Here is a 57671-nt window from a genome sequence, read left to right as displayed (position 1 = left end):
AAATCCCGTACATCGAGGCGAAGTTCACCACCGCACCCCGAGCGGCTTTCAGGCCGGGCAGGGCGGCGTTGGTGATGCGCAGGACCGCGGTGAGGTTGACATCCATCACGCGGCTGAAGCCTTCAAGTTCCCACTCACGGTTGTGGTCGATGATGCCGGCGGCATTGACGATGGCGTCGACGCGTTCGAATTGCTCGAAGAAGCCCGTCACCGCCTCGTCGTTGGTCACGTCCAGTTCCTGGTAATGAATGCCCTCGACACGATGCTCGGGTTCGCCGAGCCCAACGGTGAACACTTCATAACCGTCCGCGTGCAGGCGTTGCGCAGTGGCCAGGCCGATGCCGGAGCCGCCGCCGGTCACGATTGCAGTCTTTTTCATGGTCGTTCCTTATACGGAGAAGGGCGTATCAGACGCCGGTTTTGGAAAACAGAAACTCGGCCAGCAGATCAATCTGGCCCGTGATCATGTGCGCGCCTTTGTGGATGACACAGCCACGTTCGGCGGCGGCGTTCAGCAGCGGGGTGATGTCCGGGTTCATCACCACTTCGCCGACCACCGTGCCGGGGGCGAGGGTGTCGACGGGCAGTGGCAGCGGGTCCTCGGCTTTGAGACCCAACGCGGTGCCGTTGATCACCACATCGAAACCCGTCGCGTCGGCGGGGCCAGCATTGACCTGCCGATCGGGGAACAGCTGGCGCAGTTCACGGGCCAACGCTTCGGCCTTGGCCGGTGTGCGGTTGCTGATCACCAGTTCTTGAAGGGGGGCGGCGAGCAGCGCATGAGCAATGCCGGTCGCCGCGCCACCCGCACCCAGCAACAGCACACGTTTGTGGCTCAGGTCATGGCCTTGCTTTTTCAGACCGCCGACAAAGCCGTCGCCATCGAACATGCGCCCACTGAAACGTCCGTCGGGCAGACGTTTGGCAACGTTGCAGACCTTCAGCACACTCGCCGTGCCTTGGAGCTCATCGCACAGGTTCGCCACCTCCAGCTTGTGCGGGACGGTGACAATCACTCCCGCCAGATTTTCAATTCCGCGCAAACCTTCCCACGCCGTGGCGAGGTTTTCCGGTGAGACTTCCCAGGGTACGAGCACGCCGTCGTAGCCGAGTCGTTCCAGCAACGGGTTGAAAAATTCGGGGGTGCGCAGGTGTTTGGCAGGGTAGGTGAGGTGAACCACGACCCGGGTTTTACCGGTGATAGGCATTGCGACGTTCCTGTGTGATTTTATTGTGATGCATGATATATCCTTGATGCTGGCGTGAGTCAACACGGGGATGAATGCGGGCGCAGTGGCAGCCGAAAACCGATGATGTATGATGCGTTATCCGCGCTTCAGGCCTGCAGTCGCTTGATCTGCCGAGCCGGCGCACCTTCATTGACCCTGGAGATCGAGTAACAGTGACCGTGCATAAGCCCATTGATAAAGGCAACTTGAGCGAACGGGTGTATTCCATTATTCGCACTGCGTTGATGGACGGGCAGTACCAACCCGGCGACCGATTACGCATCAGTACGTTGGCCGAAGAATTCGGTGTGTCGATCACCCCGGTGCGGGAAGCGATTTTCCGTCTGGTCAGCGACCATGCGCTGGACATGAAGGCCGCGACCTCGATTTATGTGCCGGAACTGACGGTCAGCCAGTTGCGTGAAATCCAGTTGATCCGCCATTTGCTGGAAGGCGAGGCGGCAGGCGTGGCGGCCCAGCGGATCACTCAACCGGAACTGGAAAAACTCGAAGCCATCCAGGAGGCGTTCCAGAAGGCAGTCCCCGTCGACTACAAACAAGCGGCCCTGCTTAACCGCGAGTTTCACTTCGGGTTGATCTCTGCGGCGCGCATGCCGGTGGTGTCGAAAACCCTCGAAAACATGTGGGTCATCATGGGACCGCTGCTGAGCCGGTTCCATGCCGAAGTCCCCAAGCGCGAGCTGGCCAGCGCCAATCACAAGCATTTCGAGGTGCTGGAAGGTCTGCGCACCCGCGACTCGGCCAGAGCCAAAGACGCGTTGCAGGCGGACATCGCCTGGGGTGAACTGATGATCGATTGGCTGGAGCAAAAGGAAACCCTCGCTGAGGCGTAACCACGTCGCAACTGCCGATCCCGCTGAACCTGTCGCCCGAGCGCTCCCTTCCGGAGCCTCGGGCGATGTCATTTTTACGGCTGTGCCCCGTTCAACCCGATATCACTCGGCCTGCTGGGGTCAGTATCCCCGCCGGACGCCTTGAACAAAACGGCTGTTTTCGCAAAGGTGTTGTGACCAGAAATCAGTAATCTCTTCGTCGTCGCAGCCGCAACCGACCCCGCTCAAACCACAGTCTGTGAACGCCCACCCCACGTTTTGCACCTTGAAGGCCTACCCCGTCGGCCTAGGATGTCCACAGCGGTTGCACCCAGGCGTCGGCCCGCAAAACCGGGCTTGCTCCCAGGTGCTCCGATAACAAGAAAGACACATCTTGACCGGACTGGAGAGAATCTGATGAAACCCCTGATTGGACTTATGCTCGGCGATGTCACCGGCATTGGCCCTGAGTTGGTCGTCAAGCTGTTGTCGACACCTGAGGCACGTGAGCGGGCGGATGTCGTGATCATTGGTGATGAACGGGTGCTCGAACTGGGCATGCGCGATGCGGGTCGGCGCATTCCGTACCAGAAGATCACGCATCTGAGCGAGGCCGACCACACCCAGACGGCCGTGCCCCTGATCGATCTGCACAACGTTGACCCTGGGTTGTATGAACGCGGCGTGGTCAACGCGGAGTCCGGTCGGCTGACCGGCGAAACCCTGAAGATCATGACCGACATGGCCCTGGCCGGTGACCTGGACGGCATCTGCTTCGCGCCGCTGAACAAGGCCGGCCTGCACCGCGGTGGCTGGCATTATCACGACGAGCACCAGATGTTTGCCGCCTGGACCGAGCACGTCGGTTACTTCGGGGAGGTCAACATCATCCCGCAGTTTTCGACCTTCCGCGTGACCTCCCATGTGGCGCTGCGCAAGGCCGTCGATATGGTGCAACCGGATCGTATCGAAGGGGCGTTGCAACTGGCCCACGACACCTTGCGAGCACTGGGCAACGATGCGCCGCGAATCGGTGTCGCCGCACTCAATCCCCATGGCGGCGAGAACGGTCTGTTCGGTGACGAAGAGATCACGATCATTCGCCCGACCCTCGAAGCCTTGCGCTTGAAAGGCCTGGCCTGCGAAGGGCCGTTTCCTTCCGACACGGTGTTCATCAAGGCGCGCAACGGCGATTTCGACGCGGTGGTGATCATGTATCACGACCAGGGGCAGATCGCGACCAAGCTGCTGGGCTTCTCGTCCGGCGTGACCCTGACCGGCGGCCTCAAGACCGTCTATGCCACCCCGGCCCATGGCGTGGCGTACGACATCGTCGGCAAAGGCATTGCCGATGTCGGCGCCATGGCCGCTGCGTTCCGCGTGGCCGCCGATAACGCCGCCGCGCGCAAGCTCAAACGCTGAGCCCTCCACGAATAACAAGAGCAGGGCGTAACGCCCAGGCCAGGCATACCCATCGAGGCTGAGACCATGTTCGAGAACTTCACCAAAACCATCACCAAAACCAGTGGCGCCGACATCGTCACTGTCGTGGGAGGCGAGGGCCCGCCCTTGCTGCTGATGCACGGCAACCCGTTCAATCACCTGTCCTGGCAAAAGATTGCACCGCGCCTGGCCAAGGACTTCACCGTGGTCTGCACCGACTTGCGCGGCTATGGCGACAGCTCCAAGCCGGAAGGCGGCGGTGATCATTCAGCTTATTCGTTCCGCGCCATGGCCCAGGATCAGGTCGAAGTCATGCAGTCGCTGGGCTTCGAGCAGTTCTATGCCGCCGGCCATGACCGAGGGGCGCGGGTGTTGCATCGCATGTGCCTGGACCACGGCGACAAGGTGCTGAAAGCCGGTTTCGTCGACATGCTGCCGCAGCATTACTTGCTCAACAACGTCACGCGCCAGTGGGGCAAATTCTCCTGGCACTGGTTCTTCATGACCCAGGACGCGCCGACGCCGGAGCGCATGATGAACGCCGATCCGGAATTCTTCATCCTGCGCAAACTGTCGAAGACCGACCAGGGCACCAGCTTCTTCGGGCCCGAAGCGCTGGCTGATTACATCCGCTGCATCAAGAACCCGGCCACCACCCACGCCATGTGCGAAGACTATCGCGCCACGTTCGGCATCGACCTGGACATGGACACCGCCGACTTTGACGCGGGCCGTCGCATCGATAACCCGGCGCTGATCCTCTGGGGCGAAAAGGGCGGCGTTGGCCGCAACCACAACGCCGCGCAAATCTGGAGCCGCTACGCCACCAACATTGTGCAGACCGCCACGGTGCCTTCGGGGCATTACTTGCAGGAAGAGTGCCCGGACGAGACCTACGAGGTGCTCAGCGGCTTCTTCAAGTAACGTCATGACAGGCGGTCCGGGATGACCGCCTGCCCACTACAACTATAAAAAAGGTGGAAAAAATGATTCCGACTACGCTTGCGAAAAAACGCAGGGCAACGCTGACCTTCGTGTTGCTGTGCGTCATGGCGTTCATCATGTACGTGGACCGCACCAACCTGGCGGTCGCCGCACCGACGATCAGCAAGGAACTGGGTTTCAGCAACACCAACCTGGGTCTGATGTTTTCCGCGTTTGCCATCGCCTATAGCTGCTTCATGATTCCCGGCGGCTGGTTCAGTGACCGGATCGGTTCGCGCAAGGCGATGTTGCTGTACGGCATCATCTGGTCGGTCGCGACCATTGCCACGGGCCTGGTCAGTGGCCTGGTGGTGCTGGTGATTGCGCGTTTCGTGGTCGGCATCGGCGAAGCGCCGATCTACCCGACCGCAGCCCGCATGATCGCCCGCGCCATCCCCATCACCCAGCGCGGCACAGCCCAGGGCATGATGCACGCGTCAGGCCGCTTGGCGAATGCCCTGGCACCTTTGATCGTGACGTTCATGATCATCCAGTTTTCCTGGCGCATGACTTTCGTCATTCTCGGCGTGGTGACACTGATCTACATGTTCGTCATGTATTTCAGCCTCAGCGAATCGAAGAAACTGGTCGAAGCCACGGCCGCTGCACCGATGGCGCCTGTGGTCGCCGCTCCGGTCAACTGGCCGCAGATGCTGCGCCGTGTCTGGCCGGCGGCCGCCACCTGTTTTTGCCACGGTTGGGTGTTGTGGTTTTTCCTCAACTGGATTCCATCGTTCTTCACACAGCGCTACGGCATGGACCTGACCCACACCGCCATGTTCTCGACCTTCGTGCTGCTCGGCGGAACGGTTGGCACCGCGGTCGGCGGCATGCTCTCGGACTGGCGCTTCAAGGTCACCGGCAATCGCTTGCGCTCACGTCGCGACCTGATCATTTTCGGCTTTCTGGCCTCGATCATTGGTCTGATTCCACTGATGTTCACCCATGACCTGATGATCTGCGCCTGTGGCCTGAGCTTCTCGTTCTTCTGCTCGGAACTGGCCGACTCACCGCTCTGGGTGATTGGCACCGAGGTATCCCACGCCCACTCCGCGACGTCCAGTGCCTGCACCTTCACCGGCATGGCCTTGGCCGGTGCCGTGTCGCCGGTGGTGATCGGCTGGTTACTGGACATCACCGGCAATAACTGGTCGGTGGCTTTCGGCGCGTCGATCGCCGTGGTGCTGATGGGACCGATATTGGCGATGTTCATCAAACTGGATGACGAACCGGCTCCGGAGCCCGTTTCATCGTTGCATTCGAGCGCGCCTGTCGCCCAAAGCTGAAACCGCTGACGGGCCAGGGCGCTTGCGACCTTCCGAGGCGTTGTCGCGTCCTGGTCCCGTTTGGTTATCTTGATTCGAGATAGCCCTGATCGAATTAATTCGCTTCTTTGGATATCTGCGCCTGCGTAGTGTTTGCCTGTCTGAAGAGCAACTTCCATTCGATCAAAACGGAACACCTTTCCACGTGAATTACTCCGATCGTAACCGGCGGTACTGGCGCCGAAACCTCGCCGTGTGTGTTTTCGGCTCGTTCACCACGCTGGTCAGCCTGAGCATGTTGTTGCCCTTTCTGCCGCTGTACGTCCAGCAACTGGGGGTTACTGCGCAGGGTGACGTGGTGCAATGGTCGGCGGTGGCCTTCGGTGCGACGTTTTTGGGGACTGCTGTAACGGCCCCGATCTGGGGACGCCTCGCGGACCGCTTTGGCCGCAAACCCATGCTGGTCAGGGCGGCCATCGGCATGGCCATTGTGATGTCGCTGATTGGCCTGGCGCGGGACGTGACCGAACTGGTCGCACTGCGCCTGGTCGCGGGTCTCATCGGTGGCTACGCATCCGCCTCGATTGTCATGATCGGCTCACAGGTTCCAAAGGAGAGGGCAGGTTGGGCCTTGGGTGTTCTGTCTACGGGCGCCTTGTCCGGCAATCTGATCGGGCCATTGGTGGGCGGTTTCCTGCCCGAGTTCGTTGGCATCCGCGGTACGTTTTTCGTCGGCGGCGGGATGATCGCGGTCGCTGCCGTTGCCACCATTCTGTTGGTGCGCGAGGACTTCGATCGCGTGGTGGATGCAAGACAACGGGACCGAAAAAACCAGCCTGAGGAGGCGGGTTCAAAATGGCCGGTCATCGGCGCGCTGCTCGTGACCGCGATGATGGTGCTCCTGGCCAATATGTCGATCGAGCCGATCATTACCGTCTACATCGGCGACCTCGGCGTACCGTTTGATCGTCAGGCGCGTGTCGCGGGTTTTGTCATGGCCGCTTCAGCGCTGGGCAGCATTTTGACGGCCGCCAGACTCGGGGCGCTGGCAGACCGGGTCGGCAGCTGGAACGTGATCGTCGGCTGTCTGCTGTTGACGGGGCTGGTCATGGTGCCCCAGGCCTTCGTCACGCAATGGTGGCAACTGGCGGTTTTACGCGGTGTCATGGGGATGACCCTTGCTGGCCTCCTGCCGGCGATTGCCAAGCTGATCCGGCATTCGGTCGAAGAGCACAGCACCGGGAAAATCCTCGGTTATCTGCAATCGGCGCAGTTTTCCGGGCAGGTGATCGGGCCACTGATCGGTGGGCAGATCGGTGCTCATTTCGGCTTGCATCATGTGTTCCTGGTGACTGCCGCGCTTCTACTGTTATGCGCCGCAATGAACGGCTGGATGAGCTATCGCTACGTCGGCGCCAGAGCAGGCACACCGTCCAGATGAACGCTGTCCAGAAAGGTCGATAACGCGCTGGAAAAATAGCCATCGATGCGTCGCACGAACACTGTCTCTACGTCGGCGATGTCCGGTGTCAGCTCATGCACGTTGACCAACCCGTCACGCAACGCACTGGCGACGACGCCTCTGGGTAACAGCGTGACGCCGACGCCGGCGGAAACGCAGGCAATGATGGCTTCGATCGACCCGAACTCGAGCGGCTCGGGCGCCGGGATGCCCAATCGGGTGAGCAGGGAATCCAGGCGCTGACGGTAGGAACAACCGATTCGAAAGACGACGGTCTTCAGGTTGTCGACAGAAGCGACCTCTTCCAGGCGGTTGACGGCGGTAGACGTTACTAAAACAAGCTCTTCGCGAAAGGCGATCTCACTCAGCAGTTCCGGGTGATTCACCGGCCCCACCACAAATGCGCCCTCGAGCTGACAGTCGATGACCCCCTGGATCAGGCTGCACGTGGTGCCGGTGCGTATCAGCGGGCGAACGTCCGGGTAGGCCTTGGCGAACCTCGCGATCAACCGTGGCAGACGCAGCGCCAGTGTTGTCTCCAGCGTACCGATCTCGAATACGCCCCTTGGATGTCCATCGTCGCGCGCGGCGCTGGAGGCATCGAAGAGCAGCTTCGACAGGCGCGCGGCGAAGGGCAGGATCCGACGCCCGGCCGACGTGATCTGGACCCCTCGGGCGCTGCGTTGAAACAGCGCCACGCCCAGCTCCTCTTCCAGCGCCCGGATCTTCGCCGAAACGTTCGATTGCACGGTGTTCAGTTCGCTGGCGGCCTTGTTCATGCTGCCGTGCCGCGCCACCGCGTCAACCACCTTGAGGTCCGTCACATCCATCGAATTCACCTATCTCTAAAAGCAATAACTGTTTCAAACAATACACGTTGAGGAGATTAGGTTTCACGCATCGCAAAAGGCAAGAAAAGAGGCTACTAGGTTCATCAAAAGAGATCACAAGCATCATTAATCATCGTTTTACATGATCCGGTGCCAGGCATAGGTTGAAGGTGCAAATACCCCGCAGCCAGTGGCAAATCGAGTCTTCGAATTGAGGCTGTGGAACAACAATAAACGCTTCCACTGCAACACGGAGTCAACGTGAACCATGCAATCGAATCAGCCAGAATTCGCAACCATCCCCGGTATCAGGAATTGGTCTCACGGCAGCGAAGATTCGTCGCCTGTCTTGTTGCCGCAACCCTCGTTCCTTACTTCACTTTCATCCTTATCGCCGCGTTCGCACCGTACCTGCTGGCGCAGAAGCTCTCCGCGACCAGCATCATCAACATAGGCTGGCCGCTCGGCGTCGCCTTCATCGTCGGGGCCTGGTTGTTCACGGGTCTTTACATCCTTCGGGCCAATGGCGAGTTCGACGCACTCACTGCAGAAATTCGCGAAGGAGCCATCGTATGAAACCTCTCTTTCGCTTCCTCATCGCGCCTGCTCTCCTGAGCGCGGCAGCTACGTGTGCCTCGGCCGCCGAGACCTTGCAGGCGGTTGAAAAACAACCCCTCAACATCACCGCCATTGCGATGTTCCTCGTCTTCGTGCTGACGACGTTGGGCATCACTTACTGGGCGGCCAACAAGACTAAATCGATGGACGATTTCTACAACGCCGGTGGCGGCATCACCGGCTTTCAGAACGGTCTGGCGCTGGCCGGGGACTACATGTCGGCGGCGGCGTTACTGGGTGTCACCAGCATGATTTTCTTCAACGGCTTCGATGGGGTGCTGTACTCGATCAGTTTCTTCGTCGCCTGGCCATTGCTGTTGTTCCTGTTTGCCGAGCGCATCCGCAATCTGGGGCGGATCACGCTCTCGGACATTGCATCGTTTCGACTCGATCAAAACCGCATTCGCACCCTGACGGCCTTCGGTTCGTTGACCGTGGTCTGCTTTTATCTGGTGGTTCAGATGGTAGGCGCGGGGCAGTTGATCCAGCTGCTGTTCGGTCTTCCCTACAATTATGCGGTGATTGCTGTCGGGTTGTTGATGGCGGTCTACGTCACGTTTGGCGGGATGGTCGCCACCACGTGGGTGCAGATCATCAAGGCCGGATTGTTGTTGGTGGGCGGAACCTTGCTGGCGGTGCTGGCATTGAGCAAGTTCGGGTTCTCCTTCGAGCAGTTGTTCAAGCAAGCGGTGGCCGCTCATCACGATGGCGAGCTGATCCTGTTGCCGAGCAAACTGGTGGCCGACCCGTTGGCGCTGATCTCGCTGTCCCTTGGCCTGGTGTTCGGCACCGCCGGATTGCCGCATATCCTCATGCGCTTTTTTACCGTGCCGGATGCGCGGCAAGCGCGTAAATCGGTGTTTATCGCGACGGGTTTCATCGGTTTCTTCTACCTGATCGTTGCGGTGCTCGGGCTGGCGGCCATCGTGATTGTCGGACGCGATCCGGCGTTCTACGAGTCCGGCATTCTGGGTGGCAAGCTCATCGGCGGTGGCAACATGCCGGTGATGCACCTGGCCAAGGCCGTTGGCGGTGACCTGTTACTGGGCTTCATCTCTGCCGTTGCGTTCGCCACGATCCTCGCGGTGGTCTCCGGACTGACGATGGCGGGGACTTCGGCGATTTCCCATGACCTCTACGTCATGGTCTTCAAGAAAGGTCGGGCCGAAGCGAAGGACGAGCGACGTGTGTCGCGGATCGCTTCGGTTGGCATCGGCATCGTTGCGGTCGTGTTGGGCATCCTGTTCAAGGACCAGAACATCGCCTTCCTGGTGGCGCTGACGTTTGGCGTGGCGGCCTCGGTCAACTTCCCGATCCTCGCGCTTTCGATGTACTGGAAAGGGCTGACGACACGCGGGGCGTTGATCGGTGGGATTGCCGGACTGGTGAGCTCGGTCAGCCTGGTGATTCTCTCGCCGGCGGTGTGGGTCAAGGTGTTGGGCAATCCCGAGGCGATTTTCCCCTTCGACTATCCGGCGATCATTTCGATGAACGTGGCGTTCTTCTTTACCTGGCTCGGCTCCGTCACCGATCGCAGCGGCGAGGCCGTGCTGGAGCGGGAGCGTTTCGATGACCAGCTCATCCGTGCCCAGACCGGCCTCGGGGCATCGCAGGCGGTCAACCATTAGGGCTCGGTTCGTACACTTTCCTATCCTGATTTGCGCACTCTGCCAAAGGAGTCTGCCATGCAACTTCGAGACAATGGCTTAAGGTTTTCACCCATTACCGTGGCGCTGCACTGGGTCGTGGCGCTGTCGCTGCTGACGATTTTCGGTTTGCAGCTGATGATCGGCCAGGCCTCCAGCGACGCGGTACGGATGCCGTTGGCCCAGCTTCAAAACCTGGTCGGGCTGATTCTGTTTCTGGTGTCGGTCTATCGATTCTGGGCCAGGATCACCTCTTACCATCCGCTGCCCGTGGGCACGCCCAACCCCATCGAGGTCATCATCAGCCGTTCGGTTGCGGTGGCACTCGCCCTGGCGATGGTGCTGCTGCCAATTGCGGTCTGGGCTTCCCGGTCGGCGGGCGGCGAGGCAGTGGTTTTGCCGGGAGGATTCGCCATTCCGATGCTCTTGCCCACGCACGCCGGGCTCAAGCATGTCGTCGATGTGCTGTTCGATATCGGTGCCTCGGCGTTCCTTGCCGGCCTGGCCTTGCATGTCTTTGGTGCGGTCAAGAATCACTTTCTCCTGAAGAACAACACGCTCAAGCGGATGCTTGGAAAACATGTGGAGCTGTGAGTCATGAACGAAGCCAGATTCGATTTTGCAGGAAACGCCATCACTCAACTCTGCGGCGTGAAGTACCCGATCTTTCTTGGTGGCATGGCAGCCATTTCCGGCCCTCAGCTCGTTGCGGCGGTGGCCAATGCCGGGGGGATGGGCGTGCTGGGTGGTTTGCGCCTGCCGCCGCTGACCTTGCGCCGGTGGATACAGGAAACCCGCGCACTGACCGACAAACCGTTTGGTGTGAACCTGGTTCCGCAGTTCGGCGGCCCTGACGTATTCGAAGCGCAGTTTCAGGTGGTGCTTGAAGAAAGGCCGCGACTGCTTTCACTGTTTTACGCCGAGGCCTATTCCGCCGACATGATTCCCCGCGCGAAGGACGCGGGGCTGACGGTCATGGTGCAAGTGGGGTCAGTGGAACTGGCCAGAATTGCCATTGCGCAAGGTGCCGACATTCTTGTGGCACAGGGCAGCGAAAGTGGTGGTCATCTGAATCGGGGCACCATTGGCATCATGCCGTTGTTGTCCTCGATCCTGCGTGTTTCGGAAGGGCGACCGGTCCTGGCGGCGGGCGGCATTGTGGCGGGCGACGATGTCCGGGCGCTGATGTCGCTCGGTGCGTCAGGGGTGGTGGTGGGCACGGCGTTTATTGCCACCGACGAGTCGAATGCACACCCGCTCTACAAGCAAAAGATCGTTGAAGCGACGACGGATGACACCGAGTACCGGACCGGTTATTCGTTCGGCTGGACCTACGGCACGCCTCATCGGGTGATTCCCAATCGGGACAAGTGGAACCTGCTGCGCTTCATCGGTGGCGGCGCCCGGGCGATCGACAAACCGCGGATGGCTAAAAAGCTGTCGCTGTACGCGGGGCAGGGGGTGGGCAAGATTCACAGTGTCGTCCCCGCGGCCGAGCGCGTGGCGGAGCTTGCCTTAGGCTTGCCGACAACACCGGGTTTACTGTCGGTGCAGGAGAGCGGCGCCGTGACAGGACGATTCCTGCAGGAGGAGAGAAGGTCACTCGGCTGGCAGTGAGCCGAAACTCGAACAACCTGTAGGAGCGAAGCGTGCTCGCGAAGGCGGCGGTACATTCAGCGTCAATGTTGACTGTCCTGACGCTTTCGCGAGCACGCTTTGCTCCTACAGTGGTCGTTTGTCGATGCAGACATATTACGCCGTGGCCGGCCGGGCGATCTGGTCTTGTGCCAGGCCGATGAACGCGCTCATGGCCGAGGTGATCATCGTGTCGTTTCGGCGGATGAAGACGGTCGAGACGTTGGCGAATTCCGGCGGTAGCGCGTGGCAGCGAATGGCATGGCGCACACTGCAATTTTCGGCGATGGCCTTGGGCAGCAACGTCACGCCCATGCCGGCGGCAACGCACGACAGGATGCCGTCGAGGGTGCCCAGTTCCATGATCTGGTTGGGAACCAGCCCGACCTGATAAAACCAGTTTTCCAGGGTTGAGCGGTAGAAGCAGCCCGTGCGGAAGACCAGTACGGTTTGCTGGGGGATTTTCTCGATCAGTGCGGGCAGCGACGGGAACTGGTTACTGCTGACCAGCACCAGTTCTTCCTGGAAAACCTCTTCCTGGGTCAACGCCGAGTTCTGGTGGAAACCGCCGACGAATGCGCCGTCGAGTCGATGCGCTTCAATCGCCTTGATCAGTTCGGAAGTGGTGCCGGTCAACAGCGACAGCTGAACCTCGGGGTATTTCTCGCGGTACTTCGTCAGCACTTGCGGCAAGCGGATGGCGGCGGTGGTTTCCATCGAGCCCAACCGCAGCAGGCCCGCCGGAATGCCGGTGTCCATCAGGGCGCTGCGACTCTCTTCCGTCAGTTGCAGGATGCGCCGTGCATACCCGAGGAAGGTCTGGCCCGCCGAGGTGAGCACCACCCCGGACTTTTTGCGGATGAACAGTTCCCGGTTCAGTTCGGCTTCCAGTTCCTTCACCCGCATGGTGACGTTGGACTGCACCGTATTCACATTGACGGCGGCCGCTGTGAAGCTGCCAAGCTCGGCAACCGCGCAGAAAATCTTCAGTTGGCGCATTTCCATGATCATTGCCACCTATCATAAAAAGTGATGAATAGCATCACGAGTCATCATTTTACGGGCTTTGTCGACGGTTAGTAAAGTCAACAAAACAGACGAATGAGCGCGGCCGGACGATGAACCTGACTTCAATAATTGACCATGTCTTTGCCGGCGGCATGGGCGTCCTGAAGCCCGAGGGGCAGCGTTCGGGCATCTTCAAACAACGACGCTCCGGCCCCGCTCGCGTGGAGCTCCAGGGGATTGTCGGTGATGAACACGCCGATCGCCGGGTTCACGGCGGTCCGGAAAAAGCGGTACATCACTATGCGGCAGAAAACTATCAGCGCCTGGCGCAGGCCTTCGCGCAGTGCGCCCCTGAACTGATCCCGGGCAGCCTCGGGGAAAACATTTCAGCGTTCGGGCTCTCTGAGCGAAACGTGCACATCGGCGACGTGTTCCGGGTGGGCAGTGCGGTGTTGCAAGTCTCTCAGCCACGCAGCCCGTGCTGGAAAATCAATCATCGTTTTGACGCCGAGCGCATGTCGATGCATGTCGCCAAAGAGCGCATCACCGGTTGGTATTACCGGGTTCTTCAGCCGGGCTTTGTCGAGGCCGGGGACCCGATTGAACTGCTGGAGCGGCAAACGCAGCGATTTTCCATCGATGAGTTCTGGCAGGTGCAGCTGTCGCACCGGCCGGTGATCGACGATCTGCTCGCGCTGGCTGACACCGGTGGTTTGGCCGAGGACTGGAAGCGGCGGCTGTCGGAGCGGGCGAAGTGGCTGCAAAAAGCGGTGAAGAACGAATAGCCGTACATGCACCCGGGTAACAGTGCATTCACCATTTGTGATCTACAGGATCATTAATCATCATTTTACATGATTCTAAGGCTGGCCTACTTTGACCCTGAGGCGCGCCGACAGGACCGCCTGGCATTCCCGAACAACAAAAAGAGATGGCTCTTATCCACCACCAGGGGACACCCGCCATGAGCACCCAGCCAGCAGACATCGCACATTACATTCACGGCCGCGTGACACACGGTTCTTCAGGCCGTACGCAGAACGTCACCAACCCCGCCCTCGGTTCCGTCATCGGCAAAGTGGCGCTCGCCAATGCCGCTGAAGTCGACGCGGCGGTGAAGTCGGCAGCGCAAGCTTTTCCGGCCTGGTCGGCGCTGCCGCCATTGCGTCGGGCACGCATCATGTTCAAGTTCCTGGCGTTGCTCAACGAGCACCGCGACACCCTGGCGCGCATGATCACTGCCGAGCATGGCAAGGTCTTCACCGATGCCCAGGGTGAAGTGACGCGCGGCATCGAGGTCGTCGAGTTCGCCTGCGGCATCCCGCAATTGCTCAAGGGTGACTACACCGAGCAGGTTTCCACCAACATCGACAACTGGACCATGCGCCAACCGCTGGGCGTGGTAGCCGGCATCACCCCGTTCAATTTTCCGGTGATGGTGCCGATGTGGATGTTCCCGGTGGCCATCGCCTGCGGCAACACCTTCGTGCTCAAGCCGAGCCCGATCGACCCGTCGCCCTCGTTGCTGATCGCCGAACTGTTCAAGGAAGCCGGGCTGCCCGATGGCGTGTTCAACGTCGTGCAGGGCGACAAAGAAGCGGTGGATGCGCTGATCGATCACCCGGACGTCAAGGCCGTGAGCTTTGTCGGATCGACGCCGATCGCCAATTACATCTACGAAACGGGCGCCCGCCACGGCAAGCGTGTACAGGCGCTCGGCGGCGCGAAGAATCACATGGTGGTGATGCCGGACGCCGACATCGACCAAGTGGTGGACGCGCTGATCGGCGCGGCATTCGGCTCCGCCGGCGAGCGTTGCATGGCGATCTCGGTGGCGGTTTTTGTCGGGGATGTCGCCGACAAGGTGATGCCAAAACTGGTGGAACGCACCCGTGCGCTCAAAGTCCTCGAAGGCATGAACCTGGCCGCAGAGATGGGCCCGATCGTGTCGCAAGTGGCTTTGCAGCGCATCACCGGGTACATCGAACAAGGCATCCAGGAAGGCGCAGAACTGCTGGTCGACGGTCGTGGTTTTGACGGCGCTCAGGCCGGCGCGAACTGTGCCGAAGGGTTCTGGCTCGGTGGCACAGTGTTCGACCATGTCACGCCCGAGATGAAAATCTACAAGGAGGAAATCTTCGGCCCGGTGCTGGCGTGCATGCGCGTCAAGGATTTTGCCGAAGCGGTCAATCTGGTCAACGCCCACGAGTTCGGCAACGGCACCGCCTGCTACACACGTGACGGCCACATCGCCCGTGAATTTGCCAGCCGCATTCAGGTGGGCATGGTTGGCATCAACGTGCCGATTCCGGTGCCGATGGCGTGGCACGGCTTCGGCGGCTGGAAGCGTTCGCTGTTCGGCGACACACACGCCTATGGCGAAGAGGGCGTGCGCTTCTACACCAAGCAGAAATCGATCATGCAGCGCTGGCCGAACAGCATCGCCAAGGGCGCTGAGTTCGCCATGCCGACGTCCAAGTAATACGGTTTTCTGCTCCACAGGTTTGGGGGTGGATGACGTGTTGGCACGGGCTGTCACGGCATCTTTTTTCCCAGGGGGAGCGAACTGCTCGCTCCCGGTTTTTTCGCACAGGTGAACCGCTATGCCATTGCTCAAGTTCGACATCATCCAGGGGCGCAATGACGAGCAGCTCAAGACTCTTCTGGATGCGACCCATCAGGCGATGGTCGAGGCCTTTGAAGTGCCCGCCAGCGATCGCTACCAATGCGTCACTCAACATCGTCCCGGTGAGTTGGTGCTGCACGACACGGGATTGGGTTACACGCGTTCGGCCAATGTACTGTTGCTGACGGTGATTTCTCGACCGCGTTCACAAGGGCAGAAGACAGCGTTCTACCGTTTACTGGCCGAGAGGCTACGTGCCGATTGCGGCTTGTCACCCGATGACCTGATTGTTTCGCTGGTGGAAAACGCCGATGCGGACTGGTCCTTCGGACGTGGACGGGCGCAGTTCCTGACCGGCGAACTGTAGCGCCGGGCAGCGCCGAGTGATCAGGCGCCATCGTTTTTACTCCCATTCATCACGTACAGGTGCTGTCATGTCCAATCCACTGCTGTCCCTTTTGAACATTCAACTGCCGATCCTTCAATCCCCCATGGTGGGCGTTTCCACGCCCAGGCTCGCGGCAGCCGTGTCGAGTGCCGGTGGCCTGGGGTCCATCGGCATTGGGGCGAGCAACGTCGAGCAGGCGCGGGCCATGATTCGAGAGACGGCGGCTCTGACGGACAAACCCTTCAATGTGAACCTGTTCTGCCACGCACCAGCCATCCATGACAGCGCCCGAGAGACGCAGTGGCTGAATGTTCTGGCGCCGTTTTTTGCCGAATTCGACGCGGTTGCGCCTGCCGCGCTGCGGGAGATCTACACCTCGTTCGTCGAAGACTTGGACATGCTGCAGATGCTGCTGGAAGAAAAACCGGCAGTGGTCAGCTTCCATTTTGGATTGCCCCCACAATCGGCAATCGATGCGCTCAAGGACGCCGGCATCATCCTCTTGTGCTCTGTGACGAACCTGGCCGAAGCGCAGCTGGCGGAGCACGCCGGCGTGCATGCACTGGTGGCTCAAGGTTATGAAGCCGGCGGGCACCGCGGGGTATTCGACCCACAGCAGGACACCGAAATGGGCACGTTTGCGCTGGTGCGTGTGTTGACCAGCGCTTGCCGCCTGCCGGTGATTGCAGCAGGCGGGATCATGGACGGCACAGGCATCAAGGCGGTCATGCAACTGGGCGCGAGTGCCGCGCAGTTGGGCACGGCATTTATTCTCTGCCCTGAATCCTCGGCCAACAGCGCCTACCGTGAGGCCTTGAAGGGGCCGCGCGCGCATCAGACCAAAGTCACCAGCGTGATTTCCGGCCGTCCTGCCCGCGGCATGGTCAATCGCAACTTCACCCTCCTTGCGACGGCTGCCACGGCACTGCCCGATTATCCGCTGACTTATGACGCCAACAAGGCACTCAACGCCGCTGCGACCGCGCAGGCAAACACCGATTTTGCCGTGCAATGGGCCGGGCAGGGCGCACCACTGGCGCGTGAACTGCCGGCCGCGGCGCTGGTGAATCTGCTGGTGGCGGAAATGAAAGCCTGACTTGAGACACTTCGTCCTTGATCGATCCAAAGGATCGGCCCGATCACCGAGTGAGTAGCCCCAAGCAATGTGCCACAATTGCATTCGTCGCAGCATTACGATCAGGCGGATGAAATGGATGGCCTTGGATTGCGGTACGAAACGGAGGAGTTAATCGTAAGTCAGGTGCACACGGACCGATTGCACCAGCTGTTCCGCCAGTCGGTCTCGGCGGTTTTCGGAAGTTTTCTCGCGGTGTTGATGCTGTGCTGGCTGTGCTGGGAACGTTTTGACCACACGGTCGTTGCGTGGTGGATAGCCGTGCTGGCAGCGTCGTCGATGTTGCGGATTTTGATGTTCATCGCCTACTTCCGCAGCCCCACCAGTGAACGCACCCCTGAGCGCTGGGAGCGCACGTATTGGGTCACGCTCGTATTGTCCGCCGGTATCTGGGGTGCAGGTGCACTCGCGGTGATTCCGGGCGATGACCTGTTGGCCCAGGCGCTGGTCATGCTGTTTTGCGTCGGGATGTCGGTCAGTGCAGTGTCCTGTTACTCGGCCTATCGCTACATGACGATCGTGTCCATTTCCCTGGTGTTGTTTCCTTGTACGATCTGGCTGTTGTTTCAAGCCTCATCCCTGCAGGTCGGCATGGGGGTAGCGGTTCTGGTGTTCGCCTCCTTTGTGTTCAGTGCGACGCGCAACCTGTCCGATGCGTTGGAAACCGCTTTTCGCCTGACCCGTGAAATGGAGCAGGCGCACAGTGTTTCCACGCGTGCCGCCCAGACCGATGAACTCACGGGCCTGATGAACCGCCGGGCTTTTTTCGAGCACGCGCAGCATCTATATAGCCACTGCAAGAACAACCAGTTGCCGCTGTGTGCCGTGATGCTGGACATGGATCACTTCAAACACATCAATGACACCTACGGGCATCAGGTCGGGGATCAGGTGCTGCGGCAAATGGGCGTGGTCATCAGCCGCTCGTTTCGCGAAACCGACGTTTACGGACGGTTGGGCGGGGAGGAGTTCGCTGTCCTGCTGCCGGACACCTCGATCGAGGTCGCGCAGCACATTGCCGAGGAACTCATCCAGTCGATCGCCGGCCTGATGACCGGGCCGGTCCATCGCATCTCGGCCAGCGTCGGTGTTGCGTCAATGAATGCCGAAGATAACGATCTGCACAGTTTGATGAACAATGCGGACAAGGCGCTGTATCGAGCCAAGGCGCGCGGGCGCAATCAGGTCGCCGTGTCTGAATAGGCCGGCAGGCGGTCAGGCGTCTTCCCGGTAGCGTCCAGGCGTCATGCCGAACCAGCGGATGCAGGCTTTGTGAAAGCTGCTCTGATCGCGGAAACCCAGCAGCGCGCCGATGTACTTCACACTTCGCGCCGAGTTGCGCAAGAAGTTATGCGCGAGCATCAATCGCGCTTCATCCTGCAGTGCCGAGAAGTGCATGCCTTCATTGCTCAAGCGCCGTTGCAGGCTGCGTGCACTCACGCCGGCAGCCTGGGCGATCCGGTTGAGGTCGCTGGGCACGCCTTGGGCCAGCCGCTCGGAAAGCACCCGTCGAACACGCTCGGTCATTGAGCCGTTGAGCAGCAGGTTCAAGCGTGTGCGCGCGTATTCGACATGCAGGACATCCAGTGCCGGATCGGCCGTTGGCAGTGCAATCGAGCAGTCGTCGAGGCTGAACGTCAGGCTGTTGTAAGACGCGCCGAATGACAGGTTGCTGCCGAGCAAGTGCTCCAGCCGGGAGGTGTCCGCTGGTTTGGGGTACGTAAAGGTCGCTGCCACGGGATGCGGCTTGCGCTGGGGCAACAGCCAGTGGACCAGTCCCACGATTTGCGCGGCGCCCGCATCGATGAAGGGGCGGGGTGTCAGGGACGGCTGGGCGCTGATGTCGAAACCGATCAGTTTCAGCGCCGTCGCTTCCTGGTCCAGGCACATGTAAAAGCCATTGCAGATCAGCGATTGATAATCCACCAGGCGTTGTAGCGCGGCGCCCAGCGTGGCGCAGGACATCACGGCGTAACCGAGTACTTCCAGATTCGCCGGGTGCGCGCGGGCATAGGCCAGCAGGCCGATATCCGGGTTGCCGGTGCGCCTGGCCGCTTCAGCCATCACCTTATAGACCAGCTCCAGCCTGACGCCGTTGGGGTTTGCCCAGACCTCCTCGTGGCTGCTGTCGAACGCTTTGAGCAAGGTTTCTACGTTGGCGCCGGCGTCGGTCAAGACGTCGGCGAGCACCCGAAAACCGGTGCTGGTCATTCTGTGCATGATTCTTCCCGGCGTAATGGCTAATTGATGTCTCGCAAGCCGGCGCATGATCGCAATAAACAAATGGTCACAGTCGATTAACACAACCGACATGTTTCCAAGGACAAGCGAAAGGTATCCGGGAACACTTCCTGACCGGTCGGGGAGCGTCGATTATGGCCGGCAGTCAACGCTGCAGTTGCAGGAGCGCCCGCTTGGCGTAGCCATACTCACCCGGCGGCAGGACGCCGCTTTGTCTACGGATGTGACATGCACAGAGTCAAAAATTTTTACAATGAACTGGCGCAGGGCAAGTTGGTGTTGGCGTTTCAGCCGGTCGTCTGGTTGCCCGACAGCCGCCGGGTGCTGTACCAGGAGGGGCTGTTGCGGCATATCGATGCACGGGGAGAAGGGGTCTATCCCTTCGCCATGCTGGAACAACATCAATTGATGCGTGAGCTGGACCGCAGCGTGGTGAACTGCGTGATTGAACGCTTGCTGCAAAACGAACACCTGCGGCTGGGCTGCAACATCTCCGCGCAAAGCGCTATCGTCGACCACTACTGGCAACCGATCCTCATGCAATTGCGCGACGCCCCTTCGGTGGCCGCGCGACTGGTGCTGGAGGTGACCGAAAGCGCCACGCCGCCAAGCACCTCGGCGGCGATCGAATTCGTGTTGTGCCTGCGCGAACTGGGGTGCCGGGTGGCCATCGATGATTTTGGTGCGGGCCTGGGCACGCTGGAATTCATCCGCCAGACCCGGCCGGACATCGTCAAGATCGATCAAGGCTACCTCCAGCGCGCACGCCTGGAGACCAACAACGCCCAGACCCTCGGTCATCTCGTGCAGCTGTGCAAAACGCTGGCGCCGTGCGTGATCGTCGAGGGGATTGAATCCGAAGCCGATCGTGCCCTCGCCACGGCTTGCGGTAGTGAGTGGGGGCAGGGTTACCTGTTTGGCCGTCCGCAGATCGATGCACTGGGGACGCTGTGCCAGCTGCAACCCGGGTCGTCATAACGCAGCACGATGCAACGAATGCTACATCATGGCCTCATATGAAAACGAGCAGTGCCTTTGGTGCAGAAGGGCGGATGCCATTTTTTCATGACGAGAGGTGATTGTTTCCATGACGGCAGCTGAGAAAAACCATGTGGACTGGCTGGTCGAACAATCGATGCTGCAGGCCGCAAGACAACGGGCCAAGCTCTATTCGGGGCAAGGCCGATTGTGGCAACAGCCCTACGCGCATACCCGGCCCCGTGACGCCTCGGCCCTCGCTTCGGTGTGGTTCACCGCGTACCCGGCGTCCATCGTCACCCGTGAAAATGGCACGGTGCTGGAGGCCCTGGGGGACGAAACCTTATGGCACGCCTTGTCGAGAATCGGTATCCAGGGCATTCACAACGGTCCGCTGAAAAGGTCGGGTGGCCTTTCGGGCACCCAACACACGCCCACCATTGACGGCAACTTTGACCGCATCAGTTTCGACATCGACCCGCAGCTGGGCACCGAGGCGCAGCTGCAAGCGTTGGTGCGCATGGCCGCCGCGCACAATGCGGTAATCATCGACGACGTCATCCCGTCGCACACCGGCAAAGGCGCGGACTTTCGCCTGGCCGAGATGGCCTACGAAGACTATCCAGGGCTCTACCACATGGTGGAAATCCGCGAGGAGGACTGGCCGCTGCTGCCCGATGTCATCGCGGGGCGCGACGCGCAGAACCTCAGCCCGCAGCAGGTCGATGTGTTGCGCGACAAGCACTACATCGTCGGTCAGTTGCAGCGGGTGATCTTCTTCGAGCCCGGAGTCAAGGAAACCGACTGGAGCGCGACACCGGTGGTGATCGGGGTCGACGGCAAACCGCGTCGCTGGGTTTACCTGCATTACTTCAAGGAAGGGCAGCCGTCGCTGAACTGGCTGGACCCGACCTTCGCCGCACAGCAGATGATCATCGGCGACGCACTGCACGCCATCGACGTGATGGGGGCGAAAATCCTGCGTCTGGACGCCAACGGTTTTCTCGGCGTTGAACGCAAGCTCGATGGCACCGCCTGGTCGGAAAGTCATCCCTTGTCGATCACCGGCAACCAGTTGCTGGCCGGGGCAATTCGCAAGGCGGGCGGTTTCAGTTTTCAGGAACTGAACCTGACCGTTGACGATATCGCCGCCATGTCCCACGGCGGGGCCGATCTTTCCTATGACTTCATCACCCGACCCGCTTACCAGCATGCGTTGCTGATGGGCGATACCGAATTCCTGCGCTTGATGCTGCGCCAGATGCACACCCTGGGCATCGACCCGGGCTCGCTGATCCACGCCTTGCAGAACCATGACGAACTGACCCTCGAACTGGTGCATTTCTGGACGCTGCACGCCCATGACACTTTCCTCTATCAGGGCCAGACCTTCCCCGGCAACATCTTGCGCGAGCACATTCGCGAGCAGATGTACGAACGCCTGGCCGGCGAACACGCACCGTATAACCTGAAATTCGTCACCAACGGCGTGTCCTGCACCACCGCCAGCATCATCACGGCAGCGCTGGGGATTCGTGACCTCGATGCCATTACCGCAACGGATATCCAGCAGATCCGCCAGATTCATGTGCTGCTGGTGATGTACAACGCGATGCAACCGGGCGTGTTCGCGTTGTCGGGGTGGGATCTCGTCGGTGCACTGCCGTTGCCGGCAGAGCAGGTCGCACATTTGATGCTCGATGGCGACACGCGCTGGATTCATCGCGGCGCCTACGATCTTGTTGATCTCAATCCGGAAGCGGAGCTGTCGGAAGGTCAGATGCCGCGCCCGAAAACGCTTTACGGCAGCCTGACCAGTCAACTGAAAGACCATGACTCCTTTGCCTCGCAGCTGAAGCGAATCCTGGCGGCGCGCCGTTCCTATGATATTGCCGCGAGCCGTCAGATCCTGATCCCGGATGTCGAGCATCCGGGGTTGCTGATCATGGTCCACGAACTGCCGGCCGGCAAAGGCACCCAGATCACCGCGCTGAACTTCGGTTCCACAGCGATCACCGAGACCCTGCACCTGCCCAATATTGCGCCGGGGCCGGTGGTCGACATCATCAATGAACGGGTCGAGGGTGATCTCACGCCTGAAGGGGAGTTCACGATTACGCTGGATGCTTATGAAGGGTTGGCGCTGCGGGTGGTTAGTAGCTCTCCGATGATCTAGTCCTCCCAGGGCGATGTGGCGCGCGTATGAACGACGCGCCACCTCGCCGGTTTTGCTCTGATCCATTTCTCCTTTCGCTTCGAGTCGATAATCCCTCTGTTGCTGGCTGGCGCCAATAAGAAAAATTGACGTCAGAATAGTGGCCATCTAATATCGCGCCACTATTTTGCTATCGCCTTCCGTTTCGAGGGATCGAACATGTACTCACCCGCCCTCGTGGCGAGGTTGTGCCTGGCTTTGCTGTGCCTTTCTCCGCTGAACCTCGCTCATGCCGCCCCCACGCCCGGGGAAACCGACCTCATCCGTGAACGCCAGGATCGCCTGCTCGAAGAACAACGTCGGCGTCTCGAAGAACTCAAGGAATTGCCCGGCAAGGCAGCCAAACCGGTCCAGCCCGCGGCACCTGTCGATACCCGTTGTTTCCCCATCAAGGACATCGAACTCAAGGGCGCCGACAGTCTCTCGGACAGCGATAAAAATCGCCTGCTCAAGCCTTACATCGGCCAGTGCCTGGGCGTCGCCCAACTCAATGAGTTGCTGAAAGTCATCACCAACCACTACATCGAAAAAGGCCTGGTCACCAGTCGCGCCTATTTGCCGCAACAGGATTTGTCCGGCGGGCATCTGCAGGTGCTGGTGGTCGAGGGAAAACTGGAAGGACTGAAGGGCACGGACGGGAGCCAATTGTCGGACCGTGAACTGGCGATGGCTTTCCCCGGCAAGACCGGCGAACTGGTCAACCTGCGCGAAATCGAGCAAATGGTCGATCAGCTCAACCGCTTGCCCTCGAATCAGGCACAGATGGAGTTGGCGCCCGGCCAGAACGTCGGTGGCAGCGAAATCCTGGTCAAGAACACGCCGCAAAAGCCTTGGCGCGTCGGGTTATCGCGCAGCAACGATGGCCAGCGCAGCACTGGCGAGCAGCAGTGGCGCACGACGCTGGACTGGGACAGCCCGCTGGGGTTGGCCGATCAGTTGATGTTGCGCGGCGGTGGCGATGTGATGACCGATCACCAGCACACCTCCAACAACGCAACGCTGTATTACAGTCTGCCGTGGGGTTGGTGGAACTTCAGTTACACCTACACCCAGAACGAGTACCGCACGCAGCTTGTCGCCAACGATTACCCCTTCAAGCTGACCGGCGACACCGAAAACCATCAGCTGCGTGCCGAGCGGGTGATTCACCGCGACGCCGTAAGCAGGACCTCGCTCAGCCTCGGCGTCGCCTACCTGCGCAGCAACAACTTCATCGAAGACAACAAGCTCAAGTTCAGCAGTAACCGCCTCAGCGAAATGCAGTACGGCATCAACCACGGACGCCGGATCGGCAGCGCGTACGTCAACTTCGACCTGGGCATGCAGGACGGCATCGGTGCATTCGACGCCCAGGGCAATGACCATCCCGCCCCCGGCGAGCCGGATGCGCGTTACCGCAAATACATGGCCGTTGCGTCCTACTTGCAGCCGTTCAAGGTGTGGGGCGAGTCCTTCAGTTTCACCAGCCTGATGACCGGCCAGCGCAGTGAAGATGTGCTGTTCAGCCCGTCGCGCACCAGCCTCGGCGGGCAGTCGTCGATCCGTGGCTACAAGGATCAGTCCCTGTCCGGCGACAGCGGCGGTTACTGGCGCAACGACCTGCGCTGGAGCCGTCCGGTGACGGCGGAATGGCTGCGCCCGGTATTTGCCGAGTACGGCACCAGCCTCGGTTATGACCAGGGCGTGATCCGCGGCGATCGTTACAACGACGATCAGCACGGGCGCATGTCCAGCAACTCGCTGGAGCTGTTTGCCCGTGGTCAGCATGTCGCCGCCAGCGTGACGTTTGCCCATTCCCTCGAACGCCCGGACACCCTGACCGAGCGTGAAGCGCCGATCTATTTCCGCGTGGATTTCTTCCTCTGATTTCGCTGCATCGAGACCTTTCACATGGACGTTCGCCACTACGCTTTCCTCGCTCGCCAGCCCTCTGCCACCGTGAAAACCCGCGAGTACTTCTGGGGCCTGCCCAATCGCGGAGTGGCGTTCCTGTTGGCCAACGTCATGTTCTGGCAACCGCTATGGGCCCAGGCCGACGGCATCGTGGTCGCCACGCCTGGCACCACGCTGGACCATGCCGGCAACGGCGTGCAGATCGTCAACATCGCCACCCCGAATAGCAGCGGCCTGTCGCACAACCAGTTCCACGACTACAACGTCAGCGCCCAGGGGCTGATCCTCAATAACGGATCGGTGCAGACCTCGCTCACGCAACTGGGCGGCATCATCATCGGCAACCCGCACCTGAAAAACAGCGGTTCGGCGCAGACGATCCTCAACGAAGTCATCGGCGGCAGCCCGAGCCAGTTGCGCGGCTACACCGAAGTGGCGGGGCAGTCGGCGCGGGTCATCGTCGCCAACCCCTACGGCATCACCTGCAACGGCTGCGGCTTTATCAACACCCCGCGCGTGACCTTGACCACCGGCAAACCGGTGCTCGATGGCAGCGGTCGCGTCGATCGTTTTCAGGTGGATCAGGGCAGCATCGCCATCGAAGGGAGCGGGCTCAACGCGAGCAACATCGACCAGTTCGATCTGATCACCCGCTCGGCGAAGATCAACGCCAACCTCTATGCGAAAAAACTCACCGTCATAACCGGTCGCAACGATGTTGATGCCACTAGCCTGGCGGTCCAGGCCCGAGCTGCTGATGGTTCGCCTGCGCCAACTCTGGCGATCGACAGTAGCGCGCTCGGCGGCATGTATGCCGGCACCATCCGGCTGGTGGGCACCGAGCAGGGCGTGGGTGTCAGACTCAACGGAGAAATGGCGGCCAGTGCAGGGGATTTCAGCATCGACGCCAACGGCAAACTGACACTGGCGACCACTGCTGCCAGCGGTGCCGTGACGGTCAAGGCTCAAAGCGTGCAGGCGGATGGCGCGGTCTACGCCGGCACTGACTTGAATATCACGGCCAGTGAAGACCTGTTCAATCAGAAGAGCATCGCTGCAGGCGGCAAAGTGATGCTGGCCAGTAACGGTCAGTTGACCAACCTCGGCATTATTGAAGCGGGGGTCAACGCCGACAACACCCATAACACTGCCGGCGATGTGCAAATCGACGCGAAAAACCTGCGCAACGCGGGCCAGGTCGCCGCTTCCCGTAACCTCACCGTCAACGTCGAAAAAGAGCTGGATAATCGAAAGGGCGTTATGGGCGGTAGTGTCACTAAAGTGACCGCCGGCGAAGGGCTCGATAACAGCGAAGGCACCCTTCAATCGAAATCCGGCCTGGTGGTCAGTGGCAAGGCACTGGTCAACCAGAAGGGCTCGATGCTCGGTAAAACGGTCACCGTCACTGGCAGCAGCCTTGATAACCGCAAGGGGTTGATCGGTGCCAGTACCGACACTGCCAAGGTGACAATCGCCGACCGGCTCGACAACACCGAAGGTACGCTCCAGGCTGAAACCGGCCTGATGGTCAGCGGCACCAAGGTGATCAATCAGAATGGCGCGATGCTCGGCAAGTCAGTCACCGTTACCGGTACTGAGCTCGATAACAGCCAGAAGGGCCGAATCGTTGCTGACAGTGGCGCCTTGACGGTGACGGTCGACCAAACCCTCAACAACCAGCAGGGGCGACTGCAAGCCACCGTCGGCGATGTTGCACTCATGGCGGGCAGCATCGATAACCGTGCGGGTGTCGTGGTCGGTGACAAAGTGAAAGTCACCAGTGCACTGGGCAACTTGGACAACCGCGCAGGCCAGGTGCTTGGCAGCCGCCTGGAGCTCGCCGCCAAAACCAGTATTGATAACCGTGACGAAGGTCAATTGCTTGCGGGCAGTGACGGTCTGAAACTGACGACCAGACTGCTGCAGAACCAGCGAGGCAGCATTCTCGCCGGTGGCAGTCATGCCGATCTCGATCTGACTCAGGGCCGCCTGGATAATCAGGCGGGCGACATCAGCGCCAGCAGCGTGAAGCTGACCGCGGCCGATGTCGACAACAGTGGTGGCAGCCTCGCCAGCCTGGCGGGCAACCTGCAACTGACGGTGGATCGCTTGACCAACCAGGGAGGGCTGATCGAAGCCAGCCAAAAGCTGCAGCTTGATGGGCAGAGCCTGGACAACAGCGCGGGTGGACGTCTGCTCGCACACCTCGGCGATTCAAGTCGAATCAACCTGCAGGGTGATCTGGATAACCGTGGCGGACGCATTGCCATCGGCAGCGACGATTTTGTCTTGAAAACCGGCACCTTGCGCAACAGTACCGGACAGATCGAACACGCCGCCAGCGGCCAGTTCAGCCTGAATTCGGCGAGCCTGATCGGCGCTCAAGGCCGCTTGGTTGGCCTCGGCACTGGCGACTGGCATATCACCAGTGTCGACGGAATTGGCCTTTGGCACACCAACGGTGCGTTGGATATCAGCGGCCTGCAAAGTATTGCCCTGCAAGCCGGTGAGCGCATTTCCAGCGCCAGCAGCCTGCGCCTGGACGCGGCGAGCCTGAGCAATGCCGGCGAGTTGATCAGTGACGGCGACCTCACCCTGAAACTGTCCGGCAATCTGACGAACCAAGGGCTGATTTCGACCAAACAGGCATTGAAAATCAATGCGGCCAATCTGACCCAGAATGGCGGTCGAATCGCCAGTGGCGGCAACGCTGGACTGACCTTGGGTGGCACGCTCGACAACCTTGGCCGGCTGACCTCCAGCACAAGCCTGAGCATCGCTGCCGACCGTATCGACAACAGCGGCACCCTGGGTGCGCAGCAGTCACTCAACCTCACCGCAACCCGGGACATTAACAACCGGGCTGACAGTCTGATCTTCAGCGGCGCCGACATGACCCTGCGCGCCGATAGCCTGCTCAACCGCTATGCCGACTTCTACAGCAAAGGCAAATTCAGCTTCGCGGCTATCAATGGCGGCAAGGCCAGTCAGTTGAGCAACCTCTCCGGCAGTATCGAAAGCGCGAGTGACATCGACATCAAGGTGAGCGAGCTGAACAATGCCAAGGCCGAGTTCGAAGCCAGCGATACCATCGCCAGCCGTCGCATCGTCATTAACTGCACCGATTGCAGCGGCGATACGCATTCCGGCTATTACATCGTCCGTACCCTTTACGAAGGCAGCATCCTCAAGGACTCACCAGCATCCCGCCTTCTGGCTAACCAGGACCTGTTGCTTGACGCCGTCACCGTCACCAACGGCCAGAGCCTGCTGGCCGCCAACCGGCACGCGACCATTAACGCCAGCAACTTTTACAACCGCGGTTTCACTCTCGACAATCGCGAAGAGAACATCAGTTACTTCCTCGCCGGCGTCAGCCAGGGTACCTACCGGGTTACCGAGCGCGCCACCAACGCCTGGAACGCCAGCAACGCGGGGCGGGCAATCGCCGATCAGGATCCGATTCCGACGGAGGTCACCAAGTACCCTGTCGCGAACACCACCAACACCATCATGCCGGGCAACAACACCACCCATGCCGGCACCGTGCAGGCGGGTGGCACGCTGAGACTGAACATCAGTGGCGAGCTGGTCAACGGCAGCCTCACCGATCAGGGCAATGCCCAACTTATCGGTGCCACTCTGGACAGCCAGGCCTATGGCGCCGGCGGCCAGCAGGTGATCCTCGCAAGCCCGGTCGGCAGCCCGGGCCCTTTGAAGGACGTCAAACGCATCGAGACCGTAGGCGCCGACGGCCGTGCGCAGCTCAGCTTCGTCCCGATCGATTTCAGCGGTGCGCCTTTCGTTAGCGTCGATCCGACTGCTCTACCGAGTTTCCGTCTCCCGCAAGGCGATTACGGCCTGTTCACTCAGAGTCGAAACCCGGCCAACAAATACCTGATCGAAACCAACCCTTCGCTTGTCGATCTCGCGAAATTCATGAGTTCCGATTACCTGCTTGGCAATCTCGGTTATGACCCCGACGAGGCCGTGCGCCGACTGGGCGACGGCCGCTACGAGACCCGACTGATTGCCGACGCCGTTCGCGCCCAGACCGGCCAGCGCTTTCTGGCCGACGGCCTGAACAGTGACTACGAACAGTTTCAATACCTGATGGATAACGCCGTCGCCAGCAAGGACGCGTTGAACCTGAGTGTCGGTGTCGCTCTGACCTCGCAGCAGGTTGCGGCCTTGACCCATGACTTGGTCTGGATGGAGGAACGGGTCGTTGACGGCCAGACCGTGTTGGTGCCGGTGCTTTATCTGGCCAAGGTCGATTCACGCAATCTGCGGGGCGGCAGCCTGATTCAGGGACGGGATCTGGAAATGATCACGGGTGGCGATCTGAAAAACGTCGGGACGTTGCGCGCCAGCGAAGACCTCAGCGCATTGAGCGGTGGCAGCATCTTCCAGGGCGGCCTGGCCCAGGCCAACGCCAATCTGGCCCTGCTTGCGCAAGACAGCATCCGCAACGCGCTGGCTGGGGAAATCCGCGCCGATAAGGTCAACCTCACCAGCCTGACGGGCGATATCACCAACGACCGAACAGCCACCGCGTTCAACATTGGCGCGGGCAGCGACACTCAGGTCGATGCGGGCAGCAGCATCAGCGCCGGGTCCAGACTAACCATTAACGCCGCCCATGATTTGACGAACAAGGGCCAGATCAGCAGTGGTGGAAATGCCACCTTGACCGCTGGCAATGACATCAACCTGCTCGCCGTAGAAGACCGGACTGTCACTCGTGACGCGCTGCGTCGCGGAATGCGCACGGAAGAAACCATCACACAATTGGGCTCCAGCGTTACCGCAGCGGGGGAGCTGATCCTGGATGCCGGCCGTGACATCAACGTCGTGGGCAGCAAGGCAAGTGCCGAGGGGGATTTGAAGGCCACCGCCGATCGGGACATCAACCTGATGTCCGTCGCGGACGAACACAACCTTGAGAGCCGTTACAAGAAGGGCGACAAAAAGGTCCATGAGATCGATAACCAGAGTCGGCAGGTCTCCAGCGAATTCAGTGCGGGTGGAAACCTTGATGTTGACGCGGGACGCGATGTCACCCTGCTGGCAAGCAACCTGAACGCGGGCAACGAAGCCTACGTTTACGCCGGCAATAACCTCAACCTGCTTGCCGCCGAAAACAGCGATTACACGCTGTATGACATGCAGAAAAAAGGCTCCTTCGGCGCGAAGAAAACCCAGCGCGACGAAGTCACCGATGTGAAATCTGTCGGCAGTCAAATCACCACGGGTGGCGACCTGACGCTGGCGAGCGGTGGGGATCAGTTGTATCAGGGCGCGAAACTCACCAGTGGCAAGAACATCACGCTGGACAGTGGCGGGGCGATCACCTTTGAAGCGGTGAAGGACTCGCACCAGGAAAGCCACGACAAGAGCAGCAACAGCTGGGCGTGGACCAGCATGGAGAACAAAGGCCAGGTTGATGAAACGCTGCGGCAAAGCCAGTTTTTTGCCAAAGGCCAGACCTTGATCAAAGCGGTTGACGGACTGCACATCGATATCAAGGAGGTCAACCAGCAAAGCGTGAGCCAGACAATTGATGCCATGGTCCAGGCCGACCCTGGCATGGCCTGGCTCAAAGAAGCTGAAGCGCGCGGCGATGTGGACTGGCGCCAGGTTAAAGAGCTGCATGACAGTTGGGATGAAAGTCATTCCGGGTTGGGTGGCCCGGCGATGATCATCATTGTCATCCTCGTTACCTACTTCACGGCGGGCGCGGCCTCCAGTTTCGTGGCCTCTGCGGCCAACGCAGGGGCGGGCAGCGCATTCGCAGCCGGTGCTGCAGCAACTGCAACGTCGCAAGCTGTCGCCGCTGGCTGGGCAAACGCTGCTCTGACAGCAATCATGACCTCTGCCGCCAGTACAGCCGCAGTCAGCACGATCAACAATAAAGGCAATCTCGGTGCGGCCTTCAAGGAAACGTTCAGCGCCGAGAGCATGAAAAACTACATCGTGGCCGGCGCCGTGGCAGGCCTTGCCACCGGTATTTTCAACGACTGGACCAGCACCAAGGCGGATCCAGGCGTCGCGCTGACTGATTCCACCAAGGGTGTTTTGGCTAACACGGGCAAAGTGGTCACTGCCAATCCCGGTGGATTGAGTAGCCTGGAAGGTATCGCTCAGTTCACCGCAAACCAGGCCCTGCAAAACAGCACTTCCGCACTACTCAACAAGGCACTGGGTCGCGACGGCAGCCTGGGTGATGCCTTGCAAAGCAGTCTGGTGAATGCGTTTGCTGCCTACGGTTTCAACCTGGTCGGTGATATGGGCAACTATTACCAGCTGCCAGACGGTGAACTCGCCAAAATCGGCCTGCACGCCGTGATGGGTGGTTTGGCCTCGCTCGCTGCGGGCGGTGATTTCAAGACGGGGGCGCTGGCGGCCGGAGTCAACGAAGCCCTGGTCGGTAAGTTGGCTTCGGCCTATGCCGGCATGTCCAAGGAGGACAGGGATCGACTGTTGGCCATGAACTCGCAACTGATTGGCGTGCTGGCGACTGCTGTTCAAGACCCTGATGCCGATAACAAAAAGCTGCAAATCGGGTCGTGGGTCGCACAGAACGGAACCCTGTACAACCGTCAGCTTCACGCCGATGAGCAAGACTGGATCAAGGCACATGCCAAAGAGTTTGCCGAGAAAAATGGCATCAGTGAAGGCGAGGCCATGGAGCGCCTGAGCCAGCAAGCGCTCAAGGATGTCGACTTCATGTGGCGATCCATTCTCACGGATGGCGACGACAGTGCGGCGCAAGCCTTCTTGAGCAATTCCGGGCAGACATTCACCAATGATCTCGGCGGACAACAAGCGCTGTTCACCGCAAAAGGCCAACAGCTGTTCCGGCCGGAAATGTTTGCGGATACAGCCGATCCGAAGTTCTACCAACAGTTTGTTCAAAGCGGTGTGAGCCGTGAGCTGAGCGCAGGCTTGCGCAAAGAACTGAAGGACTCTGGCGTCGAGATAAAAAATGGCGCTGTAGATCTCGCAAAAGTAGCCTACGAGCATCCCGATGTTGTACTGGACGGCTTGTGGGAAGGCGCCAAGGGCATTCCGCAAAGCGTGGTGGATGGGTTCGTGGAGAGCGGTCATGCCATTGGAGAAGGCGCCGCCGTCAACTTAAATGAGGACCTGACCAAGAAACTGAACACCATCTACGGACAGGATGTTCATACCGCTCAAACCACGTTGCTGGCCATTCGAACGCTCCTCGCCGTCTCTGGCGCGGGGAGCGCAGCGAAGGCCGGTGGCAAGCTGACGGAAAAGGCCGCCGAGGCTATCGGTAAAAAACTGGATGAGGTCATAGACAGCCTGGCGGAGCAGGCCTTCATAAAAAGTGGAGGCATTGTTGATAATAAAGGCAACGCGCTGCTCGACCTGAAATCCCTCAGCAATGATCAGAAACGAGTCCTTGGTGAGGTGTTCGGTGAAGCGACGGTGCGCAATATAGTGCCTGAAGGCGAAAAACTGGCGAGAATGCAGGGGGCGGGCGAGACCGGTATTGACGACTTGTTTCGGGTCAATCGTCCGGATGTAGATTATGTGGTGATCGAATACAAGTTTGTCGGTGACCCCAAGAAAGGTGGTAATTCGAGCCTGATAAACACGAGCGATGGCAAACAGGCGAGTGAAAGCTGGACGCTGGGCTCCGGGCGGTTGGAAAAGGCCGTGGGAGAGCAGCATGCATCTGACATCATGCGTTCCATTGATGCTGGTCGCACTGAAACGTGGGTTGTGCGGACAGGGGCAGATGGAGCAACCGAGATCCAGGTGCTCGATTCTTTAGGCAAGCCAAAGCCCATTGATACGTCAAAAATTTTGGCCTCAAAAACAAATCTTTCAGGAGCAAAGCCATGATCCGGGACTCAATGGCCGGGGAAGGATATTGGGATAAATGGACAAGACACAGCCAGGAAAATATTGCGAAAAATCTTGAGCAGCTTAAAAGCCCATCGGGAAACCCGGTGTATCGGCCCCAGTTTGTCTGGGATACGTCCAGGGACGTTTTGCGTCTGATGCTCCGGCGCTACTCCCAAGGCGATTCTGTTTCCGGGATCGGTCAGTTGTTCCCCCAACTCCTCGATACCTGGGTGTTGTCGAATGACCTGGCGGATGGCGTGTGTGCCGAACACAATCTGAAAACCTGCCGTGACTGGGTATTCGACCTGTCCGACCTCAACCACTATATCTGGTGCTTTTGGGTGGTTGGGCTGGCGCTCGTCCTGCACATTCCTGACGATCAGTGGAACCGACTGCTGGCCCTCATTGGTGGAGAAGGCGACGACATCTTGCTGGATCGAATAATCGCCAGTCGCCAGCCATCGCGCGTCATTGGCGATGTTCTCCTGCATCAAAAACCCTATGCCCGATTGTTCAAGGCCATCGATGCGCCGAAGGAACAACAAGCCCTTCTTCTGCAAGCGTTCGTCGACAATTGGTACCCGGAACTCAACCGACGCGGCAAGCAGCAACCATGGTGGTACTTCTACGGTGATCCTGAAAAGCACCCACTGGAAACGGGCAGCTACTTTGGACGTTGGTGCGTCGAGGCTGTTGCAGCCGTCGAGGCTTTCAAGCTGGATGACAGTCTTTGTTTGGGGCATCCACATTATCCAGGTGATTTGCTGCACCCCAATGGCCCGAGCACGCACAGGCCGCAGCCAAAAAGCAAAAAGCCGCGAAGTTGGCGCGAGTTCTTTGGGATCTAGCAAATAAAGCGGCACGGCTCACGGGGAAATGATCATCTTCGGTTGCACCCCAACACGCCTACCGGCCAGACAAACATTCCTGACGTTCCCTGTCACTTGTTCGCCAAATCGTGAAACAGGTGCTGGGGGCGCATTGCCACATAAAAAAACAAGAACTCCTGCGCGCAAATGCAGCCATAGCCTTAAGAACGTTAATTCTTGAATCCGGCAATGGCGCAGTTCTTCAGTCACTCGTCCAATCACGGATTCCAGACCGCATGGCGGACGCCGTGAGGGCAACTGATGAACCCACATCTGAACTTCGGCATTGAAGAGGAATACTTCATCACTGACCTGCGCACCCGGCGCATGCCGGAGGAGCCACCCTGCGCAGCGATTGAGGCGTGCAAGGCTGAGTTGGGCCCGTGCTTTGCCTATGAGATGTTTAAAGGGCAGATCGAAGTCGCTTCCCCCGTTTTTACTGACATTGCGCAAGCTGCGGAGTATCTGGGCACAGTTCGCACTACGCTACGAAAAACCCTTGAACCCTATGGCCTGGGACTGCTCAGTGTCGGCAGCCATCCGCTGGCGGACTGGCGTCTGCAACAGGCTACAGAGCAAGACCATTTTCTTCAGCTGTTTGAAGACTACCAGCGTGTAGCCCGACGTAGCTTGCTGTCCGGTCTGCATGTGCATGTTGAAGTGCCGGGGCATCTTGATCGAATACAGGTGATGAACGAAGTTCTGCCGTGGCTGCCGTTTTTGCTGGCCTTGAGCAGTTCATCACCGTTTTGGGACGGCGCCGACAGCGGCTTTGCGAGCTACCGGCAAACGGCCTGTGATGAATGGCCGCGGATGGGCGTTCCGGAGTTCCTTGAAGATCAAGCCGCCTATGACGCTTACGTTGCGCTGCTGATGCGTACCGGGACTGTTCGGCAGGCTGGCGATATCTGGTGGGGTCTGCGGCCGGCGGCGAAGTATCCGACCCTGGAATTGCGGATGACGGATGCGTGTCCACGTCTGGATGATGCGTTGTGCATTGCTTCGTTTTTTCGGCTGGTGGTGGCGTATGCCATGGATCAACCGCGTCCCGGTTCTGCCTATTCACAAACATCCCAATGGATTCTCAAGGAGAACCGCTGGCGGGCGAAACGCTACGGAACTCGGGCGTCGTTCATTATTGAAGGCTACGACCGGCCGTTCTCCATTAAGCAGTGGCTGTTCATGGCTGAACAGATGTTGGGCGATGCTGCGCGAACATTGGGCGCAGAGTCGGTTTTTGCTCACATCAGGCAAATGCTTCGTGAAGGAACCAGTGCGCAGCGACAACTTGGCGTCTACGAGCGAGCGTTGCGCAGAGGGGAGGATGTTCAGGCTGCACTGTCGCAAGTGGTGGACGAGTTGCTGATGGAAACGTCGCAAGCGCCATCTTTCGATCAAAGGATCCCCGGCAGCGGTAATCCCGGCAGGGCGTTGACAGGACAGGTGATCTGATCCGTATTTTTCTGCGTGATCTGCATCTGTTACGCATCAGGCCTGCGCCTCACAATGACAGCACGGTCCGCATTCGCAGTAGCCCTTGCACCGCATTCTCATTCCGTAGGAGGCTCCATGGCCAAGATGTCCCTTTTCCTGGGTGGTTTTCTGCTTTTAACCCTTTTGATCGGTGCCCTGGCGACGATCTCTCCCACTTAGTCCGTTTTGCCAGTCGGCAAAAAGCACAACGCCTCCACTTGGGAGGCGTTGCAGTTTTCAGCCGTGTTACTTCAGATCAAACCGATCCAGATTCATCACCTTCGTCCACGCCGCCACAAAGTCCTTCACAAACTTCTCCTTCGAATCGCTGCTGGCATAGACCTCAGCCAGCGCGCGCAACTGAGCATTCGAACCGAAGACCAGATCGACCCGCGTGCCGGTCCATTTCAATTCGCCGGTTTTGCGATCGCGTCCTTCAAACTCCTCGCTAGTCTCTGAGGTCGGTTTCCATTCCACGCCCATGTCCAGCAGGTTCTTGAAGAAGTCGTTGGTCAACGCCTCTGGTTGCTTCGTGAAGACACCATGCTTCGTTTGCCCGACGTTGGTATTCAATACTCGCAGGCCGCCGATCAGCGCGGTCATTTCCGGCGCAGTGAGGGTCAGTTGTTGTGCCTTGTCGATCAACAGATGCTCGGCCGGAACGCGGTAGCGGGTTTTGAGGTAGTTGCGGAAGCCGTCGGCGATGGGTTCGAGGAAGCCGAAGGATTCCACGTCGGTCTGTTCTTGCGAGGCGTCCGCACGCCCCGGTGTGAACGGCACCGTGACGCTGTGACCGGCATTTTTTGCGGCTTGTTCGACACCGGCGCTGCCGGCCAGCACGATCAGGTCCGCCAGCGAGATTTTCTTGCCGCTGTTGTTGAACTCGTTCCGGATGCTTTCGAGTTTCGCCAGCACGTTGGCCAGTTGTTCAGGCTGGTTGGCTTGCCAGGACTTCTGCGGTTCCAGGCGCAGGCGACCGCCGTTGGCGCCGCCGCGCTTGTCGGAGCCACGGAAGGACGAAGCCGCTGCCCAGGCCGTTGATACCAGCTGCGAAACGCTGAGGCCCGAGGCGAGGACTTTGCTCTTGAGCGCGGCCACGTCGCCATCGCTGACCAGTGGATGGTCGACTTTCGGAATCGGGTCTTGCCACAGCAGTTCTTCGCTGGGCATTTCCGGGCCGAGGTAGCGGGAGAGGGGACCCATGTCGCGGTGGATCAGCTTGAACCAGGCGCGGGCGAAGGCGTCGGCGAGCTGATCGGGGTTCTGCAGGAAGCGCCGCGCAATCGGTTCATAGATCGGATCGAAGCGCAGGGCCAGGTCCGAGGTCAGCATCGTGGGGTTGCGCCGTTTCGACGGGTCGTGTGCATCCGGAATGGTCCCGGCGCCAGCGCCGTTTTTTGCGACCCACTGGTTTGCGCCGGCCGGGCTTTTGCTCAGCTCCCACTCGAAGCCGAACAGGTTTTCCAGGTAGTTGTTGCTCCACCGGGTGGGCGTGGTAGTCCAGGTAACCTCCAGCCCGCTGGTGATGGTGTCCGGGCCTTTACCGGTGCCAAAGTTGTTTTTCCAGCCAAAGCCCTGTTGTTCGAGGCCGGCCGCTTCAGGCTCGGGACCAGCATTATCGGCAGGCCCGGCGCCGTGGGTTTTACCGAAGGCATGGCCGCCGGCAATCAGCGCCACGGTTTCTTCGTCGTTCATCGCCATGCGGCCGAAGGTTTCGCGGATGTCCAGGGCCGAAGCGACGGGATCGGGATTGCCCTCCGGACCTTCCGGGTTCACATAGATCAGGCCCATCTGCACGGCGGCCAGTGGATTTTCCAGATTGCGCCCCTGATCGGTACGGCTGTCCTCATTTCTACCGGGCTCGGCCACGAGTGGAACATCGCCGGGGGCTTGCACGGGTTTTTGCGCCTTGTCGTAGCGGGTGTCGCCACCCAGCCATTTGTTTTCCGAACCCCAGTAAACGTCTTCATCCGGTTCCCAGACGTCGGCACGGCCACCGGAAAAACCGAAGGTCTTGAAGCCCATGGATTCCAGTGCGACGTTGCCGGTCAGGACGATCAGGTCTGCCCAGGAAATGTTGTTGCCATACTTTTGCTTGATCGGCCACAGCAGCCGGCGCGCCTTGTCCAGGCTGACGTTGTCCGGCCAGCTGTTGAGCGGGGCGAAGCGCTGTTGACCGGAACCGGCACCGCCACGCCCGTCACCGGTGCGGTACGTGCCTGCTGCGTGCCACGCCATGCGAATGAACAGCGGGCCATAGTGACCGAAGTCTGCCGGCCACCAGTCTTGCGAATCGGTCATCAATGCAGTCAAGTCTCGCTTGACCGCCGCAAAGTCGAGTTTTTTGAACGCTTCGGCGTAGTTGAAGCCCTCGTCCATGGGGTCAGACAGGGACGAATGCTGGTGCAGGATCTTCAGATTCAGTTGGTTCGGCCACCAGTCGCGGTTGGTCGTGCCACCGCCAGCGGCGTGATTGAACGGGCATTTCGATTCGTTTGCCATGTGCGAGCTACCTTTTGGTCGTGTTCTTCCGGCTATCGGGCCCGGAGCGGGCGTTAAATAGCGACGAGCGAGATCAAGACACAGGCTGCAGGGCCAGCAGTTGGATCAACTGATTGTGTGACCACACGGAGTTCTGAACAGCGGCAATCAGGTTGCCTGCGCGGTGACCCACGGGCGGCCTAGTCAAGCTTCGGGCTCATTCCTGTCTCCTTTCCAGCGCTAATCCGGCCGGCTTATGACGCCAGCGCAGACTAAGGTTAGACCCGAGTCGGGAAGTCAGCTAATAGGTGGAGTGTTACGCGTCGATAGGCAGAATCTTTCACGGCAACCCTTGAGATGGCCTGCTCGATCAGTCACTGCAATTGCGCGATCAGGCCGGTTCGGTGAACCGGCAACTGACGCAGTTCCGGGACTGAGATCAACCCCCGGAGGCTACGTCGGGATCTTCCTCCATAGCCTCCGAACGCCTTTGGTCAAAGCAGCGGAATGCTGTAGCTGACGATCAGGCGGTTCTGGTCCTGGTTTCGGCTCGCTTCACTGTTGGACTTGCCGTTGCGCCAGCCAAACCCGACGCCCTTGAGCGCCCCGGACTGAATCGCGTAATCCAGGCCGATATCCCGTTCCCATTCCTTTTGTGTTCCGCCAGTGGCGGTCTTGATGTTGTCGCCGCTGAGGTAGATGACCGACGCCTTCAGACCGGGCACGCCCACCCCCGCAAAGTCGTACGCATACTGGCCGAAAGCGGTACGTTCACCCGCGCGGGTGAAGGTCTGGATCAGGCGGTCGGTGTACAGGTAAAGGCTGGCGCCGCCGGCACCTTTGTCCGGCAGGTTGCCCTGGCTGAGTTGGGTAAAGTTGCTGCCACTGGAAACGCTTTGGTAGCCAGCAGTGACGGCATGGGCGCCGGCGGTGTAAATCAGTGCGGCGCTCCAGGTCCGGTTATCGATTTCGCCATCGGCGCCTTCGGTGTAGCCGCTGATTCGGTAGCCTGAAGTGCCCGAGCTGTTCGCTCCGGACGAATCGGTCTTGAAGTAGCGCAGGTCGGTTTTCAGCGATTGATTGTCCGAGATCGTCAGCGTGTGCATCAGGCCGAAAAATTGCTGGGTGTAGTAGTCGTCGAGGTTGGCGTAGTAATACTGGGCGGTCAGGTCCTTGGTGATTTTCCAGTCGCCGCCGGCGAAGTCGAACGCATTGCTTTCACGGGTGCCACCCGTGGCCGCGAGCCCGGTCTGATCACTTGAACCTCGGCCAGTTGCATGTTCAATGCGGCCACCGGTGAGGGTCAGGTCCTTGAACTCGCCCGAGGTGATCTGCCCGCCTTCAAAAGTCTGGGGCAGCAGGCGGCCATCGTTGGCCACCAGGATAGGCAGTTTCGGCATCAGCGTGCCGAGGCGCAGTTCGGTTTTCGAAATTTTGACCTTGCCGGTCAACCCGAGCCGGCTCCACTCGTCGACCGCGCGGTTGTCACTGTCCGATGGAATCATGCTGCTGCCGACGTGGCGTCCTTTGCCGCTGTCCAGGGTGATCCCCATCAGGCCCAATGCATCGACACCAAAACCGACCATGCCGTCGGTGTAGCCCGACTTGAAGTCGAGCATGAAACCCTGCGCCCACTCTTCGGTTTTCGAAGGGGCGACCGGGCCGTCGCGGTTGTCGTTGTTGAAGTAGAAATTTCTCATCCCCAAGGTGGCTTTGCTGTCACTCAGGAAGTCGGCGTGCGCCTGGGTGCTGAGTGCAATGGCGCCCAGCGCCAGGGTTACAACCGTGTTCGTGTTGCTCATGTAGAACGCCCCTATTTTTTGTAATTTGAATTCAGGAGGGTGGCTCCCGCCGTGACAGGCGGGAGCGTGAGGCTTCAGATACCCAGCACGTTGGCCCCGATGCACGGATCGATGCCGCGTTCCAGACGACGCTGATGGACGATCACCGTGATTTCCATCGAGCCGGTGGTGACTTCGAAGTCGAGGATATGGCCGCCGTAGGCCTGGAACGTGGCGTCACCGGCTACGCCGTGCATATGGATCGAAGGCTGATCGTTCTTCCACGCCACCGAGCCGGTGATGCTCGCCATCTCGACGCTGTTCAAGGTCTTGGCGTCGAAGTCCTTTTTGTCCTTGTTCCAGAAACCGAACTTCACGTTGCCGAAACCGATACCCGTGATGGACGCGCTGGGAATCTTCTCGGCGATGGCCAGTTTGGTCAGTTCCTTGAACGCGTTGTCGCCCATGCGCAGCACCATGAGGTAACCGGTGGGGGTTTTGGTGTAGCGCGGTGTGGCTTCAGTGGCACATTGCATGGGCGATGTCGTCGCGGTGGGGGTGGTTTCGGCAACGGCCAGTTGAGTACCTGCGGTGGTGATCATCACGGCGGCGGTCACGGCCAGCACCAGTTTGCAAAAGCGGTGTTTCGGGTGACGTTGAACTTGCATGAGACTTCCTCTGTTTTTGTTGTTGTGTGGGTGCAGCGGTTTTCGGGACGAGCGAAGCCGGCGCCTGTGTTCAACAGGCGCGGAAGGTGTGGCTATCGGTGGGTGTCAGTTGAAGCGCGTTGACCTACAGCGCATCGCGGCGGCTGGTGCCGTCAACCAGTCGGGCAATGCCCAGCGGGTTACTGTTTTTCAGGGCGTCCGGCAGCAGGCTGTCGGGACAGTTCTGGAAACACACCGGCCGCAGGAAACGATCGATCGCCAACGTCCCGACCGAAGTGCCGCGTGCATCCGACGTGGCCGGGTACGGCCCGCCGTGCACCATGGCGTCGCAGACTTCGACCCCGGTGGGATAACCGTTGAACAGCACGCGGCCGACTTTCTGTTCCAGCAGGGCCAGCATGTCGCCCAGCGTGGCGACTTCCGAATCCTCGACAATCAGCGTTGCAGTCAACTGACCGCGCAAACCGTGCAGTGCCAGGATCAACTCGGCGTGGTCAGCGACCTCCACGACGAGGGTGGTCGGGCCGAATACTTCTTCCTGAAGCAACACATCGCCATTGATCAACAGGCTGGCGTCGGCCTTGAAAAGTTGCGGCCGCGCCTGATTGCCCAGTTGCTCGGAGCCGGCCAGGTGCGTGATGCCGGGGTGGGCGCGCAGGTTGTCCAGGCCATGGCAGTAGCTTTTCAGTGCGCCGGCGTTGAGCATGGTTTGCGCCGGTTGCTCGTTCATCAAACTGGCGAAGCGTTCAAGGAACGCCGTGAATTCCGGCGAGCGAATTCCCAGCACCAAACCGGGGTTGGTGCAGAACTGGCCCGCGCCCAGCACCACGGAAGCGCTCAGCTCGGCGGCGATCTTTTCGCCGCGAGCCTTGAGGGCTTCGGGCATCAGCAATACCGGGTTGATGCTGCTCATCTCGGCGAACACCGGGATCGGTTGAGGGCGCGCCGCAGCCATGTCGCACAAGGCGCGGCCGCCGCGCAACGAACCAGTGAAACCGACCGCCTGAATGGCCGGATGCTTGACCAGCGCTTCACCGACGCTGCCGTAAAGCAGGCTGAACACACCTTCGGGCATGCCGGTTTTTCGCGCTGCGCGAGTGATTGCATCGGCCACGTAATCGGCCGTGGCCATGTGGCCGCTGTGGGCCTTGAACACTACCGGGCAACCGGCGGCGAGGGCGGAAGCGGTGTCGCCGCCGGCGGTGGAGAAGGCCAGCGGAAAGTTGCTGGCGCCGAACACCGCGACCGGACCGAGCCCGGTGCGGTACTGACGCAGATCGGGACGGGGCAACGGCTGACGGTCGGGCAGCGCACGGTCGATGCGTGCGCCGTAGAAATCACCCCGGCGCAACATCGTGGCGAACAGGCGCATCTGGCCGCTGGTGCGTGCTCGTTCACCTTGGATGCGCCCGGCGGGCAGGGCGGTTTCCCGGCACACGAGGGCGATGAACGATTCATCCAGCGCGTCGAGCTCTGTGGCGATGGCATCGAGAAAACCGGCGCGGCGAGCGGCCGACAGGTTGCGAAAGGTCGGGTACGCCGTGGCCGCCGCTTGGGCTGCCGCATTCACTTCCTCGATTGTCGCCTGATGGAAGCGATACGGCAGTGCTTCGCCGGTGTTGGCGTCGTGGCTTTGCAAGGTGGTCGTACCCTGTGCCGAGCGTGCGCCGGCGATGTAGTTGTGGCCTGAAACTTCAAACATGTTGGACTCCTGATGAGCTGTTCAAATCGGGTCACGCGAGGCGGTAGAGGCGCCGGGCGTTGTCATGAAACAGGGACAGCCGCTCGGTCAGGGAACGCTCCCTGACGATGGTTTTGAAACCGTCGAACACTTCGCTGAGACTGTTCACCACGCCATCGACCGGGTAATTGCTGGCAAACGCGCAGCGGCTGACGTCGAAGATCGAAATCGCGTCGTTCACTACCTCGCGATTCGCCTCGACCGGCCATGCCTCGCCCGGGATGCAGATGCCGGAAATCTTCAGCGCGACGTTCGGTTCGCGTGCCAGCAGCGCGAGGTTTTCACGCCAGCCGGCCAAACCCTCTGCCGAACGATCTGCCGGCAGTGCGGTGTGATTGACCACGATGGTTGTGTCGGGAAAGTCCCGGGCCAGTTCGGCGGCTTCCGCCAGATGCCACCACGGCGCCTGCAACTCGAAGTGCAGGCCGTTTTCGGCCAGTCGGGCGTAACCGTCGCGCCAGCGCGGATCGCGCATGGAGCCGGGTTCGGCGAAATCTTCACGCCAGGCCTCACGGCTGGTCACCGTTGGCTTGTGGCGTATACCGCGCACCAGCGGGTGATCGCCGTACAGCCGCAGCAGATCGAAAGCGTCCTCGCGATCAAGCCAGGCCTGCGCAACCATGGCGCCCAGGGTCGGTTCGGTTTTCGCCAGCGACTCGACAAACCTCACTTCCTCAAACGGCGTCGCCGGGTCCCATTCGCCTTCGATCACCACCGTCTGCACAACGCGATGGTTGCCCGTCAATCGGCGATAGTCTGCCGGCAGGAAATTGCGGCAGATGGACGAGTAATCGCCATAACGAAACGGTCGCAACGGGCGGTCGTTCAACCACGGGTAGTAATGGGTTTCGATGTCGAAATAGTGTTGATGCGCATCGACGATGGGCAAGTCCGCATCATCGCCGCTGGCCAGAAAACGCGCGCGCCAATCGAGGGCGGACAGGTTATCCATGTGGCGCCTCCAGACGATAGAAGCGTCGAGCGTTGCCAGCGAACACTGCTTCCTGCACGGCTCGCCCCAGGGGTGCGAGCATCGCGGCCATGCCATCGGCAATCGTGTCGTAGGAAGCGCGTAAACCGGCGACCGGAAAGTTGCTGGCAAACATGCAGCGCTCGGGGCCGAAGATCTCCAGGGCGGTCAACACCACCACCCGGTTATCGTCGTAGTTCCAGGGCGAATCCTTGAGTCCGAATTCCGACAACTTGATGTGCACGTTGGGCTGCAAGGCCAACGCTTCCAGGCCTTTGCGCCAGCGCGCCATGCCTGCGGGGCTGCGATCCCAGGCGAAACCGGTGTGATTGAGCGCGATACGGATCTGCGGAAACATCGCCGCGACCTCGGCCGCCTCGACCAGATGCCACGGCGGTACGCGCAGGTCCCACGACAGATCGTGGTCAGCCAGTCGGGAAAATCCTTCCAGCCATTTCGGGTCCTGCAGGGTGCCCTTGGCCCCGGCAACCGATACGTCCGGTGAAGCCGAGGTCACCGGTTTCGAACGAATGCCTTTAACCAGTGGCCGGGCGGCCTGTTCCGCCAGAATCTGCGCGCTGTCTTCGCGATCGAACCAGGCGTGGGCGACGATGGCGTTCGGGAAACCGTAACGGGCGTTTACCTGTTCCAGCCAGCGTGTCTCGGCAACTTGCTCGTCGCGAGCACGCTCGGCCTCGACGTGCACCGTGCCCACCAAGCGTTGTTTTTCAGTCAGCGCGAGGAAGGCGTCCGGCAGGAAATCACGGCGCAGGCTGTGATAGTCGCCGAGGAAAAAGTCCTCGTGATAGTCGTCCTGCAACCACGGATAGCGACCGCTGCCGAGATCCCACAGATGATGGTGAGCATCGACAACCGGCAGCGCATCCTCGGCGGCAAGGTTCGGCAAACCGTTGCGTTCGTGCAGCGTGATCATGACTCGACCCTTTTTCAGCGCGACGCAGAGAATTGGGAAGGGCTGAGCACGCCGTCTTCGACTTCGCCAGCGGCGGCAGCCTCGGCTTTGGCCTGCACGCGGCTGCGCAGTTTGGCGACGTTCACCACCACCCGGGTATGCGCCGCCGTGGCGACCAGCTCGACGTCATCGCGCACTTCGACGTTGAAAGTGACGTTGCGACCTTCGATGCGGGTGACCGTGGCGACAATGCTGACCGACATGCCCAGCAGCGTGGCGCCGACGTGACGGATATCCACCGCCGCGCCCACAGTGTTTTCGCCTTCATCAAGGAAGGTCAGCAGGTAATCGAGGCAGGTCTGTTCGATGTCGTCGACCAACCGTGGCGTGGCGTAGATGCGCAGGTCCTCGCCGAGAAACGAGATGGTGCGTGGCGTGTCGACGATCAGTTTGCGTTCAGTGGCGGTGCCGGCTTCGAGCGTGGAAAAATTCATGAGAAACCTCGTGTTTGCATGCGGACAGTCAAAAAGTGATTCAGGCGTTGGGCAGGAAACCGATGGAAATCCATGGCACGGCAATCAGCACCCCTAGCGCTACGACCAACGCGCCGAGATACGGCCAGACCCGGCGCATGGCACCACTGGGGTCGACCTTGGCGATGGCGCACGCGGCGTAGAAACCGACGCCAAACGGTGGGGCGAACAAGCCCAGGCCCATGGCGAAGATCGCGACCATGGCGTAATGCACGTCGTTGATGCCCATGGCCTTGGCAATCGGGAACAGCAGTGGTCCGAACAGCACGATGGCCGGGATGCCTTCCAGGAAACTGCCGAGCAGGATGAACGCCACGGCGGAGATGATCAGGAAGCCCATCGCACCACCTGGCACTGTCGACATCACCTGCGCCAACTGATGGGAGAAGCCCGACTGGGTCAGTGCCCAGGCCATGGCGGTGGCGCTGCCGATGATGATCAGGATCGCGCCGGACAATGACGCGGTGCTGACCAGAATCGGGTACAGGCGCCGCCAGTCAAAGCAGCGGTAGCACAGCAAACCGACGATGAAGGTGTAGGCCACGCCAATGGCGGCGACTTCGGTCGCGGTGGCGACCCCTTCAACTACGGCGGTGCGGATCACGAAGGGCAGGGCCAGCGCAGGGATCGCGAGCAACAATGAGTGGCCGATTTCCTTGCCCGAGGCGCGTTTGCCGGTGGAAGCCTCGCCTTTGCGGTTCTTCCACCAGATCACGGCGGCCATGGCAATCGCACCCACCACCGCCGGCATGAAGCCACCGGTGAACAGTGCGGAAATCGACACGCCGGTCACCGAGCCGATGGTGATCAGCACCAGGCTCGGCGGAATGGTTTCCGACATCGCCCCGGAGGCATTGAGCATCGCCACCAGTTCGTTTTCATCCTCGCCGCGTTTCTTCATTTCCGGAAACAGCGCCGGGGCGATGGCGGCCATGTCCGCAGCCTTTGAACCGGAAATACCCGAGATCAGGTAGATCGCGCCGATCAGCACATACGACAAACCGCCGCGCACATGGCCGATCAACGAACACAGGAAACGAATCATCGCTCGCGCCATGCCCATGGCTTCGATCAGCGCACCCAGGAACACGAACAGCGGGATGGCCAGCAGAATCAGGCTCGCCATGCCTTCGTCCATCCGCCCGATCACCAGGGTCAGCGGTGTGCTGGTCATGGTCGACAGATACGCCACCGTCGCCAGGCCGAACGCGACCATGATCGGCACGCCGATGACGATCATCGCCATCACGCCGATCATGAAGAAGACCACCAGGTTCCAGTTGCCCATCAGCAGCATCCAGCCTTCGGCCACCCACAACAGCGCGCCGAGGGAGGCGAGCATTGCCACCGACACCGAGAAGTCGATCAACCGCGCGCTGGTCAACAGCCGCGCGACGCAGGTCATCAGCATCAGGCTCAGGCCGACGGCGATAGCGGACACGCGAAAGGCGTTGGGGATTTCCAGGGCGGCGGTGGTGATGATCCACTCGTCGCTGACGTACTCCCACGCCGGGGTGAACAGCAGCCCGATGAAGGTGATGACAATCACCGCGCCCAAGGTGTCGATAAAGGCGCGCTTTTCCACGGGCAGCCGCCCGATGAACGAGGTAAGGCGCATGTGCTCGCCGCGACGCATCGCCACCACCGAACCGAGCATCGCCAGCCAGAGGAACAGCAGCGAAGCCAGCTCATCACCCCAGACGATCGGCTGGTTGAGCACGTAGCGATAGAACACATTGCAGAACAACAGCGTGACTTCGATGACCACCAGCAACGCTGCGCTGCCTTCGGTCAGCCAGCGCAGGCCGGTGTCGAGTGCGCGACCCAGACGAAACGTGGTTTGGCGTGGGCTGATTCCTTCAGCGGGGGACACATCCGTCATTGGTATTTCATTTTTCATGACCTTGTCTCCGGCTTAGGACAGTTGACCCGCGTATTGCTCAAGCAAGCTCCAGGCTTCCGGGCCGTACTTTTCCTTCCATTGGGTGTAGAAGCCTTTCGATTGCAGGTCCGTCCTGAACAATGAACGGTCGACTTTGTTGAAGGTGATGCCGTGGGCGGTCAGGGACGGCTCCAGGCTGGAGTTGAGGTCGATCACCTGCTGGCGCTGGACCAGCGCGGCGGCATTGATCTGCCGGGAGACGATTTCCTGCACATCGGTGGGCAGTTTTGGAAAGGTCTTGCCCGAGGCGACGATCCAGAAGCCGCCCCAGATGTGGTCGGTCATGGAGCAGTATTTCTGCACTTCATAGAAGCGTGCGGACTCGACCACCACCAATGGGTTTTCCTGGCCGTCGACCACTTTGGTCTGCAAGGCCGAGTAGGTTTCGTTGATGCTGATGCCGGTCGGCGAGGCGCCGAGGGCGCTGAACATCGAGGTCCACAACGGGCTGACCAACACGCGCAACTTGAAGCCGGCGAGGTCTTGCGGGGTATTGATCGGCCGTGTCGAGCTGGTGATCTGGCGGAAGCCGTTGCTCCAGACTTTCTCCATCGGGATCAGGCCGACCTTCTCGGTCTTGGCGCGCACGTGCTCGCCCAGTTTGCCGTCGAGCGCGGCCCAGACACTGTCGTAGTCCTTGAACGCGAACGGCATGCTTTCAATCGACATGGCCGGCACCAGCGTCGAGAGGATCGCGCCGGGCAACGGAATGAAATCGATCGCCCCGGCACGCACCTGGGACAGCATGTCGGTGTCGCCGCCCATGGCGCCGTTGGCGTATACCTGCAAGTCCACCGCGCCGTTGGTTTCGGCTTTGATGGCTTGCGAAGCAGCCTTCATTTGTATGTTCAGCGGATGGGTGTCAGGCAGGCTGCTGGTGTAGCGCAGCACGATCGGTTTGGTCGCGGCGAAGACGCTGGAGGGCAGCAGGTTGGCGGCGAACGCGCCACCCACGGTGACGCCGGCAGACACTAGAAAGGATCGGCGGCTGACGGCCTCGGTCAAGATACGGCTCATGATGTTCACCTTCTTGTTTTTGTTTTGTTTTTGTAGGAGCAAGCTTGCTCGCGATGGACGTTAACGATGACGCGTGTGTTCTGAATAAACGCGGCTTTCCTGTGGGAGCGGGCTTGCTCGCGAAGGGGCCATCAGATTCGATATCTACATTGACTGACCCACCGCATTCGCGAGCAAGCCCGCTCCCACATAGTTAGTTTTGCCGGCGATTCAGGAGGCCAGTGCCACCACTGCCTGGCTTCGGATCAGCTCGTCGATTTCATCGTCCGCAAAGCCGCTTTCCTTCAGCACTTCGCGAGTGTGTTCGCCGAGCAGCGGCGCAGGGCGGCTGGTGGTTGGCGGGGCGTTGTCCATGTCGGAAAAGTGAATCGGCAAACCCATGCCGCGCACCCGGCCTTCGGTGGGGTGTTCGGTCTCGACGACCATGCCGCGTGCCTTGGTTTGCGGGTGGGCCAATGCGGCGGCGATGTCCAGGACCGGCCCGGCAGGCAGGCCGAGGCTGTCGAACAACACCATCCATTCATCCGTGGTGCGCGCGACCAGAACTTCGTTGAGAATTTCCACCAGCGCCAAGCGATGCTCCATGCGCAACGCGTTGCTGGCGAAACGTGGGTCGGCCTTCAGCTGCGGAACGGCCAGCGCCTCGACCAGTCGCTCGTAGTTGGCCTGGTTGGCGGCGCCGATGTTGATCCAGCCATCCGCCGTGCGGAACACCTGGTACGGCGCGCTGGTGGAGTTGGCCGAGCCCATTTTCGGCAGGATGGTGCCGTCGGCGAAATACGCTGCTGCGGGCCAGTACATTTGTTGCAGGCCGGCTTCGAACAATGAAGTGTCGACCATCTGCCCAAGGCCGGTTTTCTGCTTCGCGGCAAACGCGGCGCAGATGCCGAGGGCGGCGAGGATGCCGGAGTTGATGTCGGCCACCGGCGAACCGGCCTTGACCGGCTCACGCCCGGCTTCACCGGTCATGCTCATCATGCCGCTCATGCCTTGGGCGATCAGGTCGAAACCGCCTTTTTCGCCGAACGGCCCGCTGCGGCCGTAACCGGAAATCGCGCAGTAGATCAGCCCGGGGTTGAGGGTTTTGAGGGTTTCGTAACCGAGGCCGAATTTTTCCATGGTGCCGGCGCGGTAGTTTTCCGTGACCACATCGGCGTCCATCAGCAGGCGGCGCAAGACGTCGCGGCCGCCCTCGGTTTTAAGGTTCAGGCCGATCCCGCGCTTGTTGCGGTTGACCACCATGAACGAAGCGGATTCGCCGCTGGCCATGATCGGCGAGAAGCGGCGGGAGTCATCACCGTCCGGGACTTTCTCGACCTTCACCACGTCAGCGCCCATGTCGGCCAGCATCATGCCGCACACCGGGCCGGACATGATGTGAGCCAGTTCTACCACGCGCATTCCTGTCAGCGGTCCCATGTTATTTGCCCTCGAATTGTGGTTTGGCTTTGGCGATGAACGCGTTCAGGCCGATCTGGAAGTCGGCGGTGTCGTAGCAGGAGTAACTGCTATCGATCTGTTCAACGGTGGGTGCGACGCCGGCTTCCAGTTGGCGCGCTGCCTGGCGATGCCAGCGAGCAACGAGGGGCGCGCCGTGGGTGATGCGTTTGGCGGTGGCGAGGGTTTCGGATTCGACTTCGGCATCCGGTACGACGCGGGTCACGAGGTTTTTCACGTAGGCGTCGTGGGCGTCGAGAATGCGGCCTTCCAGAAGAATCTCCAGGGTCGTCGAGCGTCCCGCCAGCGCCACCAGCCCGGCCATTTCGTCATAGGACATGACCAGCCCGAGCTTGCCGACCGGCGCACCGAAGCGGCTGGAAGTGCCACAGATGCGCAGGTCGCACAGCGCGGCGATTTCCAGGCCACCGCCGACGCACACGCCGTGGATCATTGCGATCACCGGGTGCGGGCAGTCGACAACTGCGCGCATCGCCGCTGAAGTGACTTCGGCATAGTGTCGGGCTTGCGCCTGGTTGGCACGCACGGCCGGAAACTCGCCGACATCGGCGCCGGCGGCAAAGGCCTGTTCGCCCGCACCGCGCAACACCACGCAGCGCACGCTGAGGTCGGCGGACAGTTCGGTCATGACGTCACCCAGGTCTTGCCACATGGACAGGGTCAGGGCGTTCATCTTTCCCGGATGACTGAGGGTGACGATGGCAATGGCGTCTTGCCGTTCGATAAGGACGGTGGGCTTCATGATTGTTCCGCTGTCGTCGATGCTCGAGGGGTGAGATCGGCGACGCGGATGCCTCCTGATTTATTGTTGTTGGATAGCGGCTGCTTACAGCGATTGTTCGAGCATCGACAGGTAGTCGGCCGAGGATGCTTCGCGCGGATTGGTCTTGTGGCTGTGATCGTGCAACGCGCCCTCGACGATGCCGGCGAACAGGCTTTCATCGACGCCGATCTGGCTCAGACGGGTAGGCAGGCCCAGGCGTTTGGTCATGTCTTCGATGGCCGCACCGATGTTCGCGTCGGCCTCGAGGCCCATGGCATGGCGCAGTCGTTCCAGTTTGCGCTCGCCACGGACAGTCGGGGCGTTGGCGTTGAAGTGCACGACCGCCGGTAGAAAAATCGCGTTCAACGTGCCGTGGTGCAGTTTCGGATTGATGCCGCCCAAGGCGTGGGAAAGGCTGTGCACGCAGCCCAGTCCTTTCTGGAAGGCCAACGCGCCTTGCATGGACGCGCTCATCATGTTCATCCGCGCTTCGCGGTCACCGGGTTCGGAGGTGGCGCGTTCGATGTGTTCCCAGGCACGCCACAGGCCGTCGAGGGCGATGCCGTCTGCGGCAGGGTTGAAGGCCGGTGCCATGAAGGTTTCGATGCAATGGGCGATGGCGTCCATGCCGGTGGCGGCGGTAAGCATGGGCGGCAGACCCAGGGTCAGCTCCGGATCGCAGATGGCCACGCGAGGCACGACATACGGCGAGATGACGCCGACTTTGCGGCCATCGTCGAGGATCAGGATGGCGCCTCGGCCGACTTCGCTTCCGGTGCCCGCAGTGGTCGGAATCGCGATCAGCGGCGCGGTGGCCGAAGTGATGCGGTCCAGTCCGCCTTCGATCACCGCAAAGCTGAGCAGGGGGCCTTCGTGGGTGGCGCAGACCGCGACGCCTTTGGCCAGATCGATCGAAGAACCGCCGCCGACGGCGATGATGCCATCGCACTCGCCACTGCGATATTGCGCCACGGCTTCACGCACGGCGTGTTCGTTCGGGTTGGGCGGGGTGGCGTCGAAAATCGCCGGAGGGAGGCCGCCGAGGGCCGCGATGACTTTGTCGACGATCCCGGCATTGCGCACACCGACGTCGGTGACGATCAGCGGCCGGGTGATGCCGGCGCGCTCGGCTTCGGCTGCCAGGTGCTGCAGGCTGTCGTAGCCGAACTGGATTTTGGTGACGTAATTGATGAGTGACATGATTCACCACAAGTTATACAGGATTGTTGTTGTTGCAACCGGTCTTGGGCAGGAGGGCCTTCGCACTCTGGTCAAACCCGTTGCATTGCCTGGTTGTGGGGTGGACTATAGGGCCGTCGTGGCCAGCCTCGATACTGACAACTTTCGATACCTCTATAACTTTTAGTTAACCCTGATGACGCCCTCACTGAACTCGATCATGTCCCGCCTGCACATCAAGCAGCTTCGTTTGCTGATCGCCCTGGATGAGCACGGCTCCTTGCTGGGCGCGGCCAAACAGGTCGCGCTGACCCAGCCCGGCGCGAGCAAGGCGCTGCAAGAAATTGAAACCACCTTCGGCACTTCGCTGTTCACCCGCACTAACCGCGGGCTTGAACCGAACGATGCCGGGCGCTCGGTCATCCGGTACGCACGGCTGATCCAGACCGACCTCGCACACCTGCGCGAAGAGATCATCGGCATCATGAGCGGCGAGGGCGGGCGCGTGTCCGTCGGCACCATCATGGGCGCCGTTCCACTGCTGACCACGGCGATCAGTCGGGTGATTGCCGACAACCCGAAGCTGTCCATCGAGATTGTCGAGGACACCAGCGCCGCGCTGCTCAGCCAGCTCGACGCTGGGCGCCTGGATCTGGCGATCTGCCGTACCACCATCAGCACCACTCCGTATTTGTACGAGAGTTCGACCTTCGTCGAGGAAACCCTGGCGGTGATCGCCAGCACCCAACATCCGTTCGCCTATGCCCGGCAGTTGTCGCTGAAGGACCTGGTGGATTACCGCTGGGTCGTCTATCGCGCCAACATGCCGATGCGGTTGTTGCTGGAGCGGGAGTTTCATGAGGCCGACCTGCGTTTTCCGGTGCACCTGCTGGAAACCACCTCGGCTTTTGCCACCTTGTCGTTGCTTCAGGAAAACCCGACCCTCGTCGCGCTGGTGTCGACCGACGTAGCGAAGTTCTGCTCCGGCTACGGCTTTACCACCACGCTGCCGCTGCCCATCACCTCACGCAGCGAACCCTATGAACTGGTGTCGCGCAAAGGCGTGCCGGACTCGCCGGCGGCCAGGCTGTTACGCGAGGCGTTGTTGAATCCCTTGTAGGAGCCGGCTTGCTGGCGATGGCGGCCTTGAAATGGATGCAAAACTCACGGTCCCCATCGCCAGCAAGCCGGCTCCTACAGTGGGTCGCGTTGTATCTGGGATAGTGCCCGGCATCGACGGTGCGCATTCGTGCTATTCAGGCAAAATTGATTTGTGGCGGGTGCGGTGTTTGTAGCGGATCAACGCCGTGATACTCGACAGGATTTTGCCTTCCCCTAAATTGGCCCACGGATGGCCATTGCGAGGTTCGAACCATGACTGTCTCCCGCCGACTGGCGTTCTTGATGACCGCTGCCGCGCTGCTCACCGCTTGTGGTGAATCATCCAAACTGCCGCCTCACGCCAGCGTCGGCCCGTCGCCGCAGTTGCCTGAACCCACCACTTCGCTGATTCCCACGTTGAAGGTGTCAAAGGCGGTCGGTTGGTCGGGCAGTGACACGCCCAAGGCGCCCGCCGGATTCAAGGTGACCGCGCTGGCGGACGATCTCGACCATCCGCGCTGGATTTACCTGTTGCCCAATGGCGATGTGCTGGTCGCCGAAAGCAATCACCCGCCGATGCCCGAAGGTGCCACTGACGGCGGCAGCGGGCCGCTGGCCTGGGCGAAACGCACGGTCACGGGATTCGTGATGGGCCGGGTCGGCGCCGATGCGCCGAGTGCCGACCGGATCACCCTATTGCGCGATGCCGACGGCGATGGTCACGCTGAAACCCGCACGGTGTTCATGAGCGGACTGGCCTCGCCATTCGGCATGGCGTTGGTGGGCAACGAGCTGTTCATTGCCAACGCCGATGCCGTGGTCAAGGTGCCTTACACCACAGGACAAACCGAAATCAGCGCGAAGCCGGTAAAAGTCACCGGCTTACCGGCCGGCATCAACCACCACTGGACCAAAAACGTCCTCGCCAATCCCGAGGGCACCAAGCTTTACGTGACGGTGGGTTCCAACAGCAACGTCGGTGAAAACGGTCTGGAGGCCGAAGAAGGTCGTGCGGCGATTTGGGAAGTCGACGTTAAAAGCGCAGAAAAGCGCCTGTTCGCCAGCGGCCTGCGCAACCCCAACGGCCTGGCATGGAAGCCGGGTTCGAACGAGTTGTGGACCGTGGTCAACGAGCGTGACGAACTCGGCAGCGACCTGGTGCCGGATTACCTGACCTCGGTGAAGGACGGGGCGTTCTATGGCTGGCCATGGAGCTACTACGGCAACCACGTCGACACCCGCGTAGAACCGCCGCGCCCGGACAAGGTGGCGCAGGCCATCTCCCCGGATTACGCGCTGGGCACCCACGTCGCACCGCTGGGCCTGGCGTTCTCCGATTCGCGCACCATGCCGGCCAGCTTCGCCAATGGCGTGTTTATCGGTGAACACGGCTCGTGGAACCGCAATCCGCAGGCCGGCTATAAAGTGGTGTTCATCCCGTTCAGCGATGGCAAGCCTTCCGGTGTGCCGGTGGACTTCCTCACCGGTTTCCTCAATGCCGACGGCGAAGCGCAAGGGCGCCCGGTGGGGGTAGCGCTGGATCAGAGCGGTGCATTGCTGGTAGCCGATGATGTCGGCAACAAGGTGTGGCGTGTGGCGGCGGTCAAACCGGCTCAATAAAGCTCATCTCGCCGTGCGGTCCTCTGTAGGCGCGAGCTTGCTCGCGATGAGCTCAAGAGCAACGCGTCTAACCGGGAAGTACATGCTGTCCACGACGGCTGTGATGCATTGGATGTGTTGGGCTGGACGCTGGAAAAAACTGCACGCTGATAACGAGAAAGCCGCGATATTCGCGGCTTTTTTGTGAGTCAGGCAAGCTACAGGACTGTCCAGCTCCTTTGCCCAATGACATCCCGGACCTTTTTCAAGCGTCATCCAATTGCAACACATCAGGGTGAGCGGCCCGATAACTCAGGGTCTTGTCGATCCACGCATTCAGCTCATTGACCATCACCGGAGGCTTGCCCGGATAGCGCCCAAGGGTTGAACGCAGGACGCCGTCAATCCCCGGAACTGATCGCAGGTTTCGGGTCTTGATGTAATGTTCGATAAAACAGTTAAGTCGAAAGTGTTCTGTCATCGAAAGATAAACGCACTCCAGACTAACGACTTGATCAATTGCAAAATCGTCGCGCATTTAGTTCTCTGCAAGGCTTGTTGTAGGGATTTCCTTAGTTGTTGACTCTTTGGTCAACTGGGCGGTACCCATGGAAATGCGGCGCGCATGCTATCCGTAGTGATTCTAAATGTATGTAAGTCGATGCCAATGTCAGACAAGCGGTTAAAAGATCAAATCGCCAGACTTCTATAAGTGTTTCCTGGGTGAAACACTCTCTGTAACGCTGAAGTTATTAGCCCGCATAAACAGGTGTTAAATACGATTGCGTTTGTATCGGTATTGATAGTTTCATGCCAGTTCATGAATAAGCTCTGCACCCTGGTTTTTGACGTTGCCGATGGCTTTGCCGACCTTGTACCACTCGAAATTCTCACTGCCTTCGCCTTGCAGCAACGCCATTTGTTCAGCGCGATCCCGGGGGGTGGCGGGGGCGAGCCATTCCCTTGCCAGTTCCGGCGACAGCACCACCGGTCGGCGGTCATGAATATCGAGCATGCCGCCGGCGCTGTCTGCGGTGATGATCACGAAGCCGTCGTCGTCTCGCGCTTCCTCGCTACCCGTAGGAAACCGACCAATCGCGGCACAGAAAATCGGCGCGCGGTCCCGTCGACGGATGAGCCAAGGTTGTCGCGTCGAATCGCCTGCATCGACCCATTCGAACCAGTTATCAATCGGCACGATTGCGCGGTGCGGCCAGATAGCGCGGAAGAACGGGCCATGGGCGACTTTTTCGACGCGGGCATTGATCGGTGCTGCGCGATCCTTCGCCCAATGCGGCCGCCAGCCCCAACGCACCTTGTCGGCCACCAGCCCGACGTCTTCCAGGTGAAACAACGCCAGTTGATTGGTCGGCGCCGCGTTGTAGCGGGCCAACGGCTCGTCGCCGACGTGGTTGATCAGCGCGTCGGGAATGCTCAGCACCGCGACAAAATCGTGGATACCCCGGTACTGCGACAGTCGTCCGCACATGACCGAATCCTCCCCTCGAGGTTTCAGCATAGTCGCGCCTCAGATCACATGTGCCCGCTGCAACTCGGTCAACGACAACGCCTTGAGTTGCGCGAGTAGCGGATCACGCCGGTCGCGAGGATGCGCCAATTGCACGGCCAGTTCCTGGCGAATGCGGCTGGGGCGATTGTCCATGACCAGCACCCGGTCGCTGAGATACAGCGCTTCATCGACATCATGGGTGACCAGCAGCAGGGCGATGGCGTGACGCTCGGCCAGCTCCAGCAACAGGTCCTGCAGTTTCATCCGGGTGAAAGCGTCCACCGCGCTGAAAGGTTCGTCGAGCAGCAGCACATCGGGTCGCGAGTAGAGGCCGCGGGCAATGGCGACCCGCTGCGCCATGCCGCCGGAAAGCGCCTTGGGCAAGGCGTCTGCGAAACCGGTCAGGCCGACTTCATCGATCAGTTGCGCCACCCAGGCCTTGTCGTAATGGTTGTCGGCGCTGAAGCCGATGTTTTGCTCGACCGTCAGCCATGGCATCAGTCGTGGTTCCTGGAACACGAATGCGACTTCACCGGCGCGGCTGTCGAGCTCTCCCTGAAAGTCCTTTTCCAGTCCGGCGACGATTCGCAGCAACGTACTTTTGCCGCAACCGCTGGGGCCTAGCAGGCTGACGGTTTCCCGGGGCTGCAATTGCAGGTGAATATTTTGCAGCACGGTGGTGCTGCCGAAGGTTTTGCGCTCGACGCGAATGTCCAGCAGGTGCTCGCTCATGGCTCAATCCTCTGCGCTCTGGCCGTTGAAAGTGTCGCGCCACGCCAGGAAACGTTTCTCCAGGCCCGCGAGGATGCCGTCGCTGAGTTTGCCCAGCAGCGCCAGCACGATGATTGCCGCGAGCACGATGTCCGGGCGAGACGTTTCCCGACCGTCACTGAGCAGATAACCCAGGCCTTTGGTCGCGGCGATCAGCTCGGCGGCCACCAGAAACATCCAGGCCAGGCTCATGCCGCTGCGCAGCCCGGTGAACAGGCCGGGCAGGGCGGCCGGCAGCAGGATTCGGCGGACCAGCCGCGTCCGGCTGAAACCATACATTTGCCCGACTTCCACCAGTTTTCGGTCGATGTCGCGAATGGCTGCGACGCCGTTGAGGTACACCGGGAAGAACGCGCCGATGGCGATCAGGACGATTTTCGAGGTTTCGTCGATGCCCAGCCACAGCAACAACAGCGGCACCCAGGCCAGGCTCGGAATCGAGCGAAGGCCGGCGAACGTCGGCTCCAGCCAGGCTTCGGCTTCGCGGCTCAAACCGACCCAGGCAGCAAACACCAGGGCCAGGCCGGCGCCGATGGCAAAACCCAGCAGCACCCGCAACAGGCTGGCGCTGATGTGTTTCCACAATGCGCCTTCGGCGAGGTCTGCGAGGGTCAGGGCGATTTCGCTGGGCGCGGGCATTTGGTAGGACGGTAGCCAGCCGATGCGTACGATACATTCCAGCACCAGGATGATCAGCACCGGCAAGGCCAGGCCCTTGAGACGCAGGCGCCAGGCGTTACTCAAGGAAAGCGTGGCCCGACGCGTTGATGGTAATTCGAGGGGCAGGGGTTTGCTTTTGCTGGTCATGGAATTCTCCAGTCACGATGAATCCGCGACAGGCGCGGGCTACAGTGCTGATTTGCAGCAAGATCAAAAGATCGCAGCCTGCGGCAGCTGCTACAGAGAAACGCATATCCCAATGTAGGAGCCGCCTCAGGCTGCGATCTTTTGCTTTTATTGACGAGCCACGGTTTCCTTGAAGCCGGTGTCGATCAGTTGATCGATCACCTGATCGACATTCACCCCACGACGAACCAGCTCTTCGGAGACCAGAATCGGCGCGGCTGCCTTGGAAGCGATCACGTCCCTGGCGGTCAGTTGCGGACTGCTCAGGTCGGTGCGCGACAGCTGCAGCTTGGCCACTTCCAGCGGCAGGCCTGATTCGGTGGCGAGCAATTTCGCCAGCTCATCAGGATTTTTCACCGCCCACTCTCGAGCCTCTTCGTACGCCTTCAGGACGGTTTCGATGGTCTGCGGGTGCTCTTTCGCATAGGTGTCGGTGACGCTGACCACGCCGTAACTGTTGAAACGGGTGTTGCGATACAGCAGGCGCGAACCGGCTTGCACCTGGCTCGCGGCCATGTGCGGATCGAGGCCGGCCCAGGCTTCAACGTCACCTTTTTCCAGCGCGGTACGACCGTCCGGGTGTTGCAAGTGCACCAGTTCCACATCGTCCTTGCTCAGGCCGGCCTGTTGCAGGCTGCGTAGCGTGAACAGGTACGGGTCGGTGCCTTTGGTGGCGGCAATCTTCTTGCCTTTCAGGTCGGCGACGGTCTTGTAGGGCGAGTCCTTGCGCACCACCAGCGCGGTCCATTCGGCGCGGCTGTAGACGTAGACCGACTTGATCGGGCTGCCATTGGCGCGGCTGAGCACCGCGGCGAGGCTGGCGGAGGACGCGAAGTCGACGCCGCCGCTGTTGAGGTACTCCAGTGAACGGTTACTGCCCTGACTGAGCACCCAACTGACTTTGGTCTGCGGCAGCGCTTTCTCCAGGAAGCCGAAATGCTTGAGCACCAGGCTGACCGGTGAGTAATAGGCGTAATCCAGATGCACTTCGGCCGGCGGCGTTTGCGCAGCCTGCGCTGCGGGTTGCAGGCTCAAGGCCAGGACGCAGGCGCTGAGCAGAGACCTGACGGTGGGAAAACGGAAGGTGGACTTCATGAGATCAGCTCCGGCAAGGCGTTGAATGTCTTATTTCCAAAAGATCATTTTTTATGAATGGTTCCTGCGTAAACGGAATATTGCAGGCTCTGTGCCATGTGGCGGATTTCGCGCTGGATCAAGGCTTGGCGTGGGGTCTGAAGCCAAGGGGATGTTGCCGGGAAAACAGTCTGTCGAGTCGCTGTTGCTGAGCAAACAGTGTTGCCTGACGGTCATGAGCTTATGCATAAATAGAATTTAAAAAGCTATCTGTAAGAGCGTTATGGTCTATGGCATTCACTCTCAAGGAGCCCCCATGAACCTGTCCCGATTTGTGCGCGGTCTGTTGACCAGCGCGTTGTTTGCCGCACCGATGGCCTACGCCGCCGACCCCGTCGTCCTGCACGTCGGTGATCAGAACTACTACAACGTGCGCGCCTCGGTGGAAGCGTCGGGTGTGCTGGAAGGCGCGCCGTATACCGTCGACTGGAAGCACTTCCAGGCCGCCGCGCCGCTGGCCGAAGCCTTGAACACCGGCGCGCTGGACCTGGGTTTTCTTGGTGATTCGGGCTTCCTGTTCCTCGCCGCCAAGCAGGCGCCGGTGAAGCTGATCGGGGTCTCGCGACAGAACCCGGACACGATCGCGTTGCTGGTGCCGAAGGATTCGCCGGTCAA

At 60.4% G+C, this 57671-nt stretch carries 45 protein-coding genes (2 of these 45 only partly in view); 23 read left to right on the top strand and 22 right to left on the bottom strand.

The window, feature by feature from the left end; translation table 11 throughout:
* Positions 1-379, bottom strand: the 5' portion of a protein-coding gene (locus tag FBY04_RS12485) for an SDR family NAD(P)-dependent oxidoreductase (protein ID WP_084322213.1). 314 nt of this gene lie to the left of the window's left edge; only the first 379 of its 693 coding nucleotides appear in the window; the start codon lies at positions 377-379; its stop codon lies beyond the left edge, outside the window.
* A 28-nt stretch (positions 380-407) separates the two neighbouring features.
* A complete protein-coding gene (locus FBY04_RS12480; RefSeq protein ID WP_145315393.1) occupies positions 408-1208 on the bottom strand; it encodes a shikimate dehydrogenase in 801 nt (266 codons plus the stop codon).
* A 200-nt stretch (positions 1209-1408) separates the two neighbouring features.
* Here FBY04_RS12480 and FBY04_RS12475 point away from each other — a divergent pair, with 200 nt between their 5' ends.
* The 5 genes from FBY04_RS12475 to FBY04_RS12455 all read left to right on the top strand — a co-directional run bounded on the left by FBY04_RS12475 (position 1409) and on the right by FBY04_RS12455 (position 7195).
* Complete coding sequence (locus FBY04_RS12475; protein ID WP_256666874.1) at positions 1409-2083, top strand: GntR family transcriptional regulator; 675 nt, start codon at positions 1409-1411, stop codon at positions 2081-2083.
* Positions 2084-2479: 396 nt separating this feature from the next.
* Positions 2480-3484: a PdxA family protein gene (locus FBY04_RS12470; protein ID WP_145315391.1), complete on the top strand. Its 1005-nt coding sequence runs from the start codon at positions 2480-2482 to the stop codon at positions 3482-3484.
* A 66-nt stretch (positions 3485-3550) separates the two neighbouring features.
* Positions 3551-4429, top strand: coding sequence for an alpha/beta fold hydrolase (locus FBY04_RS12465; protein ID WP_145315390.1), 879 nt, complete (start codon positions 3551-3553; stop codon positions 4427-4429).
* A gap of 62 nt (positions 4430-4491) precedes the next feature.
* Positions 4492-5775, top strand: a complete 1284-nt coding sequence (locus tag FBY04_RS12460; RefSeq protein ID WP_145315389.1) for an MFS transporter — start codon at positions 4492-4494, stop codon at positions 5773-5775.
* Positions 5776-5959: 184 nt separating this feature from the next.
* Entirely contained in the window at positions 5960-7195 is a 1236-nt protein-coding gene (locus FBY04_RS12455) for an MFS transporter (protein WP_145315388.1), read from the top strand.
* Here the strand turns inward: FBY04_RS12455 and FBY04_RS12450 are convergent.
* The gene (locus tag FBY04_RS12450; RefSeq protein WP_145315387.1) at positions 7159-8046 is read right to left on the bottom strand and encodes a LysR family transcriptional regulator; all 888 of its coding nucleotides are present in this window, start codon (positions 8044-8046) and stop codon (positions 7159-7161) included. The genes FBY04_RS12455 and FBY04_RS12450 overlap by 37 nt on opposite strands.
* A gap of 261 nt (positions 8047-8307) precedes the next feature.
* On the opposite strand from FBY04_RS12450, the gene FBY04_RS12445 reads away from it, so the two are divergent.
* From FBY04_RS12445 to FBY04_RS12430, 4 genes are read left to right on the top strand one after another with little or no spacing between them, the layout of a single operon-like run.
* The gene (locus FBY04_RS12445; RefSeq protein ID WP_145315386.1) at positions 8308-8622 is read left to right on the top strand and encodes a DUF485 domain-containing protein; all 315 of its coding nucleotides are present in this window, start codon (positions 8308-8310) and stop codon (positions 8620-8622) included.
* Positions 8619-10292, top strand: a complete 1674-nt coding sequence (gene actP, locus FBY04_RS12440; protein WP_145315385.1) for a cation/acetate symporter ActP — start codon at positions 8619-8621, stop codon at positions 10290-10292. Before FBY04_RS12445 ends, actP begins: the two co-directional genes overlap by 4 nt.
* 57 nt (positions 10293-10349) lie before the next feature.
* A complete protein-coding gene (locus FBY04_RS12435; RefSeq protein WP_084322223.1) occupies positions 10350-10904 on the top strand; it encodes a cytochrome b in 555 nt (184 codons plus the stop codon).
* A gap of 3 nt (positions 10905-10907) precedes the next feature.
* A complete protein-coding gene (locus FBY04_RS12430; protein WP_084322224.1) occupies positions 10908-11927 on the top strand; it encodes a nitronate monooxygenase family protein in 1020 nt (339 codons plus the stop codon).
* Positions 11928-12062: 135 nt separating this feature from the next.
* Here FBY04_RS12430 and FBY04_RS12425 read toward each other — a convergent pair whose 3' ends face one another.
* On the bottom strand, positions 12063-12950 hold the full coding sequence (locus FBY04_RS12425) for a LysR family transcriptional regulator (RefSeq protein ID WP_084322253.1): 888 nt from the start codon (positions 12948-12950) through the stop codon (positions 12063-12065).
* A gap of 113 nt (positions 12951-13063) precedes the next feature.
* On the opposite strand from FBY04_RS12425, the gene FBY04_RS12420 reads away from it, so the two are divergent.
* From FBY04_RS12420 to FBY04_RS12400, 5 genes are all read left to right on the top strand, one after another.
* Positions 13064-13738, top strand: coding sequence for an MOSC domain-containing protein (locus tag FBY04_RS12420; RefSeq protein WP_145315384.1), 675 nt, complete (start codon positions 13064-13066; stop codon positions 13736-13738).
* A 179-nt stretch (positions 13739-13917) separates the two neighbouring features.
* The gene (locus tag FBY04_RS12415) at positions 13918-15435 is read left to right on the top strand and encodes a CoA-acylating methylmalonate-semialdehyde dehydrogenase (protein ID WP_145315383.1); all 1518 of its coding nucleotides are present in this window, start codon (positions 13918-13920) and stop codon (positions 15433-15435) included.
* A 121-nt stretch (positions 15436-15556) separates the two neighbouring features.
* The gene (locus FBY04_RS12410) at positions 15557-15946 is read left to right on the top strand and encodes a tautomerase family protein (RefSeq protein ID WP_145315382.1); all 390 of its coding nucleotides are present in this window, start codon (positions 15557-15559) and stop codon (positions 15944-15946) included.
* A 67-nt stretch (positions 15947-16013) separates the two neighbouring features.
* Positions 16014-17063, top strand: a complete 1050-nt coding sequence (locus FBY04_RS12405; RefSeq protein WP_145315381.1) for a nitronate monooxygenase family protein — start codon at positions 16014-16016, stop codon at positions 17061-17063.
* Between the two features lie 114 nt (positions 17064-17177).
* Positions 17178-18305, top strand: a complete 1128-nt coding sequence (locus FBY04_RS12400) for a diguanylate cyclase (RefSeq protein ID WP_084322254.1) — start codon at positions 17178-17180, stop codon at positions 18303-18305.
* A 12-nt stretch (positions 18306-18317) separates the two neighbouring features.
* Here the strand turns inward: FBY04_RS12400 and FBY04_RS12395 are convergent, their stop codons facing one another.
* Positions 18318-19322 carry an AraC family transcriptional regulator gene (locus FBY04_RS12395; RefSeq protein ID WP_145315380.1) on the bottom strand — a complete coding sequence of 335 codons (1005 nt, stop codon included), beginning with the start codon at positions 19320-19322 and terminating at the stop codon, positions 18318-18320.
* Positions 19323-19571: 249 nt separating this feature from the next.
* Between FBY04_RS12395 and FBY04_RS12390 the strand changes: the two genes are divergently transcribed.
* The 6 genes from FBY04_RS12390 to FBY04_RS12365 all read left to right on the top strand — a co-directional run bounded on the left by FBY04_RS12390 (position 19572) and on the right by FBY04_RS12365 (position 34628).
* A complete protein-coding gene (locus tag FBY04_RS12390) occupies positions 19572-20321 on the top strand; it encodes an EAL domain-containing protein (protein WP_084322230.1) in 750 nt (249 codons plus the stop codon).
* Positions 20322-20430: 109 nt separating this feature from the next.
* On the top strand, positions 20431-22497 hold the full coding sequence (treS, locus tag FBY04_RS12385) for a maltose alpha-D-glucosyltransferase (RefSeq protein ID WP_145315379.1): 2067 nt from the start codon (positions 20431-20433) through the stop codon (positions 22495-22497).
* Between the two features lie 198 nt (positions 22498-22695).
* Positions 22696-24402, top strand: coding sequence for a ShlB/FhaC/HecB family hemolysin secretion/activation protein (locus FBY04_RS12380; protein ID WP_145315378.1), 1707 nt, complete (start codon positions 22696-22698; stop codon positions 24400-24402).
* Positions 24403-24426: 24 nt separating this feature from the next.
* Complete coding sequence (locus tag FBY04_RS12375) at positions 24427-32304, top strand: DUF637 domain-containing protein (RefSeq protein ID WP_145315377.1); 7878 nt, start codon at positions 24427-24429, stop codon at positions 32302-32304.
* Positions 32301-33155, top strand: coding sequence for a PoNe immunity protein domain-containing protein (locus FBY04_RS12370; RefSeq protein ID WP_145315376.1), 855 nt, complete (start codon positions 32301-32303; stop codon positions 33153-33155). The genes FBY04_RS12375 and FBY04_RS12370 overlap by 4 nt, the downstream gene beginning before the upstream one ends.
* A gap of 282 nt (positions 33156-33437) precedes the next feature.
* Positions 33438-34628: a carboxylate-amine ligase gene (locus tag FBY04_RS12365; protein ID WP_145315375.1), complete on the top strand. Its 1191-nt coding sequence runs from the start codon at positions 33438-33440 to the stop codon at positions 34626-34628.
* 267 nt (positions 34629-34895) lie between these two features.
* Here the strand turns inward: FBY04_RS12365 and katG are convergent, their stop codons facing one another.
* The 12 genes from katG to FBY04_RS12305 all read right to left on the bottom strand — a co-directional run bounded on the left by katG (position 34896) and on the right by FBY04_RS12305 (position 50116).
* Positions 34896-37151, bottom strand: coding sequence for a catalase/peroxidase HPI (gene katG, locus FBY04_RS12360; RefSeq protein ID WP_145315374.1), 2256 nt, complete (start codon positions 37149-37151; stop codon positions 34896-34898).
* Positions 37152-37624: 473 nt separating this feature from the next.
* Positions 37625-38932 (bottom strand): OprD family porin, encoded by a 1308-nt coding sequence (locus FBY04_RS12355; RefSeq protein WP_145315373.1) that lies wholly within the window; start codon positions 38930-38932, stop codon positions 37625-37627.
* Positions 38933-39006: 74 nt separating this feature from the next.
* Positions 39007-39579 carry a PPC domain-containing DNA-binding protein gene (locus FBY04_RS12350; RefSeq protein WP_084322239.1) on the bottom strand — a complete coding sequence of 191 codons (573 nt, stop codon included), beginning with the start codon at positions 39577-39579 and terminating at the stop codon, positions 39007-39009.
* A gap of 124 nt (positions 39580-39703) precedes the next feature.
* Complete coding sequence (locus FBY04_RS12345; RefSeq protein WP_145315372.1) at positions 39704-41281, bottom strand: aldehyde dehydrogenase (NADP(+)); 1578 nt, start codon at positions 41279-41281, stop codon at positions 39704-39706.
* Between the two features lie 31 nt (positions 41282-41312).
* Positions 41313-42272 carry an amidohydrolase gene (locus FBY04_RS12340; RefSeq protein ID WP_145315371.1) on the bottom strand — a complete coding sequence of 320 codons (960 nt, stop codon included), beginning with the start codon at positions 42270-42272 and terminating at the stop codon, positions 41313-41315.
* Positions 42265-43224 (bottom strand): amidohydrolase, encoded by a 960-nt coding sequence (locus FBY04_RS12335; RefSeq protein WP_084322242.1) that lies wholly within the window; start codon positions 43222-43224, stop codon positions 42265-42267. The genes FBY04_RS12340 and FBY04_RS12335 overlap by 8 nt, the downstream gene beginning before the upstream one ends.
* A 14-nt stretch (positions 43225-43238) precedes the next feature.
* On the bottom strand, positions 43239-43697 hold the full coding sequence (locus FBY04_RS12330) for a thioesterase family protein (protein ID WP_145315370.1): 459 nt from the start codon (positions 43695-43697) through the stop codon (positions 43239-43241).
* A 40-nt stretch (positions 43698-43737) separates the two neighbouring features.
* Positions 43738-45636 (bottom strand): TRAP transporter large permease subunit, encoded by a 1899-nt coding sequence (locus FBY04_RS12325; protein WP_084322244.1) that lies wholly within the window; start codon positions 45634-45636, stop codon positions 43738-43740.
* A gap of 15 nt (positions 45637-45651) precedes the next feature.
* On the bottom strand, positions 45652-46695 hold the full coding sequence (locus FBY04_RS12320) for a TRAP transporter substrate-binding protein (protein ID WP_145315369.1): 1044 nt from the start codon (positions 46693-46695) through the stop codon (positions 45652-45654).
* Positions 46696-46905: 210 nt separating this feature from the next.
* The gene (locus FBY04_RS12315) at positions 46906-48114 is read right to left on the bottom strand and encodes a CaiB/BaiF CoA-transferase family protein (RefSeq protein ID WP_145315368.1); all 1209 of its coding nucleotides are present in this window, start codon (positions 48112-48114) and stop codon (positions 46906-46908) included.
* Position 48115: 1 nt separating this feature from the next.
* The gene (locus FBY04_RS12310) at positions 48116-48895 is read right to left on the bottom strand and encodes an enoyl-CoA hydratase-related protein (protein WP_145315367.1); all 780 of its coding nucleotides are present in this window, start codon (positions 48893-48895) and stop codon (positions 48116-48118) included.
* Positions 48896-48979: 84 nt separating this feature from the next.
* Positions 48980-50116 carry an iron-containing alcohol dehydrogenase gene (locus FBY04_RS12305; protein WP_084322248.1) on the bottom strand — a complete coding sequence of 379 codons (1137 nt, stop codon included), beginning with the start codon at positions 50114-50116 and terminating at the stop codon, positions 48980-48982.
* A gap of 175 nt (positions 50117-50291) precedes the next feature.
* On the opposite strand from FBY04_RS12305, the gene FBY04_RS12300 reads away from it, so the two are divergent.
* Together FBY04_RS12300 and FBY04_RS12295 are read left to right on the top strand one after the other, a co-directional pair.
* Positions 50292-51215, top strand: a complete 924-nt coding sequence (locus FBY04_RS12300) for a LysR family transcriptional regulator (RefSeq protein WP_084322249.1) — start codon at positions 50292-50294, stop codon at positions 51213-51215.
* A gap of 254 nt (positions 51216-51469) precedes the next feature.
* The gene (locus FBY04_RS12295) at positions 51470-52816 is read left to right on the top strand and encodes a sorbosone dehydrogenase family protein (protein ID WP_145315366.1); all 1347 of its coding nucleotides are present in this window, start codon (positions 51470-51472) and stop codon (positions 52814-52816) included.
* A gap of 244 nt (positions 52817-53060) precedes the next feature.
* On the opposite strand, the gene FBY04_RS12290 is transcribed toward FBY04_RS12295, so the two are convergent.
* From FBY04_RS12290 to FBY04_RS12270, 5 genes are all read right to left on the bottom strand, one after another.
* Entirely contained in the window at positions 53061-53333 is a 273-nt protein-coding gene (locus FBY04_RS12290; RefSeq protein ID WP_145315365.1) for a hypothetical protein, read from the bottom strand.
* A gap of 270 nt (positions 53334-53603) precedes the next feature.
* Complete coding sequence (locus tag FBY04_RS12285) at positions 53604-54284, bottom strand: SOS response-associated peptidase (protein ID WP_145315453.1); 681 nt, start codon at positions 54282-54284, stop codon at positions 53604-53606.
* A 39-nt stretch (positions 54285-54323) separates the two neighbouring features.
* Positions 54324-55037, bottom strand: a complete 714-nt coding sequence (locus tag FBY04_RS12280; protein ID WP_145315364.1) for an ABC transporter ATP-binding protein — start codon at positions 55035-55037, stop codon at positions 54324-54326.
* Between the two features lie 3 nt (positions 55038-55040).
* Positions 55041-55883, bottom strand: a complete 843-nt coding sequence (locus tag FBY04_RS12275; RefSeq protein WP_145315363.1) for an ABC transporter permease — start codon at positions 55881-55883, stop codon at positions 55041-55043.
* A gap of 147 nt (positions 55884-56030) precedes the next feature.
* Complete coding sequence (locus FBY04_RS12270; protein ID WP_084323081.1) at positions 56031-57017, bottom strand: aliphatic sulfonate ABC transporter substrate-binding protein; 987 nt, start codon at positions 57015-57017, stop codon at positions 56031-56033.
* A 295-nt stretch (positions 57018-57312) separates the two neighbouring features.
* Here FBY04_RS12270 and FBY04_RS12265 point away from each other — a divergent pair, with 295 nt between their 5' ends.
* Positions 57313-57671, top strand: partial view of an ABC transporter substrate-binding protein gene (locus FBY04_RS12265; protein ID WP_145315362.1) — the 5' portion only. 589 nt of this gene lie beyond the right edge of the window; only the first 359 of its 948 coding nucleotides appear in the window; its start codon is at positions 57313-57315; its stop codon lies beyond the right edge, outside the window.

Origin of the sequence: Pseudomonas sp. SJZ080 (assembly GCF_007828295.1) — a bacterium.
GTDB classification, from domain to species: Bacteria; Pseudomonadota; Gammaproteobacteria; order Pseudomonadales; family Pseudomonadaceae; genus Aquipseudomonas; species Aquipseudomonas migulae_A.
Note: the sequence above shows the minus strand (reverse complement) of the source record. Positions and strands in the feature narration are given on the sequence as shown.

Excerpts from the sequence above, each read along its gene's own strand:
- FBY04_RS12480 (WP_145315393.1), bottom strand. The coding sequence starts at position 1,208 with ATGCCTATCACCGGTAAAACCCGGGTCGTGGTTCACCTCACCTACCCT.
- FBY04_RS12470 (WP_145315391.1), top strand. The coding sequence starts at position 2,480 with ATGAAACCCCTGATTGGACTTATGCTCGGCGATGTCACCGGCATTGGC.
- FBY04_RS12465 (WP_145315390.1), top strand. The coding sequence starts at position 3,551 with ATGTTCGAGAACTTCACCAAAACCATCACCAAAACCAGTGGCGCCGAC.
- FBY04_RS12460 (WP_145315389.1), top strand. The coding sequence starts at position 4,492 with ATGATTCCGACTACGCTTGCGAAAAAACGCAGGGCAACGCTGACCTTC.
- FBY04_RS12450 (WP_145315387.1), bottom strand. The coding sequence starts at position 8,046 with ATGGATGTGACGGACCTCAAGGTGGTTGACGCGGTGGCGCGGCACGGC.
- actP (WP_145315385.1), top strand. The coding sequence starts at position 8,619 with ATGAAACCTCTCTTTCGCTTCCTCATCGCGCCTGCTCTCCTGAGCGCG.
- FBY04_RS12435 (WP_084322223.1), top strand. The coding sequence starts at position 10,350 with ATGCAACTTCGAGACAATGGCTTAAGGTTTTCACCCATTACCGTGGCG.
- FBY04_RS12430 (WP_084322224.1), top strand. The coding sequence starts at position 10,908 with ATGAACGAAGCCAGATTCGATTTTGCAGGAAACGCCATCACTCAACTC.
- FBY04_RS12425 (WP_084322253.1), bottom strand. The coding sequence starts at position 12,950 with ATGGAAATGCGCCAACTGAAGATTTTCTGCGCGGTTGCCGAGCTTGGC.
- FBY04_RS12420 (WP_145315384.1), top strand. The coding sequence starts at position 13,064 with ATGAACCTGACTTCAATAATTGACCATGTCTTTGCCGGCGGCATGGGC.
- FBY04_RS12415 (WP_145315383.1), top strand. The coding sequence starts at position 13,918 with ATGAGCACCCAGCCAGCAGACATCGCACATTACATTCACGGCCGCGTG.
- FBY04_RS12410 (WP_145315382.1), top strand. The coding sequence starts at position 15,557 with ATGCCATTGCTCAAGTTCGACATCATCCAGGGGCGCAATGACGAGCAG.
- FBY04_RS12405 (WP_145315381.1), top strand. The coding sequence starts at position 16,014 with ATGTCCAATCCACTGCTGTCCCTTTTGAACATTCAACTGCCGATCCTT.
- FBY04_RS12400 (WP_084322254.1), top strand. The coding sequence starts at position 17,178 with ATGGATGGCCTTGGATTGCGGTACGAAACGGAGGAGTTAATCGTAAGT.
- FBY04_RS12395 (WP_145315380.1), bottom strand. The coding sequence starts at position 19,322 with ATGCACAGAATGACCAGCACCGGTTTTCGGGTGCTCGCCGACGTCTTG.
- FBY04_RS12390 (WP_084322230.1), top strand. The coding sequence starts at position 19,572 with ATGCACAGAGTCAAAAATTTTTACAATGAACTGGCGCAGGGCAAGTTG.
- treS (WP_145315379.1), top strand. The coding sequence starts at position 20,431 with ATGACGGCAGCTGAGAAAAACCATGTGGACTGGCTGGTCGAACAATCG.
- FBY04_RS12380 (WP_145315378.1), top strand. The coding sequence starts at position 22,696 with ATGTACTCACCCGCCCTCGTGGCGAGGTTGTGCCTGGCTTTGCTGTGC.
- FBY04_RS12375 (WP_145315377.1), top strand. The coding sequence starts at position 24,427 with ATGGACGTTCGCCACTACGCTTTCCTCGCTCGCCAGCCCTCTGCCACC.
- FBY04_RS12370 (WP_145315376.1), top strand. The coding sequence starts at position 32,301 with ATGATCCGGGACTCAATGGCCGGGGAAGGATATTGGGATAAATGGACA.
- FBY04_RS12365 (WP_145315375.1), top strand. The coding sequence starts at position 33,438 with ATGAACCCACATCTGAACTTCGGCATTGAAGAGGAATACTTCATCACT.
- katG (WP_145315374.1), bottom strand. The coding sequence starts at position 37,151 with ATGGCAAACGAATCGAAATGCCCGTTCAATCACGCCGCTGGCGGTGGC.
- FBY04_RS12355 (WP_145315373.1), bottom strand. The coding sequence starts at position 38,932 with ATGAGCAACACGAACACGGTTGTAACCCTGGCGCTGGGCGCCATTGCA.
- FBY04_RS12350 (WP_084322239.1), bottom strand. The coding sequence starts at position 39,579 with ATGCAAGTTCAACGTCACCCGAAACACCGCTTTTGCAAACTGGTGCTG.
- FBY04_RS12345 (WP_145315372.1), bottom strand. The coding sequence starts at position 41,281 with ATGTTTGAAGTTTCAGGCCACAACTACATCGCCGGCGCACGCTCGGCA.
- FBY04_RS12340 (WP_145315371.1), bottom strand. The coding sequence starts at position 42,272 with ATGGATAACCTGTCCGCCCTCGATTGGCGCGCGCGTTTTCTGGCCAGC.
- FBY04_RS12335 (WP_084322242.1), bottom strand. The coding sequence starts at position 43,224 with ATGATCACGCTGCACGAACGCAACGGTTTGCCGAACCTTGCCGCCGAG.
- FBY04_RS12330 (WP_145315370.1), bottom strand. The coding sequence starts at position 43,697 with ATGAATTTTTCCACGCTCGAAGCCGGCACCGCCACTGAACGCAAACTG.
- FBY04_RS12325 (WP_084322244.1), bottom strand. The coding sequence starts at position 45,636 with ATGAAAAATGAAATACCAATGACGGATGTGTCCCCCGCTGAAGGAATC.
- FBY04_RS12320 (WP_145315369.1), bottom strand. The coding sequence starts at position 46,695 with ATGAGCCGTATCTTGACCGAGGCCGTCAGCCGCCGATCCTTTCTAGTG.
- FBY04_RS12315 (WP_145315368.1), bottom strand. The coding sequence starts at position 48,114 with ATGGGACCGCTGACAGGAATGCGCGTGGTAGAACTGGCTCACATCATG.
- FBY04_RS12310 (WP_145315367.1), bottom strand. The coding sequence starts at position 48,895 with ATGAAGCCCACCGTCCTTATCGAACGGCAAGACGCCATTGCCATCGTC.
- FBY04_RS12305 (WP_084322248.1), bottom strand. The coding sequence starts at position 50,116 with ATGTCACTCATCAATTACGTCACCAAAATCCAGTTCGGCTACGACAGC.
- FBY04_RS12300 (WP_084322249.1), top strand. The coding sequence starts at position 50,292 with ATGACGCCCTCACTGAACTCGATCATGTCCCGCCTGCACATCAAGCAG.
- FBY04_RS12295 (WP_145315366.1), top strand. The coding sequence starts at position 51,470 with ATGACTGTCTCCCGCCGACTGGCGTTCTTGATGACCGCTGCCGCGCTG.
- FBY04_RS12290 (WP_145315365.1), bottom strand. The coding sequence starts at position 53,333 with ATGCGCGACGATTTTGCAATTGATCAAGTCGTTAGTCTGGAGTGCGTT.
- FBY04_RS12285 (WP_145315453.1), bottom strand. The coding sequence starts at position 54,284 with ATGTGCGGACGACTGTCGCAGTACCGGGGTATCCACGATTTTGTCGCG.
- FBY04_RS12280 (WP_145315364.1), bottom strand. The coding sequence starts at position 55,037 with ATGAGCGAGCACCTGCTGGACATTCGCGTCGAGCGCAAAACCTTCGGC.
- FBY04_RS12275 (WP_145315363.1), bottom strand. The coding sequence starts at position 55,883 with ATGACCAGCAAAAGCAAACCCCTGCCCCTCGAATTACCATCAACGCGT.
- FBY04_RS12270 (WP_084323081.1), bottom strand. The coding sequence starts at position 57,017 with ATGAAGTCCACCTTCCGTTTTCCCACCGTCAGGTCTCTGCTCAGCGCC.